This is a genomic window from Streptomyces triticirhizae (assembly GCF_003696235.1).
GTDB classification, from domain to species: Bacteria; Actinomycetota; Actinomycetes; order Streptomycetales; family Streptomycetaceae; genus Streptomyces; species Streptomyces triticirhizae.
The window spans coordinates 1-42,985 of record NZ_RFFJ01000028.1 but is presented as its reverse complement, the minus strand read 5'-3'; the positions used below and the strand labels follow the sequence as shown (position 1 = coordinate 42,985).

General features: G+C 73.1%; 36 protein-coding genes and 2 pseudogenes. 21 read left to right on the top strand and 17 right to left on the bottom strand.

Annotated features, from left to right (window positions below):
* On the bottom strand, positions 1–948 hold a 948-nt coding region (locus EBN88_RS08070; protein ID WP_147472678.1), incomplete at its 3' end, for a serine/threonine-protein kinase.
* A gap of 73 nt (positions 949–1,021) precedes the next feature.
* On the opposite strand from EBN88_RS08070, the gene EBN88_RS08065 reads away from it, so the two are divergent.
* The 6 genes from EBN88_RS08065 to EBN88_RS08040 all read left to right on the top strand — a co-directional run bounded on the left by EBN88_RS08065 (position 1,022) and on the right by EBN88_RS08040 (position 8,536).
* Positions 1,022–1,624 (top strand): DUF1990 family protein, encoded by a 603-nt coding sequence (locus EBN88_RS08065; RefSeq protein WP_233580525.1) that lies wholly within the window; start codon positions 1,022–1,024, stop codon positions 1,622–1,624.
* Positions 1,625–2,098: 474 nt separating this feature from the next.
* Positions 2,099–2,845, top strand: coding sequence for a prepilin peptidase (locus EBN88_RS08060; protein WP_122183107.1), 747 nt, complete (start codon positions 2,099–2,101; stop codon positions 2,843–2,845).
* Between the two features lie 260 nt (positions 2,846–3,105).
* Positions 3,106–3,885: an isoprenyl transferase gene (locus EBN88_RS08055; protein WP_122183106.1), complete on the top strand. Its 780-nt coding sequence runs from the start codon at positions 3,106–3,108 to the stop codon at positions 3,883–3,885.
* A 326-nt stretch (positions 3,886–4,211) separates the two neighbouring features.
* Positions 4,212–5,513, top strand: coding sequence for a PhoH family protein (locus tag EBN88_RS08050; RefSeq protein WP_122183105.1), 1,302 nt, complete (start codon positions 4,212–4,214; stop codon positions 5,511–5,513).
* 558 nt (positions 5,514–6,071) lie between these two features.
* Positions 6,072–6,779 carry an aggregation-promoting factor C-terminal-like domain-containing protein gene (locus tag EBN88_RS08045; RefSeq protein ID WP_122183104.1) on the top strand — a complete coding sequence of 236 codons (708 nt, stop codon included), beginning with the start codon at positions 6,072–6,074 and terminating at the stop codon, positions 6,777–6,779.
* A gap of 233 nt (positions 6,780–7,012) precedes the next feature.
* Complete coding sequence (locus EBN88_RS08040) at positions 7,013–8,536, top strand: AI-2E family transporter (RefSeq protein ID WP_122183103.1); 1,524 nt, start codon at positions 7,013–7,015, stop codon at positions 8,534–8,536.
* A gap of 20 nt (positions 8,537–8,556) precedes the next feature.
* On the opposite strand, the gene EBN88_RS08035 is transcribed toward EBN88_RS08040, so the two are convergent.
* The gene (locus EBN88_RS08035; RefSeq protein ID WP_122183102.1) at positions 8,557–10,680 is read right to left on the bottom strand and encodes an alpha/beta hydrolase; all 2,124 of its coding nucleotides are present in this window, start codon (positions 10,678–10,680) and stop codon (positions 8,557–8,559) included.
* 304 nt (positions 10,681–10,984) lie between these two features.
* Between EBN88_RS08035 and EBN88_RS08030 the strand changes: the two genes are divergently transcribed.
* From EBN88_RS08030 to EBN88_RS08005, 6 genes are all read left to right on the top strand, one after another.
* Positions 10,985–11,509, top strand: a complete 525-nt coding sequence (locus EBN88_RS08030) for a PadR family transcriptional regulator (RefSeq protein WP_122183101.1) — start codon at positions 10,985–10,987, stop codon at positions 11,507–11,509.
* On the top strand, positions 11,506–12,198 hold the full coding sequence (locus EBN88_RS08025) for an ABC transporter ATP-binding protein (protein WP_122183100.1): 693 nt from the start codon (positions 11,506–11,508) through the stop codon (positions 12,196–12,198). Before EBN88_RS08030 ends, EBN88_RS08025 begins: the two co-directional genes overlap by 4 nt.
* The gene (locus EBN88_RS08020; RefSeq protein WP_122183099.1) at positions 12,195–14,534 is read left to right on the top strand and encodes an FtsX-like permease family protein; all 2,340 of its coding nucleotides are present in this window, start codon (positions 12,195–12,197) and stop codon (positions 14,532–14,534) included. Before EBN88_RS08025 ends, EBN88_RS08020 begins: the two co-directional genes overlap by 4 nt.
* Before the next feature lie 108 nt (positions 14,535–14,642).
* A complete protein-coding gene (locus tag EBN88_RS08015; RefSeq protein WP_122183098.1) occupies positions 14,643–16,037 on the top strand; it encodes a class II fumarate hydratase in 1,395 nt (464 codons plus the stop codon).
* A 55-nt stretch (positions 16,038–16,092) separates the two neighbouring features.
* Positions 16,093–16,812: a cytidylyl-2-hydroxypropylphosphonate hydrolase gene (fomD, locus tag EBN88_RS08010; RefSeq protein ID WP_122183097.1), complete on the top strand. Its 720-nt coding sequence runs from the start codon at positions 16,093–16,095 to the stop codon at positions 16,810–16,812.
* A gap of 99 nt (positions 16,813–16,911) precedes the next feature.
* Positions 16,912–18,774, top strand: a complete 1,863-nt coding sequence (locus EBN88_RS08005; RefSeq protein WP_233580524.1) for an ATP-binding SpoIIE family protein phosphatase — start codon at positions 16,912–16,914, stop codon at positions 18,772–18,774.
* Positions 18,775–18,970: 196 nt separating this feature from the next.
* Here EBN88_RS08005 and EBN88_RS08000 read toward each other — a convergent pair whose 3' ends face one another.
* Together EBN88_RS08000 and EBN88_RS07995 are read right to left on the bottom strand one after the other, a co-directional pair.
* Positions 18,971–19,516, bottom strand: coding sequence for a carboxymuconolactone decarboxylase family protein (locus EBN88_RS08000; RefSeq protein ID WP_122183095.1), 546 nt, complete (start codon positions 19,514–19,516; stop codon positions 18,971–18,973).
* A gap of 4 nt (positions 19,517–19,520) precedes the next feature.
* Entirely contained in the window at positions 19,521–20,075 is a 555-nt protein-coding gene (locus EBN88_RS07995) for a peroxiredoxin (protein WP_122183094.1), read from the bottom strand.
* A gap of 270 nt (positions 20,076–20,345) precedes the next feature.
* Here EBN88_RS07995 and EBN88_RS07990 point away from each other — a divergent pair, with 270 nt between their 5' ends.
* Entirely contained in the window at positions 20,346–21,065 is a 720-nt protein-coding gene (locus EBN88_RS07990) for a DUF1707 SHOCT-like domain-containing protein (protein WP_122183109.1), read from the top strand.
* A gap of 212 nt (positions 21,066–21,277) precedes the next feature.
* Complete coding sequence (locus EBN88_RS07985; protein ID WP_122183093.1) at positions 21,278–21,643, top strand: WhiB family transcriptional regulator; 366 nt, start codon at positions 21,278–21,280, stop codon at positions 21,641–21,643.
* A 332-nt stretch (positions 21,644–21,975) separates the two neighbouring features.
* On the opposite strand, the gene glpX is transcribed toward EBN88_RS07985, so the two are convergent.
* A complete protein-coding gene (gene glpX, locus EBN88_RS07980) occupies positions 21,976–23,013 on the bottom strand; it encodes a class II fructose-bisphosphatase (RefSeq protein ID WP_122183092.1) in 1,038 nt (345 codons plus the stop codon).
* Between the two features lie 157 nt (positions 23,014–23,170).
* Here glpX and EBN88_RS07975 point away from each other — a divergent pair, with 157 nt between their 5' ends.
* Entirely contained in the window at positions 23,171–23,911 is a 741-nt protein-coding gene (locus EBN88_RS07975; RefSeq protein WP_147472677.1) for a DUF4245 domain-containing protein, read from the top strand.
* 37 nt (positions 23,912–23,948) lie between these two features.
* Here the strand turns inward: EBN88_RS07975 and EBN88_RS07970 are convergent, their stop codons facing one another.
* The 3 genes from EBN88_RS07970 to xseA form a co-directional block, all read right to left on the bottom strand.
* Complete coding sequence (locus EBN88_RS07970) at positions 23,949–24,542, bottom strand: malonic semialdehyde reductase (RefSeq protein WP_122183090.1); 594 nt, start codon at positions 24,540–24,542, stop codon at positions 23,949–23,951.
* A 170-nt stretch (positions 24,543–24,712) separates the two neighbouring features.
* On the bottom strand, positions 24,713–24,991 hold the full coding sequence (locus EBN88_RS07965) for an exodeoxyribonuclease VII small subunit (protein ID WP_122183089.1): 279 nt from the start codon (positions 24,989–24,991) through the stop codon (positions 24,713–24,715).
* A gap of 5 nt (positions 24,992–24,996) precedes the next feature.
* The gene (xseA, locus tag EBN88_RS07960; protein ID WP_122183088.1) at positions 24,997–26,247 is read right to left on the bottom strand and encodes an exodeoxyribonuclease VII large subunit; all 1,251 of its coding nucleotides are present in this window, start codon (positions 26,245–26,247) and stop codon (positions 24,997–24,999) included.
* Positions 26,248–26,335: 88 nt separating this feature from the next.
* On the opposite strand from xseA, the gene EBN88_RS07955 reads away from it, so the two are divergent.
* Positions 26,336–27,319 (top strand): 4-hydroxy-3-methylbut-2-enyl diphosphate reductase, encoded by a 984-nt coding sequence (locus tag EBN88_RS07955; RefSeq protein ID WP_122183087.1) that lies wholly within the window; start codon positions 26,336–26,338, stop codon positions 27,317–27,319.
* Between the two features lie 9 nt (positions 27,320–27,328).
* Here the strand turns inward: EBN88_RS07955 and EBN88_RS07950 are convergent, their stop codons facing one another.
* Positions 27,329–27,793 carry a DUF6542 domain-containing protein gene (locus EBN88_RS07950; protein ID WP_147472676.1) on the bottom strand — a complete coding sequence of 155 codons (465 nt, stop codon included), beginning with the start codon at positions 27,791–27,793 and terminating at the stop codon, positions 27,329–27,331.
* Between the two features lie 211 nt (positions 27,794–28,004).
* Here EBN88_RS07950 and ychF point away from each other — a divergent pair, with 211 nt between their 5' ends.
* Complete coding sequence (gene ychF, locus EBN88_RS07945; RefSeq protein WP_122183085.1) at positions 28,005–29,093, top strand: redox-regulated ATPase YchF; 1,089 nt, start codon at positions 28,005–28,007, stop codon at positions 29,091–29,093.
* 165 nt (positions 29,094–29,258) lie between these two features.
* On the opposite strand, the pseudogene EBN88_RS32665 reads toward ychF, so the two are convergent.
* Both EBN88_RS32665 and EBN88_RS07935 read right to left on the bottom strand, forming a co-directional pair.
* Positions 29,259–29,396: pseudogene (locus EBN88_RS32665) on the bottom strand (DNA-binding protein); the annotation flags it as partial.
* 7 nt (positions 29,397–29,403) lie between these two features.
* Entirely contained in the window at positions 29,404–30,351 is a 948-nt protein-coding gene (locus EBN88_RS07935) for a cation diffusion facilitator family transporter (protein ID WP_233580523.1), read from the bottom strand.
* A gap of 295 nt (positions 30,352–30,646) precedes the next feature.
* On the opposite strand from EBN88_RS07935, the gene EBN88_RS07930 reads away from it, so the two are divergent.
* The 3 genes from EBN88_RS07930 (at position 30,647) to EBN88_RS07920 (ending at position 33,792) form a co-directional block, all read left to right on the top strand.
* The gene (locus tag EBN88_RS07930) at positions 30,647–31,399 is read left to right on the top strand and encodes a GntR family transcriptional regulator (protein ID WP_122183084.1); all 753 of its coding nucleotides are present in this window, start codon (positions 30,647–30,649) and stop codon (positions 31,397–31,399) included.
* A gap of 193 nt (positions 31,400–31,592) precedes the next feature.
* Positions 31,593–32,411 carry an ABC transporter ATP-binding protein gene (locus EBN88_RS07925; protein ID WP_122183083.1) on the top strand — a complete coding sequence of 273 codons (819 nt, stop codon included), beginning with the start codon at positions 31,593–31,595 and terminating at the stop codon, positions 32,409–32,411.
* 1 nt (position 32,412) lies between these two features.
* On the top strand, positions 32,413–33,792 hold the full coding sequence (locus EBN88_RS07920) for an FtsX-like permease family protein (RefSeq protein WP_122183082.1): 1,380 nt from the start codon (positions 32,413–32,415) through the stop codon (positions 33,790–33,792).
* A 20-nt stretch (positions 33,793–33,812) separates the two neighbouring features.
* On the opposite strand, the gene EBN88_RS07915 is transcribed toward EBN88_RS07920, so the two are convergent.
* From EBN88_RS07915 to EBN88_RS07890, 6 genes and pseudogenes are all read right to left on the bottom strand, one after another.
* The gene (locus EBN88_RS07915) at positions 33,813–36,290 is read right to left on the bottom strand and encodes a SpoIIE family protein phosphatase (RefSeq protein ID WP_233580522.1); all 2,478 of its coding nucleotides are present in this window, start codon (positions 36,288–36,290) and stop codon (positions 33,813–33,815) included.
* A gap of 85 nt (positions 36,291–36,375) precedes the next feature.
* Entirely contained in the window at positions 36,376–36,582 is a 207-nt protein-coding gene (locus EBN88_RS31685; RefSeq protein WP_233580521.1) for an SPOR domain-containing protein, read from the bottom strand.
* 205 nt (positions 36,583–36,787) lie between these two features.
* A complete protein-coding gene (locus EBN88_RS07905) occupies positions 36,788–37,606 on the bottom strand; it encodes a succinate dehydrogenase/fumarate reductase iron-sulfur subunit (RefSeq protein WP_122183081.1) in 819 nt (272 codons plus the stop codon).
* Positions 37,603–39,523: pseudogene (locus tag EBN88_RS07900) on the bottom strand (fumarate reductase/succinate dehydrogenase flavoprotein subunit). Before EBN88_RS07900 ends, EBN88_RS07905 begins: the two are co-directional and overlap by 4 nt.
* Before the next feature lie 63 nt (positions 39,524–39,586).
* A complete protein-coding gene (locus EBN88_RS07895; RefSeq protein ID WP_122183080.1) occupies positions 39,587–40,390 on the bottom strand; it encodes a hypothetical protein in 804 nt (267 codons plus the stop codon).
* A 142-nt stretch (positions 40,391–40,532) separates the two neighbouring features.
* Positions 40,533–40,832: a hypothetical protein gene (locus EBN88_RS07890; RefSeq protein ID WP_122183079.1), complete on the bottom strand. Its 300-nt coding sequence runs from the start codon at positions 40,830–40,832 to the stop codon at positions 40,533–40,535.
* A gap of 230 nt (positions 40,833–41,062) precedes the next feature.
* Here EBN88_RS07890 and EBN88_RS07885 point away from each other — a divergent pair.
* Positions 41,063–42,985: ABC transporter substrate-binding protein (locus tag EBN88_RS07885; RefSeq protein WP_122183078.1), on the top strand; the 1,923-nt coding region annotated here is incomplete at its 3' end.

Genomic DNA, 42,985 nt, shown 5'->3' with positions numbered 1-42,985 from the left:
GGGCGCCGGCCCCGCGCCCGCCGCCGGCGGCGCCGGCAGCGACGCGTTGCGCCGCACGGCGACCGCCGCCGCCACCGAGGGCGGCAGCCAGCTCTCCCCGCGCTGGAGCGTCTGCCCCGGGGACAGCGCCCGGCACCCCTCGATGATCTGCGCCGGGGTCGGCCGCGCCGCCGGGTCCTTGGCCAGGCAGGCGCCGATCAACCCGCGCAACGTCTCGGGCGCCGAGGCCAGTTCGGGCTCCTCCTGCACCATCCGGTACATCATCGCGTGGGCCGCGCCCTCGCCGAACGGGTGGCCGCCGGTGGCCGCGTAGTAGGTGACGATCCCCAGCGCGAACACGTCGGCGGCCGGCGTCAGCGAGGCCCCGGTGATCTGCTCGGGCGCCATGAAGGCGGGGGTGCCGACCCGCACGTCCGTGCCGGTCAACGCGGTCACGTCGGCGGCCCGCGCGATCCCGAAGTCGATCACCTTCGGCCCGTCGGCGCTCAGCAGCACGTTCCCCGGCTTGAGGTCCCGGTGCACGATCCCGGCGGCGTGGATCGACTGGAGCGCCTCGGCGACGCCGCCCACCAGCAGCAGCACGGTCTGCGCGGGCAGCGGGCCGTGCTGGTTGATGACCTCGTGCAGCGAGAGCCCGGGCACGAACGCCGTGGCCAGCCAGGGCGCGGCGCCCTCGGTGTTGCTGTCCAGCACGGGAACGGTGTAGACGCCCTGCACCTGCCGGGCGGCCCGGACCTCGTGCTCGAACCGCCGCCGGAACGCCTGGTCCTCGGCGAACTCCCCGCGCACCACCTTGACCGCCACTGGCTGGCCGCCCGGCGTGAACGAGAGGTAGACACTCCCCATGCCACCGGAGCCGAGCCGGGCCACCAGCCGGTATCCGGCGACCTGGCGGGGATCGGACGGGCCCAGCGGGGAGAACTGTGACGGTTCGTGCTGCGCTGTCATGGAGGGTCCCCCTGAAAACCGATGACGGTACCGTGCATGGTATGAGGTGACAGTCCCCAACTGACAACGAGGGGTGACGAGTCCGCTGTCCGACCCACCGTCTCCGCCACCCGGCGACGCCCTCAGCTACCGCGCCTTCAGCTACCGCGCCCCGAGCGGCAGCGCCTTCAGCTACCGCGCGGTGGGCGTGACCCGCGAGGCCCTCCCGGCCGACCTCCCCCAGGGCTGGCATCTGCTGCGCTCCCGCACCCGGGTGGGGAACGGGCCCGAGGTGTGGGCGGCGGCGCGGGACGCCCTGTTCGGTTGGCGGATGCACCGGGCCGCGTGGGTTCCGGTGGCCGCCGCCACGCCGCGCGCCGCCCCCGGCGTGGTCGCCTCGATCGAACTCGGCCGGCGCTGGCCGCGGTTGAGCGCGCCGTGCCGGGTCGTGTGGTGCGTCGACGAACGGGACCGGGCGGGCTTCGCGTACGGCACGCTTCAGGGACACCCGGAGTCGGGGGAGGAGTCCTTCGTACTCGAACGCGCCCCCGACGGCGCCGTCACGTTGACCGTCACGGCGATCAGCCGCCCGGCCGCCTGGTACATGCGGGCGGCGGGACCGCTGGGCCGGCTGGCCCGCCGCGCGGTCGCCCGCCGCTACGGCCGGGCGCTGCGCCGACTCAGCGCGCCCCGCTGAACCGCCCCGCCGACCGCCCGCGCGTGCTCCCGCCGGCCGTCGGCGAGCGTGTCGTTTCCCGCTCGGGGAACCCGCGCCGCGAAAACGCTTCACCTCCTGTCCCCCTTGTGTCCTCGCCGCGCGCCGGGGGCGTTGCCCAGGGGCGCGCGGTCGAGGGCGGTGCGGTATGGTTCCCCTCGTGTTGGCAGTCGCTGACACCTCGTGCGCCAGCGTCGTCACTCCCACCCCGGCGACGGCTGGCCGGGCGGACCGTGAGCCACCCCCCCGCTCCGGTCTGCCCCACTTGACGGGTCGGTCTGCCCCTTCCCCCCTTTGGGCGGACCGACCCGCCTGGCCCCTCCCCCTTCCGTCCCGGGCATCCAACGGCGGCCATCCCCCGGTTATCCCCAGCCGCTTGTCATCTTGTTCGTTCTTCGGAACGCCCATCCACAGGCCTCCCTGCCGGCCGGACCCGGCACGCCGTACGCTCGCCCCGTGTTCTCCCTGTGGATCGTGGCCGCCGTCGGCCTGGGCGCGCTGGTCGGCTCCCTGCTGGTCCGGCCCGGGTACCGGCTCGCCGTCGAGCCCGAGCAGGCGTGGCGGGACGCCTGTCCCGCCGGCCATCCCCTCCGGGCGCGCGCCGCCGGCTGGGTCGGCTGGGGCCGGTGCGCCGGATGCCTCGCCGAGGGCGCCCCCCGGTACGGCGCCTCGCCGTTCCGGCTCGCCCTGGTCACGGCCGGCTGCTGCGGGCTGGCCGCCGCCGTCGCCGGCGCGCGGCCCGAGTCGGTGGTCTGGCTGCTGGCCACGCCGACGCTGGTGTTGCTGGCCTCGGTCGATCTCGCGGTGCAGCGGCTGCCCGACGTCCTGACCCTCCCGCTCGCCGCCGGCCTCGTCCTCGGCCTGGGGATATGCGCCCCGCTGCCCGGGTCCGACGGCAGCTGGCCGAGAGCCCTGCTGGGCGGGCTGGTGCTCACGGCGGTCTACTTCGTCCTCTTCCTGATCAACCCCCGGGGCATGGGCTTCGGAGACGTGAAGTTGGCGCCCTCCATAGGTCTGATCCTGGGCTGGTACGGCTGGGACTATGTGTTCTTCGGCACGTTCGTGGGGTTCGCGCTCGCGGCCGGCTACGGCCTCTGCCTGGTGGTGATGGGTCGCGCCAACCGCCGCACGGCCGTGCCCTTCGGCCCGTTCATGGCGCTCGGCGCCCTCGGCGCCCTCGCCGTCGGCGGACTCGCCGGTTAAATCCGCGTCCGGCGCGGGGCACCTCGCCGTTCGATGCGTTACGGTGGAAACCCCCCCTCGGGCCGGTCCGTAACCCCCCCCACGGACCGGCCCGCTTTCTGTTCCGGTGGCCGCGCCGATCCGAGGCGTTCCCCGCCGCGCGGTGGCCGCCGCCGACGGCGCCCGGCTGGCCGGATGCCCCCGTGGTGGTGCTGGGCCCGGCCCGCGCGGCAGTAGAGTTCCGGCACACGCGAGCCTACGGAGGGGCTGGATCAGAGGCGATGTGGAACAGGCTGCACAAGACCCTCAGGCGGCTGGCCGTCAGGCTGTATGCCCGACGAGTGGAAGGGCGACTCGACACCGACGGTGGCCCCAAGCACATTGGCGTGATCCTCGACGGCAACCGTCGCTGGGCCAAGGCCGCCGGCAACACCACGCGGCAGGGGCACGAGGCCGGCGCCGCGAAGATCAGGGAGCTGCTCGGCTGGTGTGCCGAGACCGACGTGGAGGTCGTCACCCTTTGGCTGCTCTCCACCGACAACCTCAACCGGGAGGCCAGGGAGCTTGAGGAGCTTCTCGGCATCGTCGAGGGCGCCGTGCGCGACCTCGCCGAGGACGGCCGCTGGCGGGTCCACCACGTCGGCGCCGTCGAGGTGCTGCCCGAGCGCACCAGGAAGGTGCTCAGGGAGGCGGAGGAGCTGGCGGGCGACCGCGACGGGATAGTGGTCAACGTCGCCGTCGGCTACGGCGGCCGGCAGGAGATCACCGACGCCGTCCGTTCGCTGCTCGCCAAGCGCGCCGCCGAGGGGCAGTCGCTGGCCGAGGTCGCCGAGGGGCTGTCCGTGGAGGACATCTCCGAGCACCTCTACACCCGGGGCCAGCCGGACCCCGACCTGGTCATCAGGACCAGCGGGGAGCAGCGGCTGTCCGGGTTCATGCTCTGGCAGAGCGCCCACTCCGAGTACTACTTCTGCGAGGCGTACTGGCCGGCGTTCCGGAAGGTCGACTTCCTGCGCGCGCTGCGTGACTATGCCGCCAGGCACCGTAGGTACGGCATCTGAGTCGTTCGTCACGGAGGGCGGCGCGCCGGCAACGGTGCGCCGCCGGGCGACCGAACGGTCGGTGAATCGCTCACGCGTCCGAGCGGGCCGTCGCATGAGATGGGTGGTGTGCGGGCATATTCCTCGCGGACCGCGCATCGGCGCTGTCCGCCGGGAGGCCCGTTTGCGCACCACGGACATGGACCAGGCCCGGCACCGGGCCCGTGCGTGCGGGCCAGGGCCGGCCGTCAGAACCCCGGCGCCCAGGGCGCCGCGATTCCCGCACCTCTTCCGAGGGGGTTCGTCCACCCGTGGCCATCAGCAAGAAGCGCGCTCACGACCGGCGCATGTACGTCCTCGACACCAGCGTCCTGCTCGCCGATCCAGCGGCACTCACCCGGTTCGATGAACACGAGGTGGTCCTGCCGGTCGTCGTGATCTCCGAGTTGGAGGCGAAGCGGCACCACCCGGAACTCGGCTACTTCGCCCGTCAGGTGCTGCGGCGCCTCGACGACTACCGGGTGCGGTACGGCCGGCTCGACACCCCACTCCCCATCGGGGACCTCGGGGGCACCCTTCGGGTCGAGCTGAACCACTCGGACCCGACCGTCCTGCCGCCGGCGATGCTGAACGAGCGCGGCCGTCTCGCGGACAACGACTCCCGCATCCTGGCCGTCGCACGCAACCTCCAGGCCGAGGGGCACGATGTCACGGTCGTCTCCAAGGACCTTCCGCTGCGCATCAAGGCTTCGTCGGTGGGCCTGGCGGCCGAGGAGTACCGGGCCGAGTTGGCCATCACGGACGCCGACGGCTGGACCGGGCTCGCGGACATCACCCTGGGCGGCGAGGCCGTGGACGAGCTGTTCGCGCAGGAGAGCGTGGCCGATCCGGTCGCGGCCGAACTCCCCGTGCACACCGGCCTGGTGATCTCCTCGGAGAAGGGGCGCGCGCTGGGCAGGGTCACGCCGGACGGCCGGGTCCGGCTGGTGCGCGGCGACCGCGAGGCGTTCGGCATCCACGGCCGCAGCGCGGAACAGCGCATCGCGCTGGACCTGTTGCTCGATCCCGAGGTCGGCATCGTGTCGATGGGAGGGCGCGCCGGCACCGGAAAGTCGGCGCTGGCGCTGTGCGCAGGGCTGGAGGCGGTGCTGGAGCGGCGGCAGCACAGCAAGGTGATGGTCTTCCGCCCGCTGTACGCGGTCGGCGGCCAGGACCTGGGCTATCTGCCGGGCACCGAGGCCGAGAAGATGAACCCGTGGGCCCAGGCGGTCTTCGACACCCTCTCGGCGGTGACCAGCCGCGAGGTCATCGAGGAGGTCGTCGGGCGCGGCATGTTGGAGGTCCTGCCGCTGACCCACATCAGGGGCCGCTCCCTCCACGACGCCTTCGTGATCGTGGACGAGGCCCAGTCCCTGGAGCGCAACGTCCTGTTGACCGTGCTCTCCCGCATCGGGCAGAACTCCCGCGTGGTCCTCACCCACGACGTCGCCCAGCGCGACAACCTCAGGGTGGGCCGCTACGACGGCGTGGTCGCCGTCGTGGAGAAGCTCAAGGGCCACCCGCTCTTCGCCCATGTGACGCTGACCCGCTCCGAACGGTCCCCGATCGCCGCCCTGGTGACGGAGATGCTGGAGGAGGGCCGGGCGTGACCCGGGTCGGGGCCGCCCGTTCGGACCGCCGGGCAACCGCCCGATAACGGCCCGCACGGCCCCCGTTGGGGAGAACTCCGGCGCACCCGTCGAAACGCGGCGGGTGCGTCGCCCTTTCCGGGCGATACGGGAGTGCCGTGACCTATCGGACGATCGGCCGCCTTTCGCCGCTCCCGTGACCTCTTCGTGATGCTTCGCCGCAGGTGGTGGGCCGTTCGAGGGAATTTCCGCGTTGACAAGGCCCAGGAGCGTGTGAGCTTTCCCACAGAGGACCGAATTGCTTCCCGGTAGCCGTCTCCGGCAGTGTGTGCGTCTGTCAGGCCCCGCATACGGCAGCGGAGCCCCCAAGGGCCCCGCAGGGATAGTGTTTTACGTTCTCGACAACTGAACAGTCGCGCGCCGTATGCCGCCCGAAGCACCACGCGGGTCCCTCGCCACCGGCGAGCAGGACCCCGACCGGGCCAGCGCCTCCCGCCAACCAGCCCGAGGGAGGCCCGTGTCAGGGGCACGATTGCGCCCACGTGGTCCTTCGCGTGGGCGATGTCGGAAGGAAACCGTGTGACCGGGATTTCGGTCCGGGGATTCGCGGTGGCATCCGCCACCGCGGTGACCAGCGTCGGCGCCGCCGTCGGTGTCGCCTCGGGGGACCAGCAGGCCCCTGCCGAGGACATCGAGGTCGTTGCGGCGGACGCGACACTGCTCGCTGAGATACCCGCTGGCACGAACGCCCAGCTGCACACCGCGTCGCTGACCCAGCAGGCGGAGTCGCAGTCCACAGCCGCCGAGGCTGAGGTTCGTCGCGCCGCCCAGGAGGCCGCCAGGGTCGCCGCCGCCGAGAGCGCCCAGGAGCGCCGCGCGGCCGCCGAGCGCGCCGCCCAGGAGGAAGCGGAACGGGAGGCCGCCGCCCAGCGCGCGGCCGAGGAGGCGCAGGCCGCCAGCGCCGCTGCCGCCGACATTCCCGTGCAGGCGTCGTACACCAAGGCCGAGATCCAGGCCATGGCGCGACAGATCGTGGGTGCGGACCAGTTCCAGTGCTTCTCCAACATCGTTGACCACGAGAGCGGTTGGGACCACACGGCCACCAACCCCTCCTCGGGCGCCTACGGCCTGATGCAGGCGCTGCCCGGCTCCAAGATGGCCACGGCCGGCGCGGACTGGCAGACCAACCCGGCCACCCAGATCCGTTGGGGCGTCAACTACATGGAGAGCCGCTACGGCAGCCCCTGTGGCGCCTGGGAGTTCTGGCAGGCCAACAACTGGTACTGAGCGACGGAACGCGACGCCCCCCGCGAACCGCGCGGGCGGCGCGAGCACCGCGAGTACCGGGCACAGCGCGCACACCGTGAACGAGGGACCCACGCCGGCCGGCGTGGGTCCCTCGTTCCGTGTCGCGTCGAGGCGTCGCGGCGACATCGCTTCGCCCCGCACGCCCCCGGGTGTCACCGCCGCACGGTAACGTCGTTCCGCGCACTGCGGTGGAAACAGGGGGCGGAGGAGACATGTCAGGTCTGGGGCGGCTGAGGGCCGGGATCTCGCGCACGGTGTCGCGGATGTCCGGGCTCCGCGCGGCCGCTGAACGCGAACAGGAGCGGCGGGAGCGCGAGGCGGAGGAGCGGGCCACGGTTTCGGCCGGCTATCCGTCGGAACGGCGGCGCCCCGAGGAGCCGACCCCGGAGGAGCCGGACGAGGAGCGGCTGGAGGCCAAGGCCCGCCGCGCCGTGCTGGCCGGCACCCCGCCGCTCTATCCGCCGCCCGCCGAGGAGCGCGGCGGTGGCGGCGGTGGCCGCGACGGCGGCGGAACGCCCTCGGCGCCCGGCCGCCCGGAGCCGGCGGCGGCGATCCCGTGGGGGGTGCGGGTCGCGGCCGAGGCCGCCTGGCGGACGCTGGTGCTGGCCGCCGTCATCTGGATGCTGATTCAGGTGGTCAGCGCCGTCAGCCTGTTGGTGATCTCGTTCGCCGCCGGGCTGTTGATCACCGCGCTGCTCCAGCCCTTTGTCGGCTGGCTGAAACGCATGGGCTTCAGCGGCGGCGCGGCCACGGCCGTCACCGCGTTCGGCGGCTTCGGCGTGATGGGGCTGATCGGCTGGTTCGTGGTCTGGCAGGTCCTGGAGAACTCGGACCGGCTCGTCGACCAGGTGCAGGAGGGCATCGAGGAGCTGCGCGACTGGGTGTTGGAGCTGCCCTTCGACATCACCGAGGAGAACCTGGACCAGTGGGTCGAGGACATCAACGAGTGGATAAGAAACCACAGTGACGAGCTGACCTCGGCCGGCCTCGAAGGCGTCAACTACGCGGTGCAGTTCTTCACGGGCGCCGGCCTGACCCTCTTCGTCGTGCTGTTCCTGCTCTACGACGGCGGCGGGGTCTGGCACTGGTTCCTGCGGCTGGTGCCCAGGGCCGCCCGGCAGAGCGTCGCCGGCGCCGGGCCCCGGGCCTGGATCACCCTGACCGGCTATGTCAGGGGCACGGTGATAGTGGCGTTGATCGACGCGATCGGCATCGGCATCGGCCTGTTCGTCATCGACGTGCCCATGGCCGTTCCTCTGGCCGTGATCGTCTTCCTGTCCGCGTTCGTGCCCCTGGTCGGCGCGATCGCCTCCGGCGCGTTGGCCGTTCTGGTCGCGCTGGTCACCGGCGGCGTGGTCGACGCGCTGCTGGTGCTGGGCGTGGTGCTGCTGGTCCAGCAGATCGAGGGGAACGTGCTCCAGCCGTTCATCCTGGGGCGGATGGTGCGGGTCCATCCGCTGGCCGTGGTGCTGGCCGTCGCCGCCGGATCGATGCTCGCCGGCATCCCGGGCGCGGTGGTCGCGGTTCCGCTGGTCGCCGTGATCAACACCGTCGTCGGCTATCTCCGCGCCTACCAGGAGGAGGCCGACCGACGCGCCGGCTTCGACGGCAGCGGCGCCACCGTCGCCGAACTCGCCCCGGTGCAACCACCGTTGCCGGCCGAGCGAGGCGGCTCCGCCACGGAGTCCGCCCCGGCGGAGCGGCGCGAGGGGGACGACGAGCCGCGCGAACGGTAGGGCGCGCGGCACCGGCGTGGTCAGCCCGCCCAGCCGTGCCTGGGCGGGTGCCGGATCTCCAGCAGCCAGCCAAGCCGCTCGCTGTCGGTGGCGGTCCAGCCCTCGGGCGGGGCGATGGCGGCCCAGGCGTCCACCGGGTTGGAGCCGTAGCGGTGGCCGTGTGGCGCCGGTGAGCCGTAGGAGACGGCCATGTCCACGGTCGTCTGCCAGAAGGTGACGAACGGGAACCAGTCGATGGCCGTGGTGACGTCGGGCCCCAGCGGCTCGTTCAGCCACTCCGGCCGTTCGAAGAGCAGGTTGGGCGACCACCAGACCACCGGGTCCGAGGCGTTCTGGAGGTAGACCACCCGGGGGTACTCCCAGGGCTCCCCGTGCGGCCGCGGCAGGTCGAGGTCGGGGAACTGGGCGAACCGCACATGCCGCCCCTGGTCGTAGACCGGCCGCCAGATCGGGCTGCCGGCGTCCCGGTGCTCGGTCAACTCGCTGTGGATCGGGCTGAAGTCGGGCGGCCCGATCAGCAGCGCGCCGTCGGTGCGCTCCAACAGGTCGTCCAGGCCGTCGAACGCCGACTCGATGGCCGAGACGGCGAGGCTCTCGCCGAACACCAGCAAGGTGGGCCGGTCATCGGCCGGCTCCTGCTCCCACCGCGCGTACACGGCGTCCACCAGCGCCCTGGTGGCGATGCCCGCCTCGTTCCTGTCCACCATGAAGGAGGCCCAACTCGGCAGGTAGGAGTACTGCATGGTGACCACGGTGGTGTCCCCACCGTTCATGTACTCCAACGCCTCCACGGTGGTCGGGTTGACCCAGCCGGTGCCGGTGGTCCCCGTGATCGCCAGCACCTCGCGGTCGAAGGCGCCCACCCGCTCCAGCTCGCGGACCGCCAACTCGGCGCCGTCCGCGTAGTCGTCGTAGGCGGCCCGGCCGACGTAGACCCGTGCGGGGTCGAGGGCGGGCTCCCCGGTGAACTCGGAGATCTCGTCGCCGGAGAGCGTGGTGCCGGCGAAGGTCCGCCCCTTGTTGCCGAGGTCGTCCCAGTGGATCAGCGAGTCGGGAGACCCCGAGACCAGCGGCGAGTAGGGGCGCATCACGCCGGGGTCGGTGGACCGGTCCTTGGCCGCGGCGATCCGGTCGGCGACCTCCAGGATGCCCCGGTCCCAGACCACGTCCCTGGTGCCGATCACCACAATCACCGTGCTCATGGCCAGGCCGAGGGCGACGGCCACCGGCCAGGGAACGAAACGGTTCAGCAGGCGGGTGAGCAGCCCGGTGAAGAGCCGGATGGTGCGCGCGACGACCAGCAGCAGCGCCAGCACCGTCAGCGACATCAGGGCGATCATCATCGAGTGCCAGGTCAGGGTGGGCGGCATCCCCTGGAGTTGGCGCAACTCGCGCTGCATGTCCGCGCTCTGCCCCAGCATCAGCGCCACGGCCCACGGGAGCAGCAGCAGATAGGTCAACCACGCGCGCGCCCTGAACCGTTCGCCCGGGACCCGCCTCCTCAGGGTCAGGCGGTAGATCCAGCTGATCAGGGCGCCCAGGCCGTAGCCGATGGCGGCCGTGATGCCGCCGATCACGCCCTGGTAGTACCAGGGGCGGGGCACCAGCGACGGGGTGAGCGAGAGCCAGAAGAAGAACGTGGCCACCAGGCTGGCCGTGAGGTCCGGCCAGCGCCGCACCAGCCAACTGGACCGGGGGCGCTCCCAGTACGGCCGGCGGGCGAGGCGCAGCAGCCAGCGGCCGGTGGCCTCGGCCGCGCCGCGCACCCCGGGGGTCGACTCTTTTCGGCCATCTTCGGGCTGGTTGGTTTGGGGCTCCGCCGGGGGAACGGGAGCGGTGGGGGCATCGGGCGCCGTCCGCCCCGCGCCGCCCGGGGCCTGGTCGGCGGGGCGCTCGTTCTCCTCGTCGGTGGCGTCGGTGGCGTCGGTGGCGTCGGTGCCGGTGCTGTCGCCGTTGGCGTCGCGGGTGGCGGCGTCGTCGGTTGGCGCCTCGTTGCCGGGGGCGGGTGTTGGCGCGGCCTGGGCGGACGCGGGCCTGGCCGCCCCGGGCGGGGTGGTGGTGCGCGTGGGGGCGGGGCCCGAGGAGGCGGGGTCGGCCGGCGACGGCCGCTCCGACTCGGCGCCGGGCGTGGCCTGTTCACTCATCGTGCGCCTCCGGGGTGGCCAGCGGAGCGGCTTCGCCCGTGACGCTGTGCGGCATCGACTTCTCTCCGGCCCATCCGAAGCGCCGACCCGTTGGCCCGCGCTGTACTCGCTGTGTGCTCACGCTAGGGGATCAGACGCCGGTCGCGCGCGCGGCGTTGCCTGGTCGCCATCTTTCCGTGCCGCGAGGGTGACTCACCGGGCGGCGGGCCAGGTGCGCCGGGAGCCCGTCCGTCAATCTTCGGCCGGTGGAATCACTCCCGAGGGCTATACATGCGGGGTATACACCGCGTGTATAGTCGCCGGCATGTCGATAAGTCACACGCTGCTGGGCCTTCTTGAGTCGGGACCATGCCACGGCTATGACCTCAAGCGCACGTTCGACGTGCACTTCGGTCACGGCCGCCCGCTCCACTACGGGCAGGTCTACGCCACGATGTCCCGCCTGTTGAAGAACGGCCTGGTCGAGGTCGACGGCGTCGAGCCAGGCGGCGGTCCTGAGCGCAAGCGCTACGCGATCACCGACGCCGGGGTCACCGATGTCGAGCGGTGGCTGTCCCGACCGGAGAAGCCGGAGCCCTATCTCCAGAGCGTCCTCTACACCAAGGTGGTGCTGGCCCTCCTCACCGACCGCAGCGCCGACGACCTGCTCGACACCCAGCGCGCCGAGCATCTGCGCCTGATGCGGGAGCTGACCCGCCGCAAGATCGACGGCGATCTGGCCGACCAACTGGTCTGTGACCACGCGCTGTTCCATCTGGAGGCGGATCTGCGCTGGCTTGAGCTGACGGCGGCCAGGCTCGACCGTCTCGCGTCGGAGGTGCGCTCATGACCGCCGTTCCGGGGGCCGCCCTGCTGACCGCCGGCGACCTGCGCAAGAGCTATGGGCCGACATCGGCCCTCGCCGGTGCGGACTTCAGCATCTCCGGCGGGGAGGTGGTGGCGGTCATGGGGCCGTCCGGCTCCGGCAAGTCCACGCTGCTGCACTGCCTGGCGGGCATCGTCCCGCCCGACGGGGGCCGGGTGACCTATCGGGGACGGGACATGTACTCGCTCTCGGACGCGGAGCGCAGCGCCCTGCGGCGGGAGGAGTTCGGCTTCGTCTTCCAGTTCGGCCAGCTGGTCCCCGAGTTGACCTGCCTGGAGAACGTGGCGCTTCCCCTGCGGCTCGCGGGGCTGCCCCGCAGGAGGGCCGAGGCCAGGGCGGAGGAGCTGCTGGCCCGGCTGGAGGTGGCTGACCTCGCCGAGATGCGGCCCGGCCAGGTCTCGGGCGGCCAGGGCCAGCGGGTCGCCGTCGCCAGGGCCCTGGTCAACGACCCCCGGGTGGTCTTCGCGGACGAGCCCACGGGCGCGCTGGACTCGCTCAACGGCGAGCGGGTGATGGGCCTGCTGGTCGCCGCCGCCCGGGAGTCGGGCACGGCGGTGGTCCTGGTCACCCACGAGACGCGGGTCGCCGCCTACTCCGACCGCGAGGTCGTGGTCAGGGACGGCCGGGCGCGGGACCTGGCGGGCGCCGTATGAGCGGCACCATGCGGGCCTGGGCGCGCGACCTGCGGCTCGGGTTCCGGCTGGCGGTCTCCGGGGGCGGGGCTTCCTGGACGCGCACCGCGCTGTCCGCGTTCGGCGTCGGCCTCGGCGTCGTCATCCTGTTGCTGGCCGCCTCCGTGACGTCGGTGACCGAGGCCCGCTCCGACCGGGCCGACGCGCGCTACGCGGCGCCCGCCGACGTCGAGGCGGGGGACGACACCTTCCTGCTGTCCGACATCCAGACCGAGTACCGGGGCGACTGGATCTCCGGCCGCCTGATCCAGCCCGACGCCGGCCGGGAGACGACGGCCGAGCCGCCGCCGGGGCTCGACGCCTTCCCTGCGCCCGGCGAGATGGTCGTCTCCCCGGCGCTCGCCCGGCTGTTGGACTCGGCGGAGGGCGCGCTCCTCGCCGAGCGGCTGGACTACCGCCGCGCCGGCACCATCGGCGACGAGGGGCTGGTCGGCTCCCAGGATCTCGCCTTCTACCTGGGCGCGGACGATCTCACGGCCGGGGACGACGGCTTCCGGGCCGAAGGCTTCGGCGGGATGCCCGCCTCGCAGGAGCGGCTTCCCCCGGCCCTGCTCCTGCTGGTGCTGGTGATCTGTGTGGTGCTGCTGATGCCGGTGCCGGTCTTCGTCACCACGGCGGTCCGCTTCGGCGGTGAGCGCCGTGACCGGAGGCTCGCGGCGCTGCGCCTCATCGGCGCCGACCGCGCGGCCACCCGCCGGATCGCGGTCGGCGAGGCCCTCGTGGGCGCCGTGCCGGGGATCGTCCTCGGCGGGCTGCTGTTCCTGCTGGTTCGTCAGTTCCTCGCCGGGATCTCCGTGCGGGGCACCAGCGCCTTCGCCGAGGACATCGTGCCCAGCTGGCCGCTGACCGTGCTGGTGCTGCTGGCCGTTCCGCTGCTGACCGTCGCGGTGACGCTGTTCGCCCTGCGCTCCGTCGCCGTCGAGCCGCTGGGCGTCGTGCGGAAGTCCCAGGACCGGCCGCGCCGGCTCGCCTGGCGGCTGGTGCCGGCGCTGCTGGGCGTGGCGCTGCTGGTGCCGCTGCTCGGCGACTTCTCGGGGGACCGTGGCCTGACCTCCGCCCAGGCGGTCATGGCGGTGGTGCTGCTCCTGAGCGGCTCGACGGCGCTGCTGCCCTGGCTGGTCGAGCGCGCCACCGCCCGGCTTCGAGGAGGCCCGCTCGCCTGGCAGTTGGCCACCCGCAGGCTCCAGCTGAGCAACGGTCCCGCGGTCCGGGCCATCAGCGGGATCACGGTGGCCGTGGCGGGTGCCACCGCCCTCTCCATGCTGTTCGCCGGGGCGAGCGAGCAGGAGACCAGCAGGACCGGAGCGGATCTCGACCGCGCCCAGGCCGAGGTCTTCGTCTCGACCACGGACGCCGGGGACAGCGCCGCCCTCGTGGACGAGCTGCGCGGGACCCCGGGGGTCGAGCGGGTCCTGTCCTACGCGGACATCCCGGTCGCCCCGCTCTCCGGCGGCGGCGCGTCGGACGTCGCGTCGATCCCGCTGATCGTGAGCGACTGCGGGACCCTGGTCGAGCTGGCCGAGATCACCGACTGCGCCGAGGGCGGGGTCTACGCGGTGCCCGCTCCCGAGGAGTGGGGCGTGACGCTGCCCGAGCCGGGGACGGTCCTCGACCTGGGGCCGGCCCCGGAGGGCGAGGAGGCGGCGCGGCCCGTCCCCTGGACGGTGCCCGCGTCCCTGACGGAGGCCGACCCCCGTCCCAACCCGGGCGGTTGGCCCGTCCACGGCCTGCTGGCCACCCCGGCCGCCCTGGGCGTCGAGCCGCCCCCGCACGGGGACACCAGGATGATCCTCTCCGCCGACCTCGCCGACCCGGACACTCTGGAACTGGTGCGGAACGCGGTCTGGGACGTCGCCCCCGGCGGCGGGGGAGCCAGGGAGCTGACGTCCACCCAGGTCTCCGACCAGTTCGCCAACATCCAGACGGGGCTGACGATCGGGGCCATGGGAGTGCTGGCGCTGATCGCCGGCAGCATGTTGGTGACCACCCTGGAACAGCTGCGCGAGCGCCGTCAGTTGCTCTCCGCCCTGGTCGCCCTCGGCACCCGGCGCACCACGCTCGGCGCCTCGGTGCTGTGGCAGACCGCCGTGCCCGTCGTGCTCGGCCTCGGCCTGGCCTCGGCGGTGGGCGTGCTGCTCGGGGCGATGCTGATATCGGCGGTGAGCCTCCCGCTCGGCGGCTGGCTGGCGTTCCTGCCGATGGCCGGCGCGGGAGCCGGGGTGATAGCCCTGGTCACCCTGGCCAGCCTCCCGTTCCTGTGGCGCCTGATGCGGCCCGACGGACTGCGCACCGAGTGAGCGCGCTCCTTCGGCGCCGGGCCGGGGGCGGGGGCCCGGCGTTCCGCCCTCCGGGCTCGGCTCGACCGGCCGGTCACCGCGCCCGGACCGCCGGGTAGATTCGTCCCCATGACTGGTACGAACGAATACCGCGTCGAGCACGACTCGATGGGCGAGGTGCGGGTTCCGGCCGACGCCAGGTGGCGGGCCCAGACCCAGCGTGCGGTGGAGAACTTCCCGATCTCCGGCCAGCGCCTGGAGCGCGCCCACATCGCCGCGTTGGCCCGCGTCAAGGCGGCGGCCGCCAAGGTCAACGCCGAGCTGGGCGTGGTGGAGAAGGACATGGCCGAGGCCATCGCCGCCGCGGCCGACGAGGTCGCCGAGGGCCGCTGGGACGAGCACTTCCCGATCGACGTCTTCCAGACCGGTTCGGGTACCTCGTCCAACATGAACACCAACGAGGTGCTCGCCACCCTCGCCAGCGAGCGTCTCGGCCGGCCGGTCCACCCCAACGACCACGTCAACGCCAGCCAGTCCTCCAACGACGTCTTCCCCTCCTCCATCCACATCGCCGCCACCGGCGCCGTGATCGAGGTGCTGATTCCCGCGCTCACCCACCTCGCCGAGTCGCTGGAGCGCAAGGGGCGGGAGTTCGCGACGGTGGTGAAGTCCGGTCGCACGCACCTGATGGACGCCACCCCCGTCACCCTGGGCCAGGAGTTCGACGGCTACGCCGCCCAGATCCGCTACGGCGTCGAGCGCCTCAACGCCTCCCTGCCCCGCCTCGCCGAGCTGCCCCTCGGCGGCACCGCCGTCGGCACCGGCATCAACACCCCGCCCGGCTTCTCCGCCGCCGTCATCGCCGAGGTGGCCCGCGCCACCGGGCTGCCGTTGACCGAGGCCAGGGACCACTTCGAGGCCCAGGGCGCCCGGGACGGCCTGGTGGAGACCTCGGGTCAGCTGCGCACCATCGCGGTCTCGCTGACCAAGATCTGCAACGACCTGCGCTGGATGTCCTCCGGCCCGCGCACCGGCCTCGCCGAGATCGCCCTCCCTGACCTCCAGCCCGGCTCCTCGATCATGCCGGGCAAGGTCAACCCGGTGATCCCCGAGGCCGTCCTGATGGTCGCCGCCCAGGTGATCGGGAACGACGTCACGGTCACCACGGCCGGAGCCGCCGGCAACTTCGAGCTGAACGTGATGCTCCCGGTGATCGCCAAGAACCTGCTGGAGTCGATCCGGCTGCTGGCCAACGCCTCCCGGCTGCTGGCCGACCGCACCGTCGACGGCATCACCGCCAACGTCGAACGCGCCCTGGAGTACGCCGAGTCCTCGCCCTCCGTGGTCACCCCGCTCAACCGGTACATCGGCTACGAGGAGGCCGCCAAGATCGCCAAGCGCGCGCTCGCCGAGCGGAAGACCATCCGGGAGACCGTGATCGACGGCGGATATGTCGAGCGTGGTGAACTGACGTTGGAGCAGCTTGACGAGGCGCTGGACGTGCTGCGCATGACCCGCCCCTGAGGCGATGTCAGCCGGATGCCCCCGCCCCGCGCCGCGACCCGAATACCATGTGTGAATGGAGACGGGAAACGAGGGAACGGGCGGGGAGCATCCCTGGCGTCCGGGCGACCACATTCTGTGGCGATACAGGGCCAATGGGGCCCGACATTTCCATATCTGTAGGCCCGTTACGGTCGTCAGGGACACGCCCGATCTGCTGGCCGTTTGGCTGGCCCCCGGCACCGAGTGCGTCCGACCCGTCCTGGCGGACGGCACCCCTCCGCATCTCGAACCCCTGGCCACCCGCTACACCAAGCCGCGCGCCATGGCACGTTGCCGCTGGTTGGGCAACGGACTGCTGAAGCTCGCCCGCCCCGGAGAGCCATGGTCGATCTGGCTTTTCTGGGATCGGGACTGGCGCTTCAGGAACTGGTACGTCAATCTTGAAGAGCCCCGAACCCGATGGTCCGGCGGGGTGGATTCCGAGGATCACTTTCTCGATATCGTGGTCTACGCTGACCGCAGCTGGGAGTGGCGGGACGAGGACGAATTCGCCCAAGCAGAAATGGCGGGGCTGTTGGACGCCGGCCAGGTGGCGCGGGTCCGCGCCGCAGGTCAGGAGGCACTACGCCGCATCAGCTCCTGGAGTCCGCCCTTCTCCGAGAACTGGCCGTCATGGCGGCCCGATCCCCGCTGGCGCCGCCCCCGACTGCCCTCGGACTGGGGCCGCCCCATGCCCTCCGCCACCGCCCCCAGCCAGCCCGATCGGCTGCCCGATCACCCGAGAGCCTCTTGATAGGTCCCGGGTCGTCAAACGTAGGATCAACCCTCATCGGCCACACAACCCAACACCCCCACCCCGCACGCTAGTTCCCGCCTGGATGGACAGCCCCTCGTGACGGACCCGACCCCTCCGCAGCCCCTGGCTCGCACGGCGGACGCACCGCGCGCCGAGAGCCCAGCGCTGCCGCACGCCCGATCCGAGCCGGACACCACGGAAGCTCCCCTCGTCCGTCCCGCGACCGACGAGATCCCCACCGGTGGGATGCGGGAGCTGGAGCGACTGCGGTTCGTGGGCTCGGCCACCCGGCGCATCGCGCGCGGGATGGATCTGGACGAGATCGTGCTGGGCCTGTGCCGAGCCTCGGTGCCCACGTTCTCCGACGCCATCCTGGTCTACCTGCGGCACCCGTTGCCCGTCGGCGACGAGCAGCCGGTCAACCCGTGGGTGCTCAAGCTGCGGCGCACCGACCGCATCCCGGAGGCCCTGACCCTGGAGTCCCTCGGCGACCCGCTGCCCGACGAGCCCGGCGCCGAACTGCCCCTGCTGTCCGGGGCGACCCCGCTGGTCGAGGTGCGGGGGAACGGTCCGTTGGCCGAGGTGCTGCGCGGGGTGCGGCCGGTCTTCATCGAGAGCCAGGTGCCGAAGGCCGCGATGCGGGAGCTGACCGGCGCGGCCGTGTTGCCCGAGGGCCACCGCGCCATCCTCACCCCGCTGCGCGGCCGGCGCCGGGTGATCGGTGCGGCGATCTTCCTGCGCCGCCCCGACCGCGAGGCCTTCGCGACGGAGGACCTCCAGGTGGCGCAGCAGTTGGCGACCCACTCCGCGCTGGGCGTGGACAAGGCCGTGCTCTACGGCCGGGAGGCGTCGATCGCGGACGAGTTGCAGCGCACCATGCTGCCCGACGACCTGCCCGAGCCGACCGGCGTGCGGCTGGCCAGCCGCTATCTGCCCGCCGCCCACTCCGCGCGGGTGGGTGGCGACTGGTACGACGCGATCCCGCTGCCCGGGAGCCGGGTGGCGCTGGTGATCGGCGACGTGATGGGGCACTCGACGACCTCGGCGGCCATCATGGGCCAGCTGCGGACCACGGTGCAGACCCTGGCCGGCCTCGACCTCTCGCCGCTCGACGTGCTCCACCACCTCGACGAACAGGCGCAGCGCCTGGGCCAGGACCGGATCGCCACCTGCCTGTACGCGGTCTACGACCCGGTGGCGCACCGGATCACGGCGGCCAACGCGGGCCATCCGCCGCCCGTCCTGCTCCATGTCGACGGCTCGACGGAGCTGGTGAACCTGCCGCCCAACGCCCCGATCGGGGTGGGCGGGGTCGACTTCGAGATGGTGGAGGTGGAGGCGCCGGCCGGCGCCACGCTGCTGCTGTACACGGACGGCCTGGTCGAGTCCCGCACCCGCGACGTGTGGACGGGCGTGGAGCACCTGCGGGAGAAGCTGGCCAGCATCGCCCAGCTGACGCGGCGGGACGCCGCCGCCCCGCTGGAGCCGCTGTGCGACGAGGTGTTGGACATCGTCGGACCGGGCGACCGGGACGACGACATCGCCCTGCTGGCCGCGCGGTTCGAGGGCATCGCGCCCGACGACGTGGCGTTCCGTTGGCTGGACCCGCGGGCCGAGTCGGTGCGCGAGGCGCGGCGGATGGTGCGGGAGAACCTGGCCCGCTGGGAGCTGGACGAGCTGGTGGACTCGGTGGAGCTGCTGGTCAGCGAGGTGGTGACCAACGCGGTCCGCTATGCCGAGCGCCCGGTGACGCTGCGGCTGCTGCGCACCGACGTGCTGCGCTGCGAGGTCGGGGACGACGTTCCCCAACTGCCCAGGCTGCGCCAGGCCGGGCCGGCGGACGAGGGCGGGCGCGGCCTCTATCTGGTGCAGCGCCTGGCGCAGGACTGGGGCGCGACCCGGCTGAGCACGGGCAAGCTCGTCTGGTTCGAGGTGGCCCCGCCGGAGGCCGCCGGCTGACGGGCCGCCAACGGACCGCCAACGGACCGTCAATGTGCGGCCGCCGGCCGAAGTCGCCCCCGCGCCGGTCCCGTTGACGGAGCCCGACAGGCCGACACCACCGAACGAGGCCGCCCTCTGACAGAACGAGGCGGCCCACCGGCCCTGTGCGGACCGGGGACCGCCCCGCGCCGCCCGCCTCAGACGGCCGCCCGCCTCAGACGGCCGGCTGCCCGTGCAGCGCCGCCTCCGCGTCCAGGACGCCGGCCACGCCGTTGAGCACGGACGCCACCCGGATCGCCTCCTGGACGACCTCCCGTCGGGTCCCCGCCTTCCGCAGGGCCTGCTCGTGAGCGGTGACGCACCGACCGCAGCCGCCGAGGGCCGAGACCGCCAGCGACCACAGCTCGAAGTCCGTCCGTTCCACACCGGGGTCGCGCAGCGCGTTCATCCGCAGGCCGGCGGGGAGCGCGTCGTACTCCGGGTCGGCGAGCAGGTGCCGGGTGCGGTAGAAGACGTTGGTCATCGCCATCAGCGCCGCCGCCGTCCGCGCCGCCCGGTAGGCGTCCTCGGTCAGGTGCTTGCGCGCCTCGGGCTCGACCTCCCGCAGCAGCGGGGCCGAGCGGGTGGCCTCGGCGCAGGCCAACAGCGTTCCCCAGAGCTGCTGTTCGGTCAGCTCGCCATGGCTGGTGAGGGAGCCGAGGCCCAGGCTCAGATCCTTGGCGTGCGGTGGGATGGCCGCCCTGAGCGCGTCGAGGGCCACCGGATCACACCCCGGCCAGCAGCTGCTCGGCGTCGAGCGTGGGTTCGCCCCTGCTCCAGTTGCACGGGCACAGCTCGTCGGTCTGGAGCGCGTCGAGGACCCGCAGCACCTCCTGCGGGTTCCGGCCCACCGAGCCGGCGGTGACCATCACGAACTGGATCTCGTTGTCCGGGTCGACCAGGAACACGGCCCGCTGCGCGAAGCCGTCCTCGCCACGCACGCCGCACGCCCGCATCAGCTCGTGCTTGGGGTCGGAGAGCATAGGGAACGGCAGCTCGCGCAGGTCCTCGTGGTTGCGGCGCCAGGCGTGGTGCACGAACTCGGAGTCCCCGGAGACGCCGAGCACCTGGGCGTCCCGCTCGGCGAACTCGCCGTTCAGCCGGCCGAAGGCGGCGATCTCGGTGGGGCAGACGAAGGTGAAGTCCTTCGGCCAGAAGAACACCACGGACCAGCTGCCCTCGCGGTCCTTGTTGGTGAAGGTCGTGAACCGCAGTTCCTCGGACGGGCCGACGACGCCGGTCAGTTCGTAGGTGGGGAACTTGTCACCGATGGTTAGCAAGGTGGCTGCTCCTGATCGTTGAGGGGAGGTTGGAGAGGGAGCGAGCCAACGGTGACATACGCGGTGCTTCTCCTCCTGCCAGGCCATCACGGAAATAACCACTTCGAGTGGTTTTCCCGGGAGTTGGGGGCGTTCCGGCGGCGCGTGGCTGACGCCCCGGCGCCCCGTGGGGGCGAACGGGCGCCGGCTGGCGCGATCGCGGCCGGACCCTGGTCGCGATGTATCGCGACTCGGTAGGCTGGTGGGGTGAACACCGAGAAGCCGCCCTCCGTGTCCCTGGAGAAGCCCGACCACCCCGCGGCGCCGGCCCCGGCCGCCGTGGACGGCTCGCCCGAGCCGCCCGTCCCCGCCCGTGACCCCGGGGCCGTCCGGGCCTCGGACGCCGACCGGGACCGGATAGCCGACATCCTGCGGGAGGCCCTGGCCGAGGGGCGGCTGGAGCCGGACGAGCACGCCGAGCGCCTGGACGCCCTCTACCGTTCCAAGACGGTCGGCGAGTTGGAGCCGTTGATCGGCGACCTGCCGGCCGGGCAGGGCGCCCCGGCGCCCGGGCCCATGGCTGCGCCGGCGCCCGCCCCCGGAGTCCCCGTCGGCGGCCACCGCCACGGCGGCCTGCGGGTGGCCGGCGCGAAGAACGTGGTGGCCGTCTTCAGCGGGGCCACCCGGACGGGCACCTGGCGGGTCGGGGCCAAGGTCAACGCGGTGGCGGTCTTCGGCGGCGTCGAGCTCGACTTCACCGAGGCGCTCTTCGAGCAGCAGCATGTGACGATCAACGCCACGGCCATCTGCGGCGGCCTGGAGATCCGGGTGCCGGAGAACGTGACGCTGCGCAGCGGCGGCTCCGGGATCATGGGCGGCTTCGAGGTGCGCGAGATGGAGGCGTCCGACCCCCGTGCCCCGGTGATCACGGTGCAGGGCGTGGCGATCATGGGCGGCGTCGAGGCGAAGGCGGTGAAGGGCAAGCGGCTGCGGGACCTCAGCGCCGAGTGAGGCGCGGCGTGCGGTTGGCCGGGCGGGGCCCGATGGCGGCCCAACTCGCCAGGCTGCGCGGTCGCGTTGTGCATAAGCGTGCGCACAGCGGGTAGGGCTCGGGGGACCGTCACTCGTATGGCCGAGCATGGTGGGAATGAACCGTGGGGCTCCCACGACGGGTGAGGGTCCAGCCAGGAGCGACCCCCCGTAGCCGTCGTCAGGAGTTGACCGTGCTGCAACCGTCACCGCCACACGAGTCCCCGTGGTCCCCAGCCGGCCCGGCCCAGCCCAGTCACAGAGACCTGGCGGGCCCGTGGCATTCGGAGGCCGCCTGCCGACGCGACGAGGCGGGGCTCTTCTTCGCCCCGTCGCAGGAGCCGACCGCCGCTCGGCTCTCGCGTGAACAGGCAGCCAAGTCGGTGTGCGCCCGCTGTCCTGTGCTCATCGAATGCCGGGAGCACGCCCTGCTCCAACCCGAGCCCTACGGCGTCTGGGGCGGCCTGACCGCCGCCGAGCGCCGTGTGGTGCTGAGCCGTCGTCGCCGCCGGGAGGCCACCTCGGGCGGGCGGCAGGCGGACATCACCCGCATCGCCTGAACCCCACCCACCCCCACGACGCCGAGCGGCCCCCACCCCGAGCGGCGCGGCGACACCCCCACACCCATCTCGGTCGACTCCCGGTCCAACGGGGCGGCGGCACCACACCGGCCATGCCGCCGCCCCACCGAGAGCAGCGCGTGGAGCGGGCCACGCACCCCCGGGGACGAGCCGGCGCGAGAACGCGCTCCCCGCACCACCCCGCGCAACTCCCCGCCCCCCGGCGCGCGTTACGGGCGCGTCGGTGAGCGCCCGTGCCCCGGGCGCGCTGCCACACCACCGCACCCGCGCCCGGGCCCCACAACCGCGCCTTCGCCCTCCGAACGGAACGGTCAGCCGCCGGCCGGGCTGTCGAAGTCGACCGCGCTGTAGGCGCGCAGCTTGGACAGCCGGTGGGTGGAGTCGATCTGCCGAATGGTCCCCGAGCGCGAACGCACCACCAGCGACTGCGTGGTGGCGGTCTCGGCCCGGTAGCGCACTCCGCGCAGGAGTTCCCCGTCGGTCACCCCGGTGGCGACGAAGAACGCGTTCTCGCCGTGCACCAGGTCGTCGGTGTGCAGCACCCGGTCCAGGTCGTGTCCCGCGTCCAGCGCCGCCCGCCGTTCCTCCTCGTCCCTGGGCCAGAGCTTGCCCTGGATGGTGCCGCCCAGGCACTTGATGGCGCAGGCCGCGATGATGCCCTCAGGGGTGCCGCCGACGCCGAGCAGCAGATCGACCCCGGTGCCCTCGCGGACGCTCATGATGGCGCCGGCCACGTCCCCGTCCTGGATGAACTTGATGCGCGCGCCGCTCTCCCGCACCCGGCGCACCAGGTCGCCGTGGCGCGGCCGGTCCAGGATCACCACGGTCACGTCGGCCGGCGAGCCGCCCTTGGCCTTGGCGACCCGGCGCACGTTCACCTCCGGGGGCGCGTCGATGTCCACGAACTCGGCCGCCTCGGGCCCTGTGGCCAGCTTGTTCATGTAGAACACCGCGCTGGGGTCGAACATCGCGCCGCGCTCAGCCACCGCCAGCACGGAGACCGCGTTGCCCATGCCCTTGGCCGTGAGGGTGGTGCCGTCCACCGGGTCGACCGCGACGTCGCACTCAGGGCCGGTGCCGTCGCCGACCCGTTCGCCGTTGTAGAGCATCGGCGCGTGGTCCTTCTCGCCCTCGCCGATGACCACCACGCCGTTCATCGAGACGGTGGAGATCAGGGTGCGCATGGCGCGCACGGCGGCGCCGTCCGCGCCGTTCTTGTCGCCCCGGCCCACCCAGCGGCCCGAGGCCATCGCGCCGGCCTCGGTGACCCGGACCAGCTCCAGGGCCAGGTTGCGGTCGGGGGCCTGCGGGGCGACGTCGAGCGGGGGCGGGAGGTGGTGATCGGTCATCGGAACGCGCCTTTCCGGGCGCGCGGGACGCGCCCGTGCCGGAGGTGAGGGTGCTCCGACTCTAGCCCGAACGGGATCAGATGAGCAGAGTGCACATCTGATGAGCGAGCGAGGGGGCGGCTGTGATCGCCCGGCCCCGGTGGGGGACCATGGCGGGGTGGCGAAGGACGTGGCGAGAACACCGGCGGCGGAGGGCGCGAGCGACATGGCGAACGACGGCGTGACGGAGACGGCGAGCACCTCGGCGGAGCCCGCGCCCGGGACCGGGGCCGCGTCCGGGACCGGGGCCGGCGCCGGGACTCCCGAGGCGGCGACGCCCGAGACCGGTGAGCAGGACGACGAGGCCAGGGCGCGGCGGCTGAAGCGGCTGCGCCTCCAGAGCCTGCGGAACATGGTGCTCTCCACGGCCCTGATCTGCCTGGCCACCTTCGCCGTCTTCCTCCTGACGCCCAACGGCGAGACGGAGAGCCCGGTGCGCACCGTCGAGTACGACGTGGCCTCGGCCACGGCGGCGCGGGCCGCGCCCTACCCGCTGGTGGTGCCCGTCGGCCTTCCCGAGGACTGGCGCGCCACCTCGGTGCGGTACGAGCCGCAGGGGCAGCACGGCGCGACCTGGCGGCTGGGCTTCCTCGACTCGCACGAGGACTATGCCGCGCTGGCCCAGGCGGACGGGGAGCCGGCGGCGTTCGTGCCCTCGGTCACCCAGGACGCCGAGGACACCGGCGCGACCGAGCGGATCGCTGGCCGCGACTGGGCGCTCTGGGAGGGCCCGAAGTACGACGCCCTGGTGCTGACCGAGCCGGGAGTGACCACGGTGGTCATGGGGACCGCGCCGCTGGAGCAACTGGCCAGGCTGGCCGAGTCCCTTGAGGTCAGGGAGACGGCCCAGCCCGAGTGAGCCGGGGCGGTCCGGCGAACCGGGACCGCGCGGCGCCTCAGAGCACCGTGACGGCCTCGTCGGCGGCCAGCCGGGGCGCGCGGGGGCGGTACGCGTTCTCGCCGGGGTGGCCGATGTTGACCAGCACCATCGAGCGCTGCCTGCCGTCGCCGAAGAACTCCTTGTCCACGGCGGCCGCGTCGAAGCCGGACATCGGGCCGGCCGCGAGGCCGGCGGCGCGCACGCCCACCACGAAGTAGCCGATCTGGAGCGCCGCGTTGAGCAGGCCCTGGCGCTCCCTGACCTCCTCGTCCGCGTAGAGCGTGTCCTTCAGCGTCGGAACGGCCGGCATCAGCGTGGGCAGCTTCTCGTGGAAGTCCAGGTCGTAGGAGAGGATCACGGTCAGCGGCGCGCCCGCGATGCTGACCCGGTTCTTCTCCGAGACCAGCGGCAACAGCCGCTCCTTCGCCTCCCGGCCGCGCACCACGGTGATCCGCAGCGGGCTGATGTTGAACGCCGTCGGCGCCATCTTGACCAGGTCGTAGACGGCGGCGACCGTCTCGTCCGACACCGGCTCGTCGGTGAAGACCCGGGCGGTGCGGGCCTCCCGGAAGAGCAGGTCGAGGGCGGCGGAGTCGAGCGCGAAGGACATCGGGCGGCGGCCTTTCCTGGTGGGGGAGTTCGAACGAGGGAGGGCACGGGGCGACGCTGTCCCCTGCGAGGCCGTGGAAACGGGCCCGCAGCTCCTCCCAGGGCCAACCCGCCGGCGGGAGAGGACTATTCCGAACGGCGGGCGTGGCCTGCGCCACCCGCCGCGCCGCCTCAGCCCCGTGCCCCGCCTCCGCCGCCCGCGTCCGGGGACGCGTCGGCGTCGTCGGCCGCGTCCTCCCCGGCCTCCCGCGCCAGGGCCGCGTCCAGCCGGGCCCTGGCGCCCTCCAGCCAGTGCCCGCAGATCCGCGCCAGCTCCTCCCCGCGCTCCCACAGCGCGAGGGACTCCTCCAACGTCACCCCGCCGGCCTCCAACCGCCGGACCACATCGACCAACTCGTCCCGCGCCTGCTCGTAGCCGAGCGTCGTGCCCGCCGCGTCCGGTTCCGTCATGGCCGTCACCCTATGCCCGTCCCGGCGGCCGCCGAACCCGCCGCCCGCTCTCGCACCGTGACCCCGAACGTGCCCTCGGCGACCCGTGCCCGCAGCTCCTCGCCCGGCGCCACCTCCTCCGGCGCCCGCACCGCGGCGCCGTCCGCGCGCTGGAGCACCGCATAGCCACGGCGCAGCGTCGCGGCCGGCGAGAGCGCCACCACCCGCGCCCTGGTGTGCTCCAGATCGGCGCGCGCCGCGTCCAGCCGATGCCCCAGCGTGCGCCGGGAGCGCTCGACCAGCGCCGCCAGCTCCGCCGCGCGCTCCGTCACCATCCGGTGCGGCTCCGCCAGCACCGGCCGCGACCTGACGCCGGCCAGCCCGCTCTCCTCCCGGGCGACCAGCGCCTCGACCGTCCGCCGCGCCCGGTCCCGCAACTCCCTGATCCGCGACGCCTCCTCGCCCACGTCCGGCACGACGCGCTTGGCCGCGTCCGTCGGCGTGGAGGCCCGCACGTCCGCCACCAGGTCCAGCAGCGGCGAGTCCGGCTCGTGCCCGATCGCCGACACCACCGGGGTGCGGCAGTCGGCCACCGCCCGCACCAGCCGCTCGTCGGAGAACGGCAGCAGGTCCTCCACGCTGCCGCCGCCCCGCGCCACGATGATCACCTCGACCGCCTCGTCCGCGTCCAACTCCCGCACGGCGTCCACCACCTGGGCCACCGCCTGCACGCCCTGGACCGCCACGTTCCGCACCGTGAACCGGACGGCCGGCCAGCGGTGCCTGGCGTTCTCCAGGACGTCGCGCTCGGCGGCCGAGGCGCGGCCGGTGACCAGGCCGATCCGGCCCGGCAGGAACGGCAGCGGCCGCTTCCGCGCGGCGGCGAACAGCCCCTCCTCGGTGAGCGCGCGCTTCAGCCGCTCCAGGCGCAGCAGCAGCTCCCCGACGCCCACCGCGCGGATCTCCGAGGCCCGCAGCGACAACTCCCCGCGCGGGGCGTACCACTCGGGCTTGCCCAGCACGACCACGCGGGCGCCCTCGACCGTCACGTCGGCCACCCGGTCGAAGACCGCCCGGAAGCAGGTGACCTTGAGGGAGACGTCACGCGCCGGGTCGCGCAGGGTGAGGAAGACCACCCCGAAGCCCGGCCGGCGGGAGAGCTGGGTGATCTGCCCCTCCACCCACACCGCCCCCAGCCGGTCGATCCAGCCCCCGATGAGCCGGGACACCTCCCCGACCGGGATCGGGGAGTCCGCCGAAGTCCGCGTCGCTGCCATGGAGTCACGCTAACCCCGGCCACTGACAGTCCCTTCCCCCGCCCACCGGCACCCCCGCCGCGCCCGCTCCGCCCTCTACGATGGGCCCATGGCTGAAGACACCGAGCGCCGTCGCGTCCTGCTGGCCGCCCCCCGGGGCTACTGCGCCGGCGTGGACCGCGCCGTCATAGCCGTGGAGCAGGCGCTGGAGCAGTACGGCCCGCCGATCTATGTCCGCCACGAGATCGTGCACAACAAGTACGTCGTCCGCACGCTGGAGAAGAAGGGCGCCATCTTCGTCGAGGAGACCTCCGAGGTCCCCGAGGGCGAGATCGTGATCTTCTCCGCCCACGGCGTCGCCCCCGAGGTGCACCGGGAGGCCGAGCGCGGCCGGCTCGCCACCATCGACGCCACCTGCCCGCTGGTCACCAAGGTCCACAAGGAGGCGGTGCGCTTCGCCAGCCAGGACTACGACATCCTTCTGATCGGTCACGACGGCCACGAGGAGGTCATCGGCACCAGCGGCGAGGCCCCCGACCACATCACCCTGGTCGACGGCCCGGACGATGTGGCGAACGTCGAGGTCAGGGACCCGGAGAAGGTCGTCTGGCTCTCCCAGACCACGCTGTCCGTCGACGAGACCATGGAGACGGTCGGGGCGTTGAAGGAGCGCTTCCCCAACCTGCTCAGCCCGCCGAGCGACGACATCTGCTACGCGACCCAGAACCGGCAGACCGCCATCAAGCAGGTCGCCGCCGAGTCGGACCTGGTGCTGGTGGTCGGCTCGAAGAACTCCTCCAACTCGGCCCGCATGGTCGAGGTCGCCCTCGGCGCCGGGGCGGGCGCCTCCTACCTGGTGGACAACGCCTCGGAGATCGACGAGTCCTGGCTCGCCGGCGTGCGCACCGTGGGGCTCTCCTCGGGCGCCTCGGTGCCCGAGGTGCTGGTGGACGGCGCCCTGGAGTGGCTGGCCGAGCGCGGGTTCGCTGACGTGGAGATCGTTCAGCCGGTCAGCGAGCACATCCAGTTCTCGCTGCCCAAGGAGCTGCGCCGGGACCTGCGCGCCGAGGCCGCCGCCAAGCTGGAGGCCTGAGGCGGGCGCTCAGCGGCTCCGGCGCAGCCGGCGGCGGAGCACCTGAAGTCCCTTGCGGACCACGGCGATCCACACGGCCACCGCCGTGCCGGCGAAGAGCCAGGGGGCGCGGAGTGCCAACTCGGTGACGGTGCTCATCGGCCCGCTCGTGGTGAGCAGCCCCAGGGCGAACGCGATGGGCGCCGCGATCGGGCCGCAGACCAGCTCGGCGGGGCGCACCCAGCCGGCCGCGACGAGGGCGGTCAGCACGAACAGCACCCCGTAGAGCGTGGGTGCCCCGCCGATCACCTCGCAGAACCAGGCGGCGACCACCATGGAGGCGCTCGCCAGCACCCCGCAGCCGAGGCCGGTCAGCCGGGGCCGGGGCAGCCGGCCGAGCGCGTCCAGGAACGGGGCGCGGCGCGCTCCGCCCGCCCTGGCCCTCGCCGAGGCCGGCGTCGCGCCGGCGGGCCTGGGCACCCGCCGGCGCACCACGGCCGGATGTTGCCGAGGGTGCCGAGTTGTGTGCGTGCTGTGTTCCACCGCTCCAACGTAAGCCGCTGCCCTGGCGCTGCCGGGAGGGACACGCTTAACGGTCGATATGACCGCGCCCGGCGGCCGGTCTCCGGCGCGCCCTTAGACTGGTGAGTCGCGTTCACCCTTCACTCGTTCGTCCATCCCCTCCACTCGTTCCGGGAAGTCTCACGTGTCGCTCACGATCGGAATCGTCGGCCTGCCCAACGTCGGCAAGTCCACGCTGTTCAACGCCCTGACCAAGAACGACGTGCTCGCGGCCAACTACCCGTTCGCGACCATCGAGCCCAACATCGGCGTCGTCGGCGTCCCCGACCCCCGGCTGGACAAGCTGGCCGAGCTGTTCTCCTCCCAGCGGGTGCTGCCGGCGACGGTGGACTTCGTCGACATCGCCGGGATCGTGCGCGGCGCCAGCGAGGGCGAGGGGCTCGGCAACAAGTTCCTGCACAACATCCGCGAGTCGGACGCCATCTGCCAGGTCATCCGCGCCTTCAAGGACGAGAACGTGGTCCATGTGGACGGCCGGGTCTCGCCCAAGAGCGACATCGAGACCATCGACACCGAGCTGATCCTCGCCGACCTCCAGACCATCGAGAAGGTCCTGCCCAGGCTCCAGAAGGAGGCCAGGGTCAAGAAGGACAAGCAGCCGACGGTCCGCGCGGTCGAGGAGGCCAAGGCCATCCTGGAGGAGGGCCGCACCCTCTTCTCCGCCGGCATCGCCCAGGGCGGCGAGCGCGCCGAGCCGCTGCGCGAGCTGCACCTGCTGACGGTCAAGCCGTTCCTGTTCGTCTTCAACGTGGACGAGGACGAGTTGACCGACGAGGCGTTCCAGGCCGAACAGCGCGCGTTGGTGGCGCCGGCCGAGGCGATCTTCCTCAACGCCAAGCTGGAGTCCGACCTGGCCGAGCTGGACGAGGAGGAGGCGCTGGAGCTGCTCCAGACCGTGGGCCAGGAGGAGCCCGGCCTGGCCACGCTGGCCCGCGCGGGCTTCGCGACGCTGGGGCTCCAGACCTACCTGACGGCCGGCCCCAAGGAGGCGCGGGCCTGGACCATCAAGCGCGGCGCCACCGCCCCCGAGGCGGCCGGGGTGATCCACACCGACTTCCAGAAGGGCTTCATCAAGGCCGAGGTCATCTCCTTCGACGACCTCGTCGACGCAGGCTCCGTCCAGGAGGCCCGCGCGCGCGGCAAGGCGCGGATGGAGGGCAAGGACTACGTGATGCGCGACGGGGACGTGGTGGAGTTCCGCTTCAACGTGTAGTGGGTGACCTACCGCCACCTCGCTGATCTGGCAAACACGCGGGTCAGAGAGAGCCCGACTCCTCGGAGCCGGGCTCTTGGTCCTTCCCGTGCTGGGACGGTGCTGGGATGGCTGCCCCCTCGTCAGCCGATCAGCGGGTGGATTCAAGCTGAGTGGACGCCGAAGTCAGGCGTCCTTGATCTGTACGCGGTCGCCGCGGAGTTCCGACCAGTCGTCGCGGCCCGAGGTCAGCACGAGGACGGGAGCCGGGGAGCGGAGCGCCATCGCGGCGACGAGGGCGTCGACGGCGTACTTGGCCGTGTGGGCCGCCTCAGTCGGCGGCCGGCGCCTCGGCCGGGCGGCCGCCGTCCTCGCGGTAGATGTCGGGCTCCAGGTAGATCACCCGGGCCAGGGGCTCGGCCGCGCGGATACGGGTCTCCGCTTCGTCGATCGCCCGTGCGACGGAGGCCGCGTCGTCCTCGTGGTTGACGGCGATCTTCGCGGCGACCAGCAGCTCGTCCGGGCCGAGGTGCAGCGTCTTCATGTGGATGACCCGGGTGACGTTCTCGCCGTCCACCGCCGCCTCCCTGATGCGGCTCAGGGAGGCGCGGCCGGCGCCCTCGCCCAGCAGCAGGGACTTGGTCTCGATGGCGAGCACGATCGCGATGACCACCAGCAGCACGCCGATGCACAGGGTGCCCACGCCGTCCCAGACGCCGTCGCCGGTGGCCAGGGCCAGGCCGACGCCGCCCAGCGCCAGCACCAGGCCGACCAGGGCGCCGAGGTCCTCCAGCAGCACGACCGGCAGCTCGGGGGCCTTGGCGGTGCGCACGAACTGCGTCCAGGACTGGCCGGCGCGGACCTCGTTGGACTCCTTGATCGCGGTCCGGAACGAGATGGTCTCGGCGATGATCGCGAAGACCAGCACGCCCACCGGCCAGTACCAGTGTTCGATCTCGTGTGGGTGCCGGATCTTCTCCACGCCCTCGTAGACGGCGAAGAGGCCGCCCACCGAGAACAGCACGATGGCGACGAGGAACGCGTAGATGTAGCGCTCCCTCCCGTAGCCGAAGGGGTGTTCCTCGTCGGCGGCCCGCTTGGCGCGCCGGCCGCCGACCAGGAGCAGGGCCTGGTTGCCCGCGTCGGCGAGGGAGTGCACGCCCTCGGCCAGCATCGAGGACGAACCGCTGAACCCGGCAGCGGTGAACTTGCTGACCGCGATGGCGAAGTTGGCGCACAGCGCCGCGACGATCGCCTTCGTTCCGCCTGACGCGCTCATCTCCCGCGTCCCCTTCCGGATCTCCCCGTTCGGCCGTCCCGACCCCGTCGGTCGGGGGCTCGGCCGTCTACTCGTCGGCACATTCTGTCAGTTGGGGCGGGGCACCCCGGCCGGGGGCGGAGCGACGCACCGGCCCCCGCGCCGAGGGTGTGCGCCGGGGGTGACGCGGGGGCGCCGTGAAGCCCCGGTCATCACTTCGGGTGAAACCTTGGCCGTCCCTTGCGGATGGCAACTTTCTGTTGTCAAGCTGTTGCTGTTTGTCAGCATAAATCGGAAGCACCTGTGGGAGGGGCTCGTGGCATTCGGTGAACAGCCCGCGTATCTCCGAGTCGCGGACGACCTTCGACAGCAGATCGCGGACGGCACCCTGCCGCCGCACACCCGGCTCCCCTCGCAGGCCAGCATTCGCGCCGCGTACGGGGTCTCGGACACGGTGGCCCTGGAGGCACGCAAGGTGCTGATGGCAGAGGGCCTGGTCGAGGGACGTTCCGGCTCCGGCACCTATGTGCGGGAGCGGCCCGTGCCGCGCACCATCACCCGCAGCGGCTATCGCACGTTGAACGACTGCTCCCCGTTCCGGCAGGAGCAGGCCGACGAACGGGTGCGCGGCACCTGGGAGGCGCAGAGCGAGCGGGGGGAGGCCGCGCCCGGCATCGCCGAGCGGCTGGGGATCGAGGCGGGCGATCCCGTGATGTGCACCCGCTACGTCTTCCGGATCGGGACCGAGGCGGCGATGTGCTCCACCTCCTGGGAGCCGCTGCGGATCACCGGCCGCACCCCGGTGATGCTGCCCGAGCAGGGGCCGTTGGCCGGGCGCGGGGTGGTGGAGCGGATGGCGGCGATCGACGTGATCGTGGACAACGTCGCCGAGGAGGTGGAGGCCAGACCCGCGCTGGCGGCGGAGGCCCGGGTGTTGGGCGGGCTGCCGGGCCATCCGGTGCTGGTGGTCCGCCGCACCTACCGGGCTGGCTGCCTGCCGGTGGAGACGGCCGACGTGGTCGTTCCCGCCGACCGGTTCCGCGTGGCCTACCACCTGCCGGTCAGGTAGGGCTGTCGGTCCGGTGGGCCTGCCGGTCCGGCTGGGGCCGGTGCCCCGGGGTGGTGCCAGCGACACCCCCACCCGAAGTCAGGGCCACCCCGGTCCGGTGTCTGCGCCCATCGTTTCCCGCCCCGGCGCTGCCTAGCGTCGTGGGGGACGGCGACAAGGGCCGCCGTCATCCACGGGAGAAGGGCTGGGAGCCATGTACCGAGTGTCGCGGGAGGCGGTGGCCGGGGCGCCGGAGGCGCTGCGGCTGGTCTCCGTCACCAGGGTCTACGGGCGGGACGGGGCGGACGGGACGGCGGTCAGGGCGCTCGACGGGGTGACGCTCTCGCTGCCGTCGGGCAGCTTCACCGCCGTGATGGGCCCCTCGGGCTCCGGCAAGAGCACGCTGTTGCAGTGCGCTGCCGGGCTCGACCGGCCGACCAGCGGGCTGGTCGCGGTCGCCGGCGCCGAGCTGGCCGGCAGCTCCGAGGCGGAGCTGACCCGGCTGCGCCGGCAGCGGATCGGCTTCGTCTTCCAGCAGTTCAACCTGCTGCCCACGCTGACGGTGCTCCAGAACGTGGTGCTGCCGCTGAAGCTGGCCGGCCGGAAGGTCAACCGCGCCCGGGCCGTCAACGTCCTCACCCGGCTCGGCCTCGGCGAGCGGCTGCGCCACCTGCCGGCGCAGCTCTCCGGCGGTCAGCAGCAACGGGTCGCCATCGCCCGGGCGTTGGTGACCGAGCCGGAGGTGATCTTCGCCGACGAGCCGACCGGCGCGCTGGACACCCGCAGCGCCCGCGAGGTGCTGGGGCTGCTGGCCCGGTCGGTGCGCGACTACGGGCGCACCGTGGTGATGGTCACCCACGACCCGGTGGCCGCCTCCTACGCGGACCAGGTGATCTTCCTCGCCGACGGCCGGCTGGCCGGCACCCTGCGGGAGCCGACCGCCGACGCGGTGGCGGAGCGGATGACCAGGCTCGGCGCCTGGGACGCGGCCGAGGGCGCGGACACGCTGGCCGCGAGCGGGGCGGGGGCCTGAGATGTTCCAGCTGACGACGCGTTCCCTGGTGAGGCGGCCGGGCGGTTTCCTGGCGGGGTTCCTCGCGGTCCTCTTCGGCGCGGCCATGGTGATGGCCTTCGGCTCGCTGCTGGACACGGCGGCCCAGCCGGGGGCGCCGGAGAGCAGCGTGGAGACGCTGGAGGTGATGGCCTTCGTGGTCGGTGGCTGGGGGCTGGCGCTGGTGACGTTCGCCGTGGTCTCCACCATGTCGCTGACGGTGCGCCAACGGGCCCGCGAGATGGCCCTGTTGAAGAGCGTGGGCGCCACGCCGAACCAGGTGCGGCGGCTGGTGGTCGGGGAGACCCTGGTGCTGGCGCTGGTCGCGGCCGTGGCGGCGATCCCGGTGGCGATGGCGCTGGGGCGGCTGCTGTTCGCCGCGCTGGAGGAGTCCGGGCAGATCGAGGCGGGCATGTCGCACGCCTTCGGGCCCGTGGCGGTGTCCATGGGGATGGCCAACGCGCTTCTCGCCGCGCTGGTCGGGGCGTTGGTCACGGCGCGCCGGGCGACCGCGACGCACGCGGTCGAGGCCCTGGCCGACGCCTCGGGCGCTGGCGGGGGCGGCCCGCTGATGGGCCGGGGCCGCTGGCTGATGACGCTGCTGGCGCTGGTGGCGACCGCCGCCTCGGTCACGGTCACCCTGACCGTGCTCGACGGCGAGGGGGTGGACGTGATCAACGGGGCGGGGCCCGGCGTGGTGGCCGCGTCGATCCTGCTGGCGCTGCTGTCGCCGGTGCTGCTGCGGGGCCTCACGGCCGTGCTCGGCGGGCCGCTGCGGCTGCTGTGCGGGGTGAGCGGCGAGCTAGCGGTGCGCAACGTGCGGCATCGCACCGGGGAGTTGGCGCGCGCCGTGGCCCCGGTGACGGTCTTCACGGGGACGGCGGCCGGCACCCTCTCGTTGCAGCGGGTGGAGAACCTCCAACTCCGCGCCGAGGGCGCGGCGATCCTGGAGGACAGCCGGACCATGGAGACGATGAACTACGTGGTGGTCGGCGTCATCGCGGCCTTCTGCTGCATCATGCTGGTCAACACCCTGGTCTCGGCCACCGCCTTCCGCCGCCGCGAGTTCGGCCAGCAGCGGCTGGCGGGGGCCACGCCCCGGCAGGTGTTCGCCGCCGTGGGCGTGGAGGGGCTGCTGGTCGCCGGCACCGGGATCGTCTCGGGGCTGCTGGCCTCGGTGCTCCTGCTGCTGCCGTTCGGGCAGGCCAGGGCGGGCGCCTGGCTCCCCGACGACGGCGCGGTCTGGGCGATCCACGGCGCGGTGGCCTCGGCGGCGCTGCTGGTGACGCTGGCCGCCTGCGTCGGCACGGCGTGGCGGGTGGTGCGCCGTTCCTCCGCCGTCGACGCGGTGCTGGCCGCCTGAGCGCCGCGCGCGGTGAAGGCTCAGGGGCCGGTGGTCAGTTCGAACCAGACGGTCTTCCCGGCCGGCCCGCGCCTGGTGCCCCAGCGGCGGGCCTCCCGGGAGACCATCGACAGGCCACGGCCACCCTCGTCCTCGGGGGTGGCCGTTCGCTCGCGCGGCGGGTCGAGCACCGGGTCGGTGACCTCGACCAGCAGCGTCGAGCCGCGCACCACCCGCAGCTCGACGGGGCCGCGCGCGTGCCGGACCGCGTTGGTGACCACCTCGCTGACCAGCAACTCGGCCTGTTCGGCCAGCCCTTCGAGGCCCCAGCCGCGCAGCGTGGCCACGACCAGGGCGCGCGCCTCGCGGACCACCCGGCGCTCGGCGGGGAACGTCCAGGAGGCCACCCGGTCGGCCGGCAGCCCGCCGAGCCGGGCGATCAGCAGGGCCACGTCGTCGGAGTCGTGGTCCTTGACGTTGGGGCGCAGCGCCCCGATCAGGTGGTCGCAGACCAGGCCGAGCGGCACGTCGGAGCCGCCGATCCGCTCCAGCAGGGTGCAGAGCCGGTCCAGCCCCACGCTCAGGTCCTCGTCCCTGGTCTCGATGAGGCCGTCGGTGTAGAGCACCAGCAGGGTGTCCTCCGGGAGTTCGACGCGGCGTTCCTCGAAGGACGTGCCGCTCACCCCGAGCGGCATCCCCGACGGCAGGTCCAGCGGCCGCGCCCGCCAACCGTCGCTCTCCTCCTCCCTGGTGACCAGGACCGGAGGCAGGTGGCCCGCCTTGGCGACGGTGCAGATCCGGGTCGCCGGGTCGTAGACGGCGTAGGCGCAGGTGGCCATCATCGGGTCGTCGGGGTGCTGGGCGATGTCCTCGCCGAGGTCGTTGATCCGGCGCAGCAGCTCCGAGGGCGCCAGGTCGAGGGTGGCCAGGGTGCGCACCGCCGTGCGCAGCTGGCCCATGGTGGCGGCGGCCCGCAGCCCGTGGCCGGTGACGTCGCCGATCACGAACGCCATCCGGCCGCCGGCCAGCGGGATCACTTCGAACCAGTCGCCGCCGATCTCCGCCCCGCTGGCGCTGGGCACATAGCGGTGGCTGACGGTGACGCCGGGCAGTTCGGGCAGCCACTGGGGGAGCAGGCTGCGTTGCAGCATCAGCGCGCCCTCGCGCTCGCGCGCGTAGAGGCGGGCGTTGTCCAGCGAGATGGCGGCGCGGGCCGCGACCTCGGTGGCCAGCGCCAGGTCCTCCCGGTCGAACGGGGTCCTGTGCCCGGCGCGGCTGATCAGCAGCAGGCCCAGCGTCGTTCCCCTGGCGCGCAGCGGGAGGGTGAGCATGGAGCGGATGTCCAGGCCGACGACGGACTCGACCATCGCCGAGTCGTCGGGCAGCCCCTCGATCAACGCGCTCTGTTCCTCCGCGAGATGGGGGGTGCCCCGGGCGAGGACCGAGGCGAGGACGGGGGTCGGCGGGAACGCGTCGGAGTAGCCGACGCCCAGCAGCCGGTCGATGTCCTCGGTGTGCCGCTTGGCGGCGACGCCCAGCTGCACCAGCTCGGCCTCGCCGAGGGACTCGGCGGGGGCCGGGTCGCCGCCGGCGGCGAGGCCGGCGAGCAGTTGGACGCTGGAGAAGTCGCCGAAGCGCGGCACCAGTTGCTGGGCGAGGGTCTCCGAGATCCGGCGGACGTCCAGCAGGTCGCCCAGGGAGTTGCCGACGTCGTTGAGGAGGGCCAGGCGCTGGCGGGCGCGTTCGATCTTGGCCAGCGCCTCGCGCCGCTCGCTGATGTCCATCACCGTGCAGCTGACGCCGAGCGGCCGGCCGTCCCTGCCCAGCAGCCGGCCGAGCGAGAGGGACTGGGCGCCCTCGCCGTCGGGCGACGAGGTGACCAGGTCGATCACCGGCTGGCCGGTGTCGAGGACGCCCTGCTGGAGCCGGTGGATCTCCTGGGCGGTGGGCGAGGGCAGCACGTCGAGCACGGTCTGGCCGGTCAGCTCGCGGTCGCCCACGGCGTGCAGGTCACGCAGCGCGTCGTTGACCCGGACATAGCGCAGCGAGGTGTCGAAGATGGCGATGCCGAGCGGCGAGGCGGTGAAGAGCCCGTCGAGGGCGGCCAGGTTCTGCTCGACCTGGAGCATTCCGCCGACCTCGACGAGAATGGCCAGAATGAGGGGGTTTCCGTCCGCGTCCCGCAGCGGGCGCGCCCGGCACTCCATCGGGACCGGCGTGCCGTCCTCGTGCCACATCCGCAGTACCCCGCGCCAGCCGCCGTCGGCCAGCACCGAACGGTAGGAGAGGGGCGGGGCGCCGCCGCCTTCGGTGGCCACGAGTTCGGCCAGCCGGGTGCCGACGGCACGCTCCTGGGGGCGTCCCAGGATCTCGCTGAGCGTCGGGCTCCAGAGCACCACCCGGTCCGCGTCGTCCAGTATCAGGAAGCCGAGGCGGAGGACGTCCAGCAACGAACGCTGGCCGCCGCCGCCCGGGTGCTCGCCGGACAGGCCGCCAGGGTGGGAAGGTTCTGTGCGCACGCTCCACGTCCCCCGTCGGGTGCCTTCACCGGCCGGGTCCGGCGAAGCAGGGCTGAATGTCCCTTATACCCGATTGTGCCCGGGGTCAGCGGCGCCCGCGCCCTCCGGCCTCCACCCGCTCCACGAGGTAGTCGACGTCGAGGTGGGCGGGCGGCGAGGCGGCGGCGCCGGCGCGTAGCCTCTCGACCAGTCGCTGGGCCTCGGACCTGGTGGCGCACCGACCTATTCGGTAGCGGCTGCCGTTCTTCTCCTGACGGATCACCTGCCACGGGTGCAGATTGCTGCCGTTCATCACTCACCCCACCTCCGCATATGCCCAGACCTTACGCCAGCGCCTTACCCAGCGCACACGGTTCAGGCCACAGCGTTGGTGGTATGCGCCGGCGCACGCGTCGTGCTCCCCCCGTGCGCCGTTTCGGTGAGCGTGTTCCGGCGTTCTCGGAACGTGCCCCGGATCTCCCCCGGACGTGCCTCGGCCGGCCCGCCCGGCCGCGCGGTCAGTCGCCGCGCCGCCGGCGGCGAATCCGGGAGCCCAGCCAGACCAGCGGGTCGTACTTGCGGTCCGCCGCCCGTTCCTTGAGCGGGATCAGGGCGTTGTCCGTGATCCTGATCGACTCGGGGCACACCTCGGTGCAGCACCTGGTGATGTTGCAGAAGCCGAGCCCGTGCTCCTCCTGTGCGCCGCGCGCACGGTCAAGGCCCCGCTCGCCCGCCGCGTCCAGCGGGTGCATGTCCAGCTCGGCCGCCCGCATCAGGAAGCGCGGCCCGGCGAACGCCTCCTTGTTCTCCTCGTGGTCGCGCACCACATGGCACACGTCCTGGCACAGGAAGCACTCGATGCACTTGCGGAACTCCTGGGAACGGGCCACGTCCTCCTGGCTCATCCGGTACTCGCCCGGCGCGAGGTCGGGCGGCGGCACGAAGGCCGGGATCTCCCGCGCCTTCGTGTAGTTGAAGCTCACATCGGTCACCAGGTCCCTGATCACCGGGAACGTGCGCATCGGGGTCACCGTCAGCACCTCGTCGGGCGCGAAGAGCGACATCCGGGTCATGCAGAGCAGCCGGGGCCGCCCGTTGACCTCGGCCGAGCAGGAGCCGCACTTGCCGGCCTTGCAGTTCCAGCGCACCGCCAGGTCGGGCGCCTGGGTCGCCTGCACCCGGTGGATCAGGTCGAGCACCACCTCGCCCTCGTGGGCGTCCACCGTGAAGTCGGCCAGCCCGCCGGTGGCCCCGTCCCCGCGCCAGATCCGCAGCCTGGCCCGCCGGGGCGCGGCCTGGGCATCCGTTCCGGTCTCGTCGCTCGCTCGTTCGCTCACCGCTCCGTCAGCTCCTCGTCGGTCAGGTACTTGGCCAGCTCGTCGCGCTCGAAGAGGCCGAGCAGATCGGCCCTGATGGGCGGCAGGTCGCGGCGGCTGAGCCGGACGCCGGCCGCCGGGTCGGGCAGCTCGCACAGGAGGTTCACCCGGCGCCAGGCCGGGTCCATCGCCGGGTGGTCGTTCCTGGTGTGGCCGCCGCGCGACTCGGTGCGCTCCCGGGCCGCCAGCGCGACACACTCGCTGACCAGCAGCATGTTCCGCAGGTCGAGCGCCAGGTGCCAGCCCGGGTTGTACTGCCGGTGCCCCTCGACGGAGGCCCGTTCGGCGCGGGCCCGCAGCCCGGCCAGCCGCCGGAGCGCCTCGGCCATCTCGGCGTCCCGCCGGATGATGCCGACCAGGTCGTTCATCGTCTGCTGGAGTTCGGTGTGGATCGTGTACGGGTTCTCCGGCGGGCCGCCGTCCTCGGCCGGCTCCGCCGCGTCGAACGGCGCCAACGCCTCGGCCGCCGCCGCCTCCAGCTGCTCCGCCCCCGCGCGGGCGACGCGCCGGCGCCAGCCCGCCGGCGTGCAGCGCGGCGTGCAGGCCGGCGCGGCGACCGAAGACCAGCAGGTCGGAGAGCGAGTTGCCACCGAGCCGGTTGGAGCCGTGCATCCCGCCGGCCACCTCGCCGGCGGCGAAGAGCCCCGGCACCCCGGTCGCCGCCGTGGTGTCCGGGTCCACGTCCACGCCGCCCATCACGTAGTGGCAGGTGGGCCCGACCTCCATCGGCTCCCTGGTGATGTCCACGTCGGCCAGCTGCTTGAACTGGTGGTGCATGGACGGCAGTCGGCGGATGATCTCGGCGGCCGGCAGCCGGCTGGCCACGTCCAGGAAGACCCCGCCGTGCGGGCTGCCGCGCCCCGCCTTCACCTCGGCGTTGATCGCCCGGGCCACCTCGTCGCGCGGCAGTAGCTCGGGCGGGCGACGGTTGTGCTCCGGGTCCTCGTACCAGCGGTCCGCCTCGGCCTCGTCCCTGGCGTACTGCGCGCGGAACACGTCCGGGATGTAGTCGAACATGAACCGCCGGCCCGCCTTGTCGCGCAGCACCCCGCCGTCGCCCCGCACCGACTCGGTGACCAGGATGCCCTTCACCGACGGCGGCCAGACCATGCCCGTCGGGTGGAACTGCACGAACTCCATGTTCACCAGCGGCGCCCCCGCCAGCAGCGCCAGCGCGTGCCCGTCCCCGGTGTACTCCCAGGAGTTGGAGGTCACCTTGAACGACTTGCCGATCCCGCCGGTCGCCAGCACCACGGCCGGCGCGTCCAGCACGAAGAACGCCCCCGACTCCCGCTCGTAGCCGAAGACCCCGGCCACCCGCCCGCCCGGGGCGCCGCCCTCGGTGAGCACCCGGGTCACCGTGCACTCCTGGAAGACCTTCAGCCGCGCCTCGTGGTCCCCGCTCTCCCGGAAGTCCTCCTGCTGGAGCGCGACGATCCGCTGCTGGAGCGTGCGGATCAACTCAAGCCCCGTGCGGTCGCCGACGTGGGCGAGCCTGGGGTACTCGTGGCCGCCGAAGTTCCGCTGCGAGATCCGGCCGTCGCCGGTGCGGTCGAAGAGCGCGCCCCAGGTCTCCAACTCCCAGACCCGGTCGGGCGCTTCGCGGGCGTGCAGCTCGGCCATCCGCCAGTGGTTGAGGAACTTGCCGCCGCGCAGGGTGTCCCTGAAGTGCGTCCGCCAGTCGTCGCTCTCGTTGACGTTGCCCATGCTGGCCGCGATGCCGCCCTCGGCCATCACGGTGTGCGCCTTGCCGAAGAGGGACTTGCAGACCACCGCCGTGCGCAGCCCCTGCTCCCTGGCCTCGATCGCGGCCCGCAGCCCGGCACCCCCGGCGCCGACCACCACCACGTCCCACGCCTGCCGTGCCACGGTGCTCACTGCGGTCACTCCTTGCTCGTCGGTGGACATGTCTGGTCACGCAACGGTCAGTTCCGCGCCGCCTCAGAAGAGTTGAGGGTCGGAGAAGACATCCGTGGCCAGGAGGTAGACATAGAGGTCGCAGAGCGCCAGGCTCGCCAACGAGGCCCAGGCCAGCGCCATGTGGTGGCCGGTCAGCCGGCTGATCCAGGTCCACAGCCGGTAGCGCACCGGATGCCGGGAGAAGCTCCGCAGCCTGCCCCCCATGACGTGTCGGCACGAGTGACAGGAGAGCGTGTAGGCCCACACCAGAACGATGTTGACGAGGAACAGCAGGGTGCCGACGCCCATGTGCCCCCAGGCGTACTCCTCGTTCCGGAAGCCGAGCACCGTGTCGTAGGTGAGCACGCCCGCGATCAGCGCCGAGGCGTAGAAGAAGTAGCGGTGCGCGTTGTTGAGGACCAACGGGAAACGGCGCTCGCCCGAGTAGGAGCGGTGCGGCTCGGCGACCGCGCAGGCCGGCGGCGAGGCCCAGAAGGAACGGTAGTAGGCCTTGCGGTAGTAGTAGCAGGTGAGCCGGAAGCCCAGCGGGAAGACCAGGATCACCAGCGCGGGGGAGAACGGCCACCACTCGCCCACCAGCGCGACGTTGGGCCCGCCGCGCATCGGCTCGCACGCCTCGGCCAGGCAGGGCGAGTAGAAGGGCGAGACATAGGGCGCCGCGTAGTAGTCGGCCTGCGAGAAGGCGCGCCAGCTCGCGTAGGCGATGAACGTCAGCAGCGCCAGCACGGTCACCGTGGGCGCCAGCCACCAGCGGTCGGTGCGCAGATGGCGGGCTTGGATGGCGGCCCGGCTCGGCGGGGCGTTCGGTGCGGTTTCGGTTGCCACGGATTGCTCCCGATGCTCGTCGGGGTCGTACGGGCTGGACGGTGCTGGGCGGTGCTCGCCGGGGGTGCGCGGGCCGGTGGTGCGCTCCCGGCGCGCGTCCCGGGGCGCGCGCCGCTCGGGTGTGGGGGCGCCGCCCGAGGGCTCAGGGGCGGTGCGGGCCGTGCCGGGCGCCGAGGCCCTCGTCGTCGGCGTCCTTCCAGAGGCGCCGGTCGTAGGGCGCCTCGGGGATCGCGATCGGCTCATCCGCGCTGGGCGCGGCGGGCGGCCGGGCGCCGCCGACCGCTGCCAGCAGGGCCAGCCCCTCCCGCAGGTGCTCGGCGTCGGCGCGCAGCCGCCGGGTCTCAAGGCCCGGCCCGAACTCCCGCTCCAGACGGCCGATATGGACGGCCAGCTGGTCGACACAGCGTTGCGCGGCTCGCAGTTCCTCTTCGTGCAGGCTCACGTGCCACCTCCATTGGTGGTGGATCGCCGAAGACGAGTGTGAACCGTGTCACAGCCGCTTGGGAAGGGGTCGTCATCGGCCGGCTCGGTGAGCGGCCTGGGCCGGGCGAGTGGTCCTGGGCGGGCACGGCGCCGTGTCGGCCGAGCGCGCGGGCGGCGTTCCCGTTCAGTGATGGATACGTGTGATGAACGGTTAAGCGGACTGCGCCCGGTGGGCCGGAGGTACAAGCGATGGCAGGCGTCCCAGCGAGAAGCGAGCAACCGGCGGCCACCAGCCGCCCGGCCCGGCGGCCGACGCGCGCCCGATGGACGGCCGCGCTCACCGTCGGCCTGCTGCTGACCCCGCTGCTCGCGGGCTGCGGCGGCGACGGGGACGGCGACCGGTCCGTCCTCGACGACGCCGCCCAGTCCCTGGCCACCGCCGAGCGCGCGGGGCTGCGCGAGGGCGGCCGAGCCACCTGGGCCGTGGACGCGCTCCCGGCCACCCTCAACGCCTACCACTTCGAGTCCGACGAGGTCACCGAGCGGATCGCCGCCGCGACCCTGCCGATGCTCCACACCCTCGACGGCCGGGGGCGGCCCCAACCCAACCGGGACTACCTCCGCTCGGCCGAGGTCACCGCCACCGAGCCGCGCCAGCGGGTGGTCTACACACTGAACCCCGAGGCCACCTGGAGCGACGGCAGGCCGCTGGACGTCGAGGACTTCGTCGCCCAGTGGAAGGCCCTGCGCGGCGAGGACAGGTCCTACTGGTCGGCCAGCGCCCAGGGCTACGACCGGATCGAGAAGATCGCGGAGGGCCCGGAGAAACACCAGGTGGAGGTCACCTTCACCCGCCCGACCGCGGAGTGGCGGGCGCTCTTCAGTCCGCTCTACCCGGCCGAGGTGACCGGCGAGCCCGAGGTCTTCAACGAGGGCTCCCGCAGCGAACTCCCGCTGTTCGCCGGGCCCTTCCAGGTCCAGTCGATCGACCAGAAGGAACGGTCGGTCGTCCTGGCGCGAAACGAGCGCTGGTGGGGCGACCCCGCGCTCCTCGACGAGCTGGTCCTCACGGCCGTCGAACGCGGGGAGCGCGACGCCGCGCTCCGGGACGGCTCCGTCGACATCGCGGAGGTCTCCCCGTCCGAGGCCGCCCGCATCGACGCGGCCCACACGGAGCGGGCGGACGGCGAGGGCGGGGCCGACGACGGCGAGTCGGCCGACGACGGGAAGGGCGAGGGGCTCGGGGAGGGCGAGCTGAGCCCACCCTCGGGGCCCTCCGGTCCCTCGCCGGCCCTGGACGCGCTCCACGAGATGGCCGTCGCCCGGCTCCACCGGACCCCCGAGAGCGAGGCGGCCGACAAGCGCTACGCGGAGGCGGTGGTCAGGGCGGACGAGACGCGGGAACGCACCTTCGCCACCCGCGAGGAGGCCCTGAGGGAACAGCTTCGCGACTTCACCGTGCACCGTGCCTACCACCCGAGCTACACCCAACTCACCCTCAACGGAAGCTCCGAGCTGCTGGAGGACGAACAGGTGCGCTGGGCCATCGCCCGGGCCCTGGACCGCGAGAAACTCGCCCGCGAGGTGCACGGCCCGGCGGGGCTGCCGACGGCTCCGCTCGGCAGCCACCTGCGGGTGGTGGGGCAGCACGAGTACGAGGACACCAGCGAGGCGGCCGGGGAACCCGGGGCGCCGCGCTCAACGGAGCTGCTGGAGAAGGTCGGTTGGCGCCTGACGGCGGACGGGGACCCGACCGCCGACGACAAGGCGGCCCGCGACGGGCAGCCCACCCACCGCCCCCTGAGCCTCCGGCTCCCCACCGCCCAACAACGCGCGGGCCTGCTCACCCAGGCCGCGAACACGCTGGCGGCCCCGCCTGACGGCGAGGCCGCCGAGGCCGCCTCCGGCGGGGCAGGGGAGGCCGGGGGCGCGGGGGACGCCTCCGGCGGAGAGTCGGATGAGACGGCGGGCGCCTCCGGTGAGGGGAACGAGGGCGCCGAGGGCGCGTCGGAAGGCGGCGACGGCGCCGACGCCGAGCGGGCCGACGACGCCAACGGCGCGAGCGCCAGCGGGAGTTCGGCCTCCGCCGGCGCGGCCGACAGCCCGGCCGCATGGCGGCCGGCCGCCGAGGAGACGAGGGTGACCCCCCTTGGCGCGGCGGCCGGCGCGGTG

What these genes read in the sequence shown, in the direction of transcription:
- EBN88_RS08040 (WP_122183103.1), top strand. Translation starts at nt 7,013, where the DNA reads ATGTCAGGTCTGGGGCGGCTGAGGGCCGGGATCTCGCGCACGGTGTCG.
- EBN88_RS08050 (WP_122183105.1), top strand. Translation starts at nt 4,212, where the DNA reads ATGTACGTCCTCGACACCAGCGTCCTGCTCGCCGATCCAGCGGCACTC.
- EBN88_RS07935 (WP_233580523.1), bottom strand. Translation starts at nt 30,351, where the DNA reads ATGAGCGCGTCAGGCGGAACGAAGGCGATCGTCGCGGCGCTGTGCGCC.
- EBN88_RS08015 (WP_122183098.1), top strand. Translation starts at nt 14,643, where the DNA reads ATGACTGGTACGAACGAATACCGCGTCGAGCACGACTCGATGGGCGAG.
- EBN88_RS08035 (WP_122183102.1), bottom strand. Translation starts at nt 10,680, where the DNA reads ATGAGTGAACAGGCCACGCCCGGCGCCGAGTCGGAGCGGCCGTCGCCG.
- EBN88_RS07925 (WP_122183083.1), top strand. Translation starts at nt 31,593, where the DNA reads ATGTACCGAGTGTCGCGGGAGGCGGTGGCCGGGGCGCCGGAGGCGCTG.
- EBN88_RS08020 (WP_122183099.1), top strand. Translation starts at nt 12,195, where the DNA reads ATGAGCGGCACCATGCGGGCCTGGGCGCGCGACCTGCGGCTCGGGTTC.
- EBN88_RS07965 (WP_122183089.1), bottom strand. Translation starts at nt 24,991, where the DNA reads ATGACGGAACCGGACGCGGCGGGCACGACGCTCGGCTACGAGCAGGCG.
- glpX (WP_122183092.1), bottom strand. Translation starts at nt 23,013, where the DNA reads ATGACCGATCACCACCTCCCGCCCCCGCTCGACGTCGCCCCGCAGGCC.
- EBN88_RS08055 (WP_122183106.1), top strand. Translation starts at nt 3,106, where the DNA reads ATGTGGAACAGGCTGCACAAGACCCTCAGGCGGCTGGCCGTCAGGCTG.
- EBN88_RS31685 (WP_233580521.1), bottom strand. Translation starts at nt 36,582, where the DNA reads ATGAACGGCAGCAATCTGCACCCGTGGCAGGTGATCCGTCAGGAGAAG.
- fomD (WP_122183097.1), top strand. Translation starts at nt 16,093, where the DNA reads ATGGAGACGGGAAACGAGGGAACGGGCGGGGAGCATCCCTGGCGTCCG.
- EBN88_RS08030 (WP_122183101.1), top strand. Translation starts at nt 10,985, where the DNA reads ATGTCGATAAGTCACACGCTGCTGGGCCTTCTTGAGTCGGGACCATGC.
- EBN88_RS07920 (WP_122183082.1), top strand. Translation starts at nt 32,413, where the DNA reads ATGTTCCAGCTGACGACGCGTTCCCTGGTGAGGCGGCCGGGCGGTTTC.
- xseA (WP_122183088.1), bottom strand. Translation starts at nt 26,247, where the DNA reads ATGGCAGCGACGCGGACTTCGGCGGACTCCCCGATCCCGGTCGGGGAG.
- EBN88_RS08025 (WP_122183100.1), top strand. Translation starts at nt 11,506, where the DNA reads ATGACCGCCGTTCCGGGGGCCGCCCTGCTGACCGCCGGCGACCTGCGC.
- EBN88_RS07955 (WP_122183087.1), top strand. Translation starts at nt 26,336, where the DNA reads ATGGCTGAAGACACCGAGCGCCGTCGCGTCCTGCTGGCCGCCCCCCGG.
- EBN88_RS07970 (WP_122183090.1), bottom strand. Translation starts at nt 24,542, where the DNA reads ATGTCCTTCGCGCTCGACTCCGCCGCCCTCGACCTGCTCTTCCGGGAG.